The sequence below is a fragment of the Roseateles sp. GW821-FHT03B02 genome (assembly GCF_059421025.1).
In genome coordinates this window covers 536291-591001 of sequence record NZ_JBWKUV010000002.1, presented here as the reverse complement: position 1 = coordinate 591001, position 54711 = coordinate 536291, and the positions used below count along the sequence as shown (strand labels likewise).

At 70.3% G+C, this 54711-nt stretch carries 51 protein-coding genes (2 of these 51 only partly in view); 19 read left to right on the top strand and 32 right to left on the bottom strand.

Annotated features, from left to right (window positions below):
- Window positions 1–883 carry the 5' portion of a carbohydrate-binding module family 20 domain-containing protein gene (locus AC07VX_RS09115; RefSeq protein WP_493164387.1) on the bottom strand. The gene continues 980 nt to the left of window position 1, outside the view, so 883 of the gene's 1863 nt are visible here — the first part of the coding sequence; the start codon lies at window positions 881–883; the stop codon falls past the left edge of the window.
- A 350-nt stretch (window positions 884–1233) separates the two neighbouring features.
- On the opposite strand from AC07VX_RS09115, the gene AC07VX_RS09110 reads away from it, so the two are divergent.
- Window positions 1234–1926: a Crp/Fnr family transcriptional regulator gene (locus tag AC07VX_RS09110; RefSeq protein ID WP_493164386.1), complete on the top strand. Its 693-nt coding sequence runs from the start codon at window positions 1234–1236 to the stop codon at window positions 1924–1926.
- Window positions 1927–1965: 39 nt separating this feature from the next.
- On the opposite strand, the gene AC07VX_RS09105 is transcribed toward AC07VX_RS09110, so the two are convergent.
- Together AC07VX_RS09105 and AC07VX_RS09100 are read right to left on the bottom strand one after the other, a co-directional pair.
- The gene (locus AC07VX_RS09105) at window positions 1966–2283 is read right to left on the bottom strand and encodes a c-type cytochrome (RefSeq protein WP_493164385.1); all 318 of its coding nucleotides are present in this window, start codon (window positions 2281–2283) and stop codon (window positions 1966–1968) included.
- A gap of 74 nt (window positions 2284–2357) precedes the next feature.
- Complete coding sequence (locus AC07VX_RS09100) at window positions 2358–4097, bottom strand: cytochrome D1 domain-containing protein (protein ID WP_493164384.1); 1740 nt, start codon at window positions 4095–4097, stop codon at window positions 2358–2360.
- 194 nt (window positions 4098–4291) lie between these two features.
- Here AC07VX_RS09100 and AC07VX_RS09095 point away from each other — a divergent pair, with 194 nt between their 5' ends.
- Window positions 4292–6235 (top strand): TonB-dependent receptor plug domain-containing protein, encoded by a 1944-nt coding sequence (locus AC07VX_RS09095; protein ID WP_493164383.1) that lies wholly within the window; start codon window positions 4292–4294, stop codon window positions 6233–6235.
- Between the two features lies 1 nt (window position 6236).
- Here AC07VX_RS09095 and AC07VX_RS09090 read toward each other — a convergent pair whose 3' ends face one another.
- Window positions 6237–6755, bottom strand: coding sequence for a hemerythrin domain-containing protein (locus AC07VX_RS09090; RefSeq protein ID WP_493164382.1), 519 nt, complete (start codon window positions 6753–6755; stop codon window positions 6237–6239).
- A gap of 40 nt (window positions 6756–6795) precedes the next feature.
- Between AC07VX_RS09090 and ligA the strand changes: the two genes are divergently transcribed.
- Window positions 6796–8832, top strand: a complete 2037-nt coding sequence (gene ligA, locus AC07VX_RS09085) for an NAD-dependent DNA ligase LigA (protein WP_493164381.1) — start codon at window positions 6796–6798, stop codon at window positions 8830–8832.
- A 59-nt stretch (window positions 8833–8891) separates the two neighbouring features.
- On the opposite strand, the gene AC07VX_RS09080 is transcribed toward ligA, so the two are convergent.
- On the bottom strand, window positions 8892–9590 hold the full coding sequence (locus AC07VX_RS09080) for a hypothetical protein (RefSeq protein ID WP_493164380.1): 699 nt from the start codon (window positions 9588–9590) through the stop codon (window positions 8892–8894).
- Window positions 9591–9891: 301 nt separating this feature from the next.
- Window positions 9892–10809, bottom strand: a complete 918-nt coding sequence (locus AC07VX_RS09075; protein ID WP_493164379.1) for a LysR family transcriptional regulator — start codon at window positions 10807–10809, stop codon at window positions 9892–9894.
- 89 nt (window positions 10810–10898) lie between these two features.
- On the opposite strand from AC07VX_RS09075, the gene AC07VX_RS09070 reads away from it, so the two are divergent.
- The 6 genes from AC07VX_RS09070 to AC07VX_RS09045 are packed head-to-tail and all read left to right on the top strand — an operon-like array spanning window position 10899 to window position 16696.
- Window positions 10899–11753, top strand: coding sequence for a pirin family protein (locus tag AC07VX_RS09070; RefSeq protein ID WP_493164378.1), 855 nt, complete (start codon window positions 10899–10901; stop codon window positions 11751–11753).
- Window positions 11750–12841, top strand: a complete 1092-nt coding sequence (locus AC07VX_RS09065; protein WP_493164377.1) for an HlyD family secretion protein — start codon at window positions 11750–11752, stop codon at window positions 12839–12841. Before AC07VX_RS09070 ends, AC07VX_RS09065 begins: the two co-directional genes overlap by 4 nt.
- A 12-nt stretch (window positions 12842–12853) precedes the next feature.
- Window positions 12854–14437, top strand: coding sequence for a DHA2 family efflux MFS transporter permease subunit (locus AC07VX_RS09060; protein WP_493164376.1), 1584 nt, complete (start codon window positions 12854–12856; stop codon window positions 14435–14437).
- A gap of 19 nt (window positions 14438–14456) precedes the next feature.
- A complete protein-coding gene (locus AC07VX_RS09055; protein ID WP_493164375.1) occupies window positions 14457–15878 on the top strand; it encodes an efflux transporter outer membrane subunit in 1422 nt (473 codons plus the stop codon).
- A gap of 58 nt (window positions 15879–15936) precedes the next feature.
- The gene (locus AC07VX_RS09050) at window positions 15937–16332 is read left to right on the top strand and encodes an MAPEG family protein (RefSeq protein WP_493164374.1); all 396 of its coding nucleotides are present in this window, start codon (window positions 15937–15939) and stop codon (window positions 16330–16332) included.
- 34 nt (window positions 16333–16366) lie between these two features.
- Window positions 16367–16696 carry a cupin domain-containing protein gene (locus AC07VX_RS09045; RefSeq protein ID WP_493164373.1) on the top strand — a complete coding sequence of 110 codons (330 nt, stop codon included), beginning with the start codon at window positions 16367–16369 and terminating at the stop codon, window positions 16694–16696.
- On the opposite strand, the gene AC07VX_RS09040 is transcribed toward AC07VX_RS09045, so the two are convergent.
- Both AC07VX_RS09040 and AC07VX_RS09035 read right to left on the bottom strand, forming a co-directional pair.
- Window positions 16693–17961 carry a 3-deoxy-D-manno-octulosonic acid transferase gene (locus AC07VX_RS09040; RefSeq protein WP_493164372.1) on the bottom strand — a complete coding sequence of 423 codons (1269 nt, stop codon included), beginning with the start codon at window positions 17959–17961 and terminating at the stop codon, window positions 16693–16695. The two genes, AC07VX_RS09045 and AC07VX_RS09040, sit on opposite strands and share 4 nt — an antisense overlap.
- A gap of 7 nt (window positions 17962–17968) precedes the next feature.
- The gene (locus AC07VX_RS09035; protein ID WP_493164371.1) at window positions 17969–19366 is read right to left on the bottom strand and encodes a phosphomannomutase/phosphoglucomutase; all 1398 of its coding nucleotides are present in this window, start codon (window positions 19364–19366) and stop codon (window positions 17969–17971) included.
- Window positions 19367–19504: 138 nt separating this feature from the next.
- Here AC07VX_RS09035 and AC07VX_RS09030 point away from each other — a divergent pair, with 138 nt between their 5' ends.
- From AC07VX_RS09030 to AC07VX_RS09005, 6 genes are all read left to right on the top strand, one after another.
- The gene (locus tag AC07VX_RS09030; protein WP_493164370.1) at window positions 19505–20635 is read left to right on the top strand and encodes a sensor histidine kinase; all 1131 of its coding nucleotides are present in this window, start codon (window positions 19505–19507) and stop codon (window positions 20633–20635) included.
- The gene (locus AC07VX_RS09025; RefSeq protein ID WP_493164369.1) at window positions 20632–21375 is read left to right on the top strand and encodes a LytR/AlgR family response regulator transcription factor; all 744 of its coding nucleotides are present in this window, start codon (window positions 20632–20634) and stop codon (window positions 21373–21375) included. The genes AC07VX_RS09030 and AC07VX_RS09025 overlap by 4 nt, the downstream gene beginning before the upstream one ends.
- Window positions 21376–21422: 47 nt before the next feature.
- A complete protein-coding gene (locus AC07VX_RS09020; RefSeq protein ID WP_493183883.1) occupies window positions 21423–22172 on the top strand; it encodes a substrate-binding periplasmic protein in 750 nt (249 codons plus the stop codon).
- A gap of 65 nt (window positions 22173–22237) precedes the next feature.
- Window positions 22238–23680, top strand: a complete 1443-nt coding sequence (locus tag AC07VX_RS09015) for an Ada metal-binding domain-containing protein (RefSeq protein WP_493164367.1) — start codon at window positions 22238–22240, stop codon at window positions 23678–23680.
- Window positions 23677–24165: a methylated-DNA--[protein]-cysteine S-methyltransferase gene (locus AC07VX_RS09010; RefSeq protein WP_493164366.1), complete on the top strand. Its 489-nt coding sequence runs from the start codon at window positions 23677–23679 to the stop codon at window positions 24163–24165. Before AC07VX_RS09015 ends, AC07VX_RS09010 begins: the two co-directional genes overlap by 4 nt.
- Window positions 24162–25043, top strand: coding sequence for a DMT family transporter (locus AC07VX_RS09005; RefSeq protein WP_493164365.1), 882 nt, complete (start codon window positions 24162–24164; stop codon window positions 25041–25043). Before AC07VX_RS09010 ends, AC07VX_RS09005 begins: the two co-directional genes overlap by 4 nt.
- Here AC07VX_RS09005 and AC07VX_RS09000 read toward each other — a convergent pair.
- From AC07VX_RS09000 to AC07VX_RS08985, 4 genes are read right to left on the bottom strand one after another with little or no spacing between them, the layout of a single operon-like run.
- Entirely contained in the window at window positions 25040–26044 is a 1005-nt protein-coding gene (locus tag AC07VX_RS09000) for a Cj0069 family protein (protein WP_493164364.1), read from the bottom strand. The genes AC07VX_RS09005 and AC07VX_RS09000 overlap by 4 nt on opposite strands.
- A complete protein-coding gene (locus tag AC07VX_RS08995) occupies window positions 26041–26946 on the bottom strand; it encodes a Fe-Mn family superoxide dismutase (protein ID WP_493164363.1) in 906 nt (301 codons plus the stop codon). The genes AC07VX_RS09000 and AC07VX_RS08995 overlap by 4 nt, the downstream gene beginning before the upstream one ends.
- 19 nt (window positions 26947–26965) lie before the next feature.
- On the bottom strand, window positions 26966–28132 hold the full coding sequence (locus tag AC07VX_RS08990) for a chromate transporter (protein WP_493164362.1): 1167 nt from the start codon (window positions 28130–28132) through the stop codon (window positions 26966–26968).
- Window positions 28129–29109 (bottom strand): chromate resistance protein ChrB domain-containing protein, encoded by a 981-nt coding sequence (locus AC07VX_RS08985; protein ID WP_493164361.1) that lies wholly within the window; start codon window positions 29107–29109, stop codon window positions 28129–28131. The genes AC07VX_RS08990 and AC07VX_RS08985 overlap by 4 nt, the downstream gene beginning before the upstream one ends.
- 135 nt (window positions 29110–29244) lie before the next feature.
- Here AC07VX_RS08985 and AC07VX_RS08980 point away from each other — a divergent pair, with 135 nt between their 5' ends.
- A complete protein-coding gene (locus AC07VX_RS08980; RefSeq protein WP_493164360.1) occupies window positions 29245–31077 on the top strand; it encodes a right-handed parallel beta-helix repeat-containing protein in 1833 nt (610 codons plus the stop codon).
- On the opposite strand, the gene phnE is transcribed toward AC07VX_RS08980, so the two are convergent.
- The 4 genes from phnE to senA are packed head-to-tail and all read right to left on the bottom strand — an operon-like array spanning window position 31074 to window position 34706.
- Window positions 31074–31877, bottom strand: coding sequence for a phosphonate ABC transporter, permease protein PhnE (gene phnE / locus AC07VX_RS08975; protein ID WP_493164359.1), 804 nt, complete (start codon window positions 31875–31877; stop codon window positions 31074–31076). The two genes, AC07VX_RS08980 and phnE, sit on opposite strands and share 4 nt — an antisense overlap.
- A 6-nt stretch (window positions 31878–31883) precedes the next feature.
- Window positions 31884–32711 carry a PhnE/PtxC family ABC transporter permease gene (locus AC07VX_RS08970; RefSeq protein ID WP_493164358.1) on the bottom strand — a complete coding sequence of 276 codons (828 nt, stop codon included), beginning with the start codon at window positions 32709–32711 and terminating at the stop codon, window positions 31884–31886.
- Window positions 32702–33532 carry a phosphonate ABC transporter ATP-binding protein gene (locus AC07VX_RS08965; RefSeq protein ID WP_493164357.1) on the bottom strand — a complete coding sequence of 277 codons (831 nt, stop codon included), beginning with the start codon at window positions 33530–33532 and terminating at the stop codon, window positions 32702–32704. The genes AC07VX_RS08970 and AC07VX_RS08965 overlap by 10 nt, the downstream gene beginning before the upstream one ends.
- A 10-nt stretch (window positions 33533–33542) precedes the next feature.
- Window positions 33543–34706, bottom strand: coding sequence for a selenoneine synthase SenA (gene senA / locus AC07VX_RS08960; protein WP_493164356.1), 1164 nt, complete (start codon window positions 34704–34706; stop codon window positions 33543–33545).
- On the opposite strand from senA, the gene senB reads away from it, so the two are divergent.
- Both senB and selD read left to right on the top strand, forming a co-directional pair.
- Window positions 34701–35663 (top strand): selenoneine biosynthesis selenosugar synthase SenB, encoded by a 963-nt coding sequence (gene senB / locus AC07VX_RS08955; protein ID WP_493164355.1) that lies wholly within the window; start codon window positions 34701–34703, stop codon window positions 35661–35663. The genes senA and senB overlap by 6 nt on opposite strands.
- On the top strand, window positions 35660–36733 hold the full coding sequence (gene selD / locus AC07VX_RS08950) for a selenide, water dikinase SelD (RefSeq protein WP_493164354.1): 1074 nt from the start codon (window positions 35660–35662) through the stop codon (window positions 36731–36733). Before senB ends, selD begins: the two co-directional genes overlap by 4 nt.
- A gap of 6 nt (window positions 36734–36739) precedes the next feature.
- On the opposite strand, the gene AC07VX_RS08945 is transcribed toward selD, so the two are convergent.
- The 14 genes from AC07VX_RS08945 to AC07VX_RS08880 all read right to left on the bottom strand — a co-directional run bounded on the left by AC07VX_RS08945 (window position 36740) and on the right by AC07VX_RS08880 (window position 53383).
- The gene (locus AC07VX_RS08945; RefSeq protein WP_493164353.1) at window positions 36740–38521 is read right to left on the bottom strand and encodes a secretin GspD/PilQ domain-containing protein; all 1782 of its coding nucleotides are present in this window, start codon (window positions 38519–38521) and stop codon (window positions 36740–36742) included.
- Complete coding sequence (locus AC07VX_RS08940; protein ID WP_493164352.1) at window positions 38518–38922, bottom strand: hypothetical protein; 405 nt, start codon at window positions 38920–38922, stop codon at window positions 38518–38520. The genes AC07VX_RS08945 and AC07VX_RS08940 overlap by 4 nt, the downstream gene beginning before the upstream one ends.
- On the bottom strand, window positions 38919–39602 hold the full coding sequence (locus tag AC07VX_RS08935) for a hypothetical protein (RefSeq protein WP_493164351.1): 684 nt from the start codon (window positions 39600–39602) through the stop codon (window positions 38919–38921). Before AC07VX_RS08935 ends, AC07VX_RS08940 begins: the two co-directional genes overlap by 4 nt.
- On the bottom strand, window positions 39599–40351 hold the full coding sequence (locus AC07VX_RS08930) for a PilN domain-containing protein (RefSeq protein WP_493164350.1): 753 nt from the start codon (window positions 40349–40351) through the stop codon (window positions 39599–39601). Before AC07VX_RS08930 ends, AC07VX_RS08935 begins: the two co-directional genes overlap by 4 nt.
- Window positions 40352–40364: 13 nt before the next feature.
- Window positions 40365–41348, bottom strand: a complete 984-nt coding sequence (locus AC07VX_RS08925) for a hypothetical protein (RefSeq protein ID WP_493164349.1) — start codon at window positions 41346–41348, stop codon at window positions 40365–40367.
- Complete coding sequence (locus tag AC07VX_RS08920) at window positions 41348–44998, bottom strand: DUF8613 domain-containing protein (RefSeq protein ID WP_493164348.1); 3651 nt, start codon at window positions 44996–44998, stop codon at window positions 41348–41350. Before AC07VX_RS08920 ends, AC07VX_RS08925 begins: the two co-directional genes overlap by 1 nt.
- Window positions 44995–45447, bottom strand: a complete 453-nt coding sequence (locus AC07VX_RS08915; protein WP_493164347.1) for a pilus assembly FimT family protein — start codon at window positions 45445–45447, stop codon at window positions 44995–44997. The genes AC07VX_RS08920 and AC07VX_RS08915 overlap by 4 nt, the downstream gene beginning before the upstream one ends.
- Window positions 45444–46238, bottom strand: coding sequence for a prepilin-type N-terminal cleavage/methylation domain-containing protein (locus tag AC07VX_RS08910; RefSeq protein ID WP_493164346.1), 795 nt, complete (start codon window positions 46236–46238; stop codon window positions 45444–45446). The genes AC07VX_RS08915 and AC07VX_RS08910 overlap by 4 nt, the downstream gene beginning before the upstream one ends.
- The gene (locus AC07VX_RS08905; RefSeq protein ID WP_493164345.1) at window positions 46225–46809 is read right to left on the bottom strand and encodes a prepilin-type N-terminal cleavage/methylation domain-containing protein; all 585 of its coding nucleotides are present in this window, start codon (window positions 46807–46809) and stop codon (window positions 46225–46227) included. Before AC07VX_RS08905 ends, AC07VX_RS08910 begins: the two co-directional genes overlap by 14 nt.
- 10 nt (window positions 46810–46819) lie before the next feature.
- Window positions 46820–47272, bottom strand: coding sequence for a prepilin-type N-terminal cleavage/methylation domain-containing protein (locus AC07VX_RS08900; protein WP_493164344.1), 453 nt, complete (start codon window positions 47270–47272; stop codon window positions 46820–46822).
- Window positions 47272–47658, bottom strand: coding sequence for a type II secretion system protein (locus AC07VX_RS08895; RefSeq protein WP_493164343.1), 387 nt, complete (start codon window positions 47656–47658; stop codon window positions 47272–47274). Before AC07VX_RS08895 ends, AC07VX_RS08900 begins: the two co-directional genes overlap by 1 nt.
- Window positions 47659–47803: 145 nt before the next feature.
- Window positions 47804–49033, bottom strand: a complete 1230-nt coding sequence (locus tag AC07VX_RS08890; RefSeq protein WP_493164342.1) for a type II secretion system F family protein — start codon at window positions 49031–49033, stop codon at window positions 47804–47806.
- An 88-nt stretch (window positions 49034–49121) separates the two neighbouring features.
- Window positions 49122–50852: a GspE/PulE family protein gene (locus tag AC07VX_RS08885; RefSeq protein ID WP_493164341.1), complete on the bottom strand. Its 1731-nt coding sequence runs from the start codon at window positions 50850–50852 to the stop codon at window positions 49122–49124.
- On the bottom strand, window positions 50849–53383 hold the full coding sequence (locus AC07VX_RS08880) for a GspE/PulE family protein (RefSeq protein ID WP_493164340.1): 2535 nt from the start codon (window positions 53381–53383) through the stop codon (window positions 50849–50851). Before AC07VX_RS08880 ends, AC07VX_RS08885 begins: the two co-directional genes overlap by 4 nt.
- 132 nt (window positions 53384–53515) lie before the next feature.
- On the opposite strand from AC07VX_RS08880, the gene pcp reads away from it, so the two are divergent.
- Window positions 53516–54169, top strand: coding sequence for a pyroglutamyl-peptidase I (gene pcp, locus AC07VX_RS08875; RefSeq protein ID WP_493164339.1), 654 nt, complete (start codon window positions 53516–53518; stop codon window positions 54167–54169).
- On the opposite strand, the gene AC07VX_RS08870 is transcribed toward pcp, so the two are convergent.
- On the bottom strand, window positions 54170–54364 hold the full coding sequence (locus AC07VX_RS08870; protein ID WP_493164338.1) for an anti-sigma factor family protein: 195 nt from the start codon (window positions 54362–54364) through the stop codon (window positions 54170–54172).
- Window positions 54361–54711: the 3' portion of a sigma-70 family RNA polymerase sigma factor gene (locus AC07VX_RS08865; protein WP_493164337.1), read on the bottom strand. 240 nt of this gene lie beyond the right edge of the window; only the last 351 of its 591 coding nucleotides appear in the window; its start codon lies off the right edge, out of view — the gene reads right to left on this strand; its stop codon occupies window positions 54361–54363. The genes AC07VX_RS08870 and AC07VX_RS08865 overlap by 4 nt, the downstream gene beginning before the upstream one ends.

Here is a 54711-nt window from a genome sequence, read left to right as displayed (position 1 = left end):
CCATCACGCCGGGGATGCTGGCGAGGTTCAGGCCGTTGTTGTTGCGAAAGACATCGCGCATGGCCGACGTGAACTGGAACTCGTTGAGCGTGCCGACCGGGAAGTAGCTGGGCCGATCGACTTCGCCGTCGTTGATGATTTCCTGCGTCACCCAGATCGGCTCGCCCTGCAGCGTCGTGGGGTAGGCCGCCTTCACGGCGTTCATGATGGACGTCCAGCCCGCAGCCGGCATGTGCTTGGCGGCGTCGATGCGGAAGCCGTCCACGCCCATGGCCAGCAGGGCCTTCAGGTAGTTGGCGATCTGGCCCTGCACATAGCTGCTCTCGGTGGCCAGGTCGGGCAGGCCGCCCAGGCGGCAGTTCTGCACGTTGCTGCGGCCGGCCGGCGAGTTGTAGTCGGCGTCGGCGATGTTGCAGTTGGCGTGGAAGTCGTTGGCGCTGAAGTAGGGGTAGGCCAGCGTCGCGGCGTTCCAGGTCGAGCCGTCGGTGGCGGTGCCGCTGCCGTCGGCCATCTGGTTGACGACAATGTCGGCATACACGCGCACGCCGGCCGTGTGGCAGCTGTTGATCATGGCCTGCAGCTGGGCGGGTGTGCCCATGCGGCTGGTCAGGTTGACGTAGTTGACCGGTTGGTAGACACCCCACCAGCCGTTGGCGTTCTTGCTCGCCCCCGGCGGCGAGATCTGCACGCCGCCGAAGCCTTTGGGCCCCAGCCACTGTGTGCATTCGGTGGCGATGTCTGGCCAGGCCCACTCGAACATCTGGACCGAGGTCGAGTTCGGGTTCAGCGCCAGCGCGGGGGGCGCGAGGGCGGCCAGGGTGACGGCGCTGGAAGCCAGCGTCAGGGCGTAGATGAGCCGGCGGCTCGGTGGCAGCTTGTGCATGGTCTGTGTCTCCGGTGGTTGACGCCACCCTCGTCGCGGGGCGGCTGTGCCGGCCAATCGACTGCATGCCCTGGCCGCCCTTCCCGGGTTGGGAAAGTGACGTGACTCTAGACAGTTGCCAATCTGCAATCCGTAGGAAAACTACTAGTTTGCGTGAATCAACCCTGGAAAGTTGCCAGACTACCCGGGTTGACGGATTTCTCCAGGTGTTGATAGGGCTTGAATGATTTGTAGCTTTGCAACTATCTTCCGGAACTTTCATGCAGTTCGGACCGGACTCGTCCCCGCTTGATCCGTGTCAAGAGGCCTGCCGCCATCGCCCTTCAGCATGCGGATCTCGACGCACCGCCATGCTTGCCCCGTTCAACATCCCTCATTTCCTGCGCACCCAGCCGCTGTTCGCCGATGTCGACGAAGCCGCGCTGCAGCGTCTGGCCGCAGCCTGCCGCCTGATGCACGTGATGCGCGGCCAGCAGGTGCTGTGGGCGGGGCAGACGTGCGACGCCTTCTTCATCGCGGCGCGCGGCCAGGTGCGGCTCTACATGACGGCGCCCAATGGCAACGAGAAGGTCATCGAGCTCGTCGGCCCGGGTCAGAGCTTTGCCGAGGCCCTGGTCTTCCTGGAGCGGCCTTGCCCCATCAATGCCCAAGCCCTCAGCGATGCCGTGCTGCTGCAGGTGCCGCGCCAGGCCCTGCTGGCCGAACTGGAACTCGACGCCGGCTTCGCGCTGCGGATGCTGTCGGGCATGTCGCGCCGGCTGCATGGCCTGGTGCAGGACGTGCAGGCCGGCTCGCTGCAGTCGGGCCTGCAACGGGTCGTCGGCTATCTGCTGCGCGACGTGGCGCCCGACCAGCCCGGCCCGGCCATCGTCAGCCTGCCTGCGGCCAAGGCCACGGTGGCGTCGCTGCTGTCGCTGACGCCGGAGTACTTCTCGCGCGTGCTGCACGAACTGGAAGCCGCCGGCCTGGTGCAGATCGACAAGCGCGACATCCGCCTGCCCGAGCCGGCGGCCCTGGCCCGCCACGCGGCGAGCCAGCGCTGAACGCCCCACCCGGCGAGGCCGGGCGGAGCATGCCTCACCTCACTGGGTGAGCACCCAGTCCAGGGCTGTCTTCAGATCCGCATCGCTGATCTTGTCCGGCCCGCTGGGCGGCATGGGGATGGGGCCCCACACGCCTTTGCCGCCCTTGCGGACCTTGTCGGCCAACTGCACCGCCGCATCCTTCTGGCCGCGGTACTTGGCCGCGATGTCCTTGAATGCGGGGCCCACGAGCTTCTTGTCCGGCGCATGGCAGGCCACGCAGCCGGCCTTGCTCATGGCTTCGTCGGCGGGGCCGGCCAGTGCCGACCCGGCGGCTGCGGCGGCCAACAGGCCGGCGAGCAGAAATGTGATTCGCATGTTGCGTCCTCCTGGTTGTCCTGTTCGAGACCAGGCGCAGTGGGGCTCATGCCTCACCGCGCCGGTCGCCAGCATCAGTAGATGTCGTGCTGGGTGTTGTTGACGTTGAAATGACCGGTCGGCGTGATCAGGCGCGGATCCTTGATGACGGCCTTGAGCTTGAGCGTCTTGTCGTCCACCACTACGAGCGCAGACTGCTTGTCCTTGGCCGACCAGACCGAGAACCAGACCTCGTCGCCTGCCTTGTTGAACTCCGGCTGGACGACGCGCTTGGCGCCGTCGTCGGTCAAGCCGGCCCACTGCGCGATCGGCAGCACCTTGTAGCCCTTGTCCAGCGCCTTCACATCGAACACGGCCACCGATTGCGCGACGGCCGAGTCGGGGTTGAGCGGCGTGTCGACGTAGAGATGCTGGCTCTTCGGGTGGCTCTTCAGGAACAGCGCGCCGCCGCCCTGACCCTTCAGCGTGGCCACGACCTTGAAGGCCTGGGCCGGGTGCTTGACGGGGTCGGTGCCAATCAGCGAGATGGTCTCGTCACCCAGGTGGCAGGTGGCCCAGACGGGGCCGAACTGCGGGTGCACGAAGTTGGCGCCTCGGCCCGGGTGGGGGATCTTGCCCACGTCGATCAGCTTGGCCAGCTTGCCTTCCTTCAGGTCCACCGCGGCGATCTTGTTGCTCTGGTTGGCGGCCACCATGAAGTAGCGGTGGGTGGAGTCGAGTCCGCCGTCGTGGAGGAAGCGGGCCGTACCGATGGTGGTGACCTTCAGTGCGTCGACGTTGCTGTAGTCCACCAGCAGGGTCTGACCCGTTTCCTTCACATTGACGACGAACTCGGGCTTGTAGTGGCTGGACACGATGGAGGCCACGCGCGGCTCGGGGTGGTACTCCTGCTTGTCCACGGTGTTGCCGCGCGTCGAGACGATCTTCAGCGGCTCCAGCGTGTCGCCCTTCATGATGGTGTACTGCGGCGGCCAGTAGCTGCCGGCGATGGCCAGCTTGTCTTCGAAGCCCTTGAACTTGCTCGTGTCCACCGAGCGCGCTTCCAGGCCGACACGCACCTCGGCCACGTTGTCGGGCTTGGCCATCCACAGGTCGATCATGTTGATCTTGGCGTCGCGCCCGATCACATAGAGGTAGCGCCCCGAGGCCGAGGTGCGCGAGATGTGTACCGCGTATCCGGTCTTGACGATATTGATGATCTGCTTGGTATCGCCGTCGATCAGCGCCACCTCGCCGCTGTCTCGCAGCGTCGTGCTGAAGATGTTGGCGATGTTGTAGTTGTTCTCCTTCTTCTTCGGCCGCGCCTCGGGCGGCACGATGACCTTCCAGGTGGCCTTCATGTCGGCCATGGAGAACTCGGGCGGTGTCGGCGGCTCGTGCTGGATGTAGCGGGCCATGATGTCGACTTCCTGCTCGCTCATCTCGCCGCTGGTCTGCCAGTTGGGCATGCCCGCGGGGCTGCCGTAGGCGATAAACACCTTGAGGTAGTCGGTGCCCTTGCCAATCGTGATGTCGGGCGTCAGCGGCTTGCCGGTGGCGCCCTTGCGCAGCACGCCGTGGCAGCCGGCGCAGCGCTCGAAGTAGATGCGGCGGGCCACGTCAAACTCGGCCTGCGTCATGGCCGGCGCCTTGGGGTTGCGGCTCTCCACCATCGGCACGGTCGCCAGTGGCGACGGGCCCGAGTGGTACTTCACGTCGGCGGGCAGCACATCCTTCTTGGCGGCGTCGGCGGGGGCCTGGGCGAGGGCGGCGAGAGGCCAGGCGAACAGCAGGCTGGCGGCCAGCGCGGCAACGCGGGGGAGGGCGGTTCTCATCAGTGCTCCTTTCAGTGGTCGATGCCGACATGCTCGAAGCGCTGCGTGAAGCCTTCCTTGAACGGGGTCAAGTTTTGGGCCGAAATGATCGAGTCTTGATGTTGATCAATATCGATGCAGGAAGCCGGCGAGCGACGGGCCGGGCTTGAACTCGGTCAAGGCGGCTCCCGCGCGGCGTTGCGACGCTGGCGGCCATGAACACCACCCGCCTTCCTTCCCTGCCGCCCCGGCTAACTGCGCTCGCCGCCGCCGGCCTGCTGCTGAGCGGCGCGACCCATGCCGCCGATGCGACCGACACGCTGCCACGCATCGTCGTCAGCGCCACCCGCCATGCCGTGCCGCTGGCCGATGCGCCCGCAGCCATCACCGTCGTCGACGCCGAGACGGTGGCCGAGCGCGGCACCGACAACCTGCTGCAGGCCCTGCGCGTGGAGCCCGGCGTCACCGCCTTCGGCCGGCCCACCGGCGGGCGCAAATCGCTGTCGCTGCGCGGCATGGACCCTCGCCACGTGCTGGTGCTGGTGGACGGCCAGCGCATCTCGGCCAGCGACGGCCTGGTCGGTTCCTCGGACTTCCAGCTCGACTGGACCGGTGCGGTGGACATTGCCCGCATCGAGGTCGTGCGCGGGCCGATGTCGGTGCTCTACGGCGCCGAGGCGCTGGGCGGCGTCATCAACGTCATCACCGAGCCGCTGAACGGTGCGTTGCAGGCTCGTGCCTTCGTCGAGGGCCGCAGCGGGCAGGGCGGCGGCGACGGCCACCGCCTGGCCGCGGCCCTGCGTGGCGGCTTCGGGCCGGCGCTGGACTTCGGCATCGCACTGAGCGACGCCCGCCGCGAATCCACACCCACCGCGGCTGACCCGCGCATCAGCGCCGTCGAGGGCCGCCAGCCGCGCGAGGCGGCGCTCAAGCTGAACTGGCACGCTGCGCCGGGCCAGACAGTGGAGTTCGACAGCCGCCACACCGACGAGCAGCGCTGGCTGGACGCCCGCGAGCGCTCCGGCCAGAAGCGCTACCACCAGAGCCTGCACCACCTCGTGCGCGACCACCACGCCCTGCAGTGGGACGGCGACTGGGGCGAGGGCCGGCAGACGCTGCTGCGCGCCTACGAGAACCGGCTGGCCGTGAGCAATATCAAGACCAACGGCGTGGCCTCGCTGCGCCCCAACACGCTGACCGACCGCGTGCTCGAAGGCCAGGCCAGCCTGCCCGCCGGCAGCGCCCAGCTACTCACCACCGGCTTTGAGCTGCGCGACGAGCAACTGGCCAACGCTGGCCTGCCCGGTGGCCATGCCAGCGCCACGCATGCCGGCCTCTACCTGCAGGACGAGGCCCGCCTCACCCCCACGCTCAGCCTCACGGCCGGCGCCCGCGCCGATCACGCCAGCCGCTTCGGCACGGAGGTCAGCCCGCGTGTCTATGCCGTGTGGAAGCCGGCGGCCGGCTGGGTCGTCAAGGGCGGCCTGGGCCACGGCTTCAAGGCGCCGACGCTCAAGCAGATCAACCCCGACTACCGGGAAGACGAGGGGCCCAACACCTACGTCGGCCAGGCCGGCCTCAAGCCCGAGACCAACGACAACCTTGAGGCCACGCTGGCCTGGGACACCGCATCTGCCGGCGCGTCGCTGACGGCCTACCGCAACCGCATCCGCCACCTCATCGTGCCCGTGCTGCTCAGCGGCACGCCGGCCAGCGGCATCTACCAGTTCCGCAACATCGACGCTGCCGTGCTGCAAGGCCTGGAAGCCGCCGCCGGCTGCCGCTTCGGTGGCTGGACGCTGCAGGTCCAGGCCGGCTTGCTCAGCGCCCACGACGACCATGGCGTCTGGCTGGAAAAACGCGCCCGCCACAGCTGGGGCCTGCGTGCCGACTGGGCCCAGGGCCCCTGGCGCGCCGGTGGCGACGTGACCACGCAGAGCGGCCTGCGCCTGGCCTCCACGGTCGCCGGCCAGCCGCCGCAGGCAGTGCCCACGCTGACGATGGTCAACCTGCACGCCAGCCTGGCGCTGGGCCATGGTCTGACGCTGCGGGCAGGCGTGGACAACGCGACGAATCTGCGCCTGGCAGCCAAGTCCGCGCTGTTCGCTTACGAGGAGCTGCCGCGCAGCCTGCGCGTGGGGCTGGAAGGGCGGTGGTGATTCAGCCGCGGCGGCGCGCAGCCATCTCGGCGCCCATGACGGCGAGAGCGGCTGTGTCGGCAGCCTGCGCCGCCACCGGGAAGGCCTGGCCTTCCTCCGCCGCCATGTGGCTGGCGTAGAGATCGGCGTAGGCCTGGCAGGCGGCGGCCTCAAGCCCGGCGCCTTGCCCGTCGGCCAGCGCCTGCAGTGCGGTGCGCAGCGCCGCCCATTGGCAGCCCATCTCGGCATGATCGGTCGCCAGCCGGTCCGCCAGCTCGGCAAAGCCCGCGGCGCGCAGCCGGGGCAATACGTGACGCTCCTCATCCTCGTGATGCTTAGGCCCGGCCAGGTCGAAATAGCGCAGCACATCGCGCGCCGCGTCGCGCGCCTGAGCGTCGGCACCGTGCGTGGCGGCGTGGGCCTGCAGGCGCAGCAGCAGGTCCAGGCTGCGCTGCACGCGCTCGTGGCACGCGAGCAGCATCTCGAAGGGCTGGTCGAAGCCCACGGCCGGGCCGGCGTGGAGCAGGGGAGAGGTAGCCATGCTGCCGATTCTCGTCGCCGCGGCCCGCGACAATGCGGGCATGACTGCTGATCCTGCACTGCGTGCCGCCGAATTGCGCGCCCAGCTCAACCATCACGCCCATCTCTACTACGTGCTCGACGCGCCCGATCTGCCGGATGCCGAGTACGACAAGCTCTTCGCCGAGCTGCAGGCCATCGAGGCTGCCCATCCCGAGCTGTTGACGCCTGATTCACCCACCCAGCGCGTCATCGGCGCCGTGCTGGCCGGGCTGACGCCGGTGCGCCATATCGTGCCCATGCTGTCGATCACGACGGAGACCGACACCACCGAGGGCGGCGCCATCGCCTTCGATGCCCGAGTGCGCCGCGAGCTGGCGCTGACCGAGGCCGACCCGCCGGTGGAGTACGCCGCCGAGCTGAAGTTCGACGGCCTGGCGATGAACCTGCGCTACGAGAACGGCGTGCTGGTGCAGGCTGCCACGCGCGGCGACGGCGAGACGGGCGAGGACGTCACGCAGAACGTGCGCACCATCGGCCAGATCCCGTTGCGGCTCATCGGCAGCAACCCTCCCGCGGTGCTGGAGGTGCGCGGCGAGGTCTACATGCGCCGCGACGATTTCGAGAAGCTCAACGAGCGCCAGCGCGAGCGTGGCGACAAGACCTTCGTCAACCCGCGCAACACGGCGGCCGGCGCCATCCGCCAGCTCGACCCAGCGCTGGTGCGCCAGCGGCCACTGTGCTTCTACGCCTACGGGCTGGGCGAAGTGCAGGGCTGGGATCTGCCCGCGACGCATGCCGGCCTGCTGGATGCGCTCGCAGTGCTGGGCCTGCCCGTCAACGGCGACCGTGCCGTGGTGCAGGGGCCGGCCGGCCTCGTGCAGTTCCACCAGGCCATGGCCGCCAAGCGCGACGCGCTGCCCTTCGACATCGACGGTGTCGTCTACAAGGTCAACTCGCGCGAGCTGCAGGCGCGGCTGGGCTTCAAGACCCGCGAGCCGCGCTGGGCCGTGGCGCACAAATACCCGGCGCAGGAGCAGGTGACGACGCTGCTGGCCATCGACGTGCAGGTGGGGCGTACCGGCAAGCTGACGCCGGTGGCGCGGCTGGAGCCGGTATTCGTCGGCGGCACGACCGTCAGCAACGCCACGCTGCACAACCTGTTCGAGATGCGCCGCAAGGGCGTTCGCGTGGGCGACAAGGTCATCGTCCGCCGCGCGGGCGACGTGATTCCCGAGGTGGTGGGCCGCGTGCCGGGTGAGCGGCCGAGCTACGTGCCCAACTTCCGCCTGCCGCGCGAATGCCCGGTCTGCGGCACCGAGACCGCCCGCGAGCGCGGCGGCATGGACTACCGCTGCACCGGCGGCGTGTTCTGCCCGGCCCAGCGCAAGCAGGCGATGCTGCACTTCGCCGGCCGTCGCGCGATGGACATCGAGGGTCTGGGCGACAAGCTCGTCGAGCAGCTCGTCGATGCGGGCATCGTGACCAGCTTGCCCGGTCTCTACAAGCTCGGCGTGGCCAAGCTCGCGGCGCTGGATCGCATGGCGGAGAAGAGTGCGCAGAACATCGTCGACGCGCTGGAGAAGAGCAAGACGCCGACGCTGGCCCGCTTCCTGTTTTCACTGGGTATCCGCCAGGTCGGCGAGACGACGGCCAAGGACCTGGCCCGCCACTTCGGCACGCTGGACAAGCTGATGGCCGCCAGCGTGGAGCAGTTGCTGGAGGTGCCGGACGTGGGCCCCATCGTGGCGGCCAGCATCCACACCTTCTTCGCGCAGCCGCACAACGTGGAGGTCGTCGAGCAGCTGCTGGCGGCCGGCGTGCAGCCTAAGGAAAGCGCCGGCGAAGCCGACGACCGGCCGCGCCCGCTGCTGGGCAAGACGCTGGTGCTGACCGGCACGCTGCCCACGCTGTCCCGGGACGAGGCCCAGGCCTTGATCGAGGAAGCGGGCGGCAAGGTCAGCGGCTCGGTGTCCAAGAAGACCAGCTACGTGATCGCCGGCGAGGAGGCCGGCAGCAAGCTGGAGAAGGCGAGGGCGCTGGGGGTGGAGGTACGGGACGAGGAGGGCCTCAGGGCCCTGCTCGCGAGCGGCGGCTGATCGGCTCGCTGCTCAGCCCTGCTCGCACGCCCGAACAGCGCGCAACTCAACCGCTGTCTTCACGTCCGCCGCCAGGCCATGCGCCGGCCGCCGGCCGCCGCCAGCATCGCCAGCCCTGCCAAGACGAGGGTTGCCGGTTCCGGCAGAGCGTTCGAAGGCTGCTGCTGCACCCGTTCCCGCACCGTGAAACTGCTGTAGCCATGGGTGGAGCCGGTCGAGGGGCTGGGCACGCTCACCGACACCTGGTCGAAGTTATCGACCATGTTCGTGCAGGAGGTGCCCGTGAGCATCGAGCCGGGGCTGCGGCCGTTGTTGAGGACGAAAGAGCCCTGGCCTGCCAGTTGGCCGCCCGTGCAGATCGAATTCAGGCCGAGGCTGTCGAGGCTCAGGTAGATCGCGCCCAGGTTGCTGAGCATGAGGGTGGCGCCGGCATCGCCCGAGCCGAAGCTCACGCCACCGGACGTGAACTGCCAGGCCAGCGGGTCCAGGAACATGAATCCCGTGCCCAGGGCGGTCGCGGTCTCAAACTCGAAAACGACGTGGTTGCTGGTGGTGAGACCGGTGCCCGTCACAGACGTGAAGTTGTTGCCGACATAGGTGTAGACGAAGGACGCCGACGCTGCCATCGGGGCGAGCGACAGGCTCGCCGCAAGCCCAAGGGGAGCCAGCCAGCGGCAGGTGGCCCGGATCGGCTTCACGGCGCTACGCCACTGCGGCGCCGTGGAGGCGGAGGGGCTGATGGCGGCGTCTGGACGCATGGGAGTCTCCTTTGGTCGGATTGAGCCGCCTGACGACACCCGGTTGACGGCGTCTGGCACGGCCGGTCCGAAACAAGCAATTTCTGAGCCTCACATAAAGACATGCCGTGCCCGCCCATGAGGCAACGGCCCGACGCGCTGTCCGCAGATGCTCGGCTGTAAAGAAGCTCGACGTTGCAGCGAAGTTCCGCAGGCGTGGGGTTCGAAAGCCCCTCGCCCGGCACTGCAGCGCGGATATGACGCTGTTGGCGCAGCGCTGGCCGGCGCTCCGGCTGTGGTGCGACTGCGATTCGCCTCGCTTTCAATCCCTCGCCGGCGTACTCAGCAGCGCCGTTCTCGCCCACTCCGGCTTGGTCTCGAACAGGTGGTCAATGAAGGCCCGCGTCTTGGACGGCATCAGCCGCCGGCTCGCCGTCAGCAGGTGCACCGGCAGCGGCTCGTAGCGCCAGTCGGGCAGCACCGGCACCAGCGTGCCGGCCGCGACATCCGCCGCCACCATGCCGAACGGGAAGCTGCCGAGGCCGCCGCCGGCGCGGGTGAGTGACAGCACCAGGCCGATGGAGTTGGCTTCGAGCGGACCGCGCACCTCGACCGTCGCCGTCTGCCTGCCGTTCTGCAGCGTGCGGTACATGCCCTTGCCCTGGGTCAGCACCACGAAGTCATGCTCGGCCAGGTCGGCCGGTGTCTGCGGCGCGGGCCGGGCCTGCAGGTAGACGGGGCTGGCATACATGCCGCGCTCTAGCAACATGTATTGCCGAGCGATGAGGTCGGGCTCGTCCACCGTGCCCATGCGCACGGCCACGTCGTAGGGCTCGTTGAAGAGGTCGATGCGGCGGGGAGTGGTGTCCACCTCCAGCTCCACCCGAGGGTAGCGGCGCACGAAGCGGGCGAAGCTATCGGCCAGCACCAGCATGGCGAACTCGGCCGGCACCGACACCCGCAGCCGCCCGGCCGGTGTCGCGTCGCGCGAGGCCAGCCACTCGCGGGTCTCGGCAATGTCCTCGTCATGCCGCGCGGCGCGCTCGGCGAGCTGCTCGCCAAGCTCGGTCAGCGTCAGCCGGCTGGCGCCGGGGACAAAGAGGCGCGCGCCCACCGAGGTTTCCAGCGCGGTCAGCCGCCGGCTCAGCGTGGCCTTGGGCAGGTCGAGCTGGCGCGACGCCTCGGACAGCGATCCCGCCTTGTGGACCTGGGCCAGCAGCAGAAGGTCATCGACTTTCATGTCGCTTTGTCTCGTTTCGTTTCCGGAACGGTCCGTTTGGAATTTGTGGCTGTTCGCCGGAAATGGAACTCTCTACAGTCGCGGCCAGCATGTCAACCACCCGTCTTATTCAGCCCCAAAGGCACCGCATCGGCGCCGGCTTCCAGGCCGAGGGCTGGCGCGAGCCGATGGCGCTGCTGGACCCCTTCATCATGGTGGACCACTTCCGCATGAGCGAGGCGGTGTTCGCACCCCACCCGCATGCCGGCTTCTCGGCGGTGACCTATCTCTTCGACGACTCGGCCACCGGCCTGGTCAGCCGCGACTCCCTGGGCGGCGAGCACGAGATCCTGCCCGGCGGCCTGCACTGGACGCTGGCTGGCCGCGGCGTCATGCACGACGAGTTCCCCATCGAGGCCGGCCGCGAGGCCCACGGCCTGCAGATCTTCGTCAACCTGCCGGCCGAGCAGAAGCTGCGCACGCCAACCATCATGCGCCTGTCGCCCGAGCAGATGCCGCGCCGCGTGGGCGAGGGCTGGCGGGCGGTGCAGGTCTTTGGTGCCGACACGGGGCTGGACCTGCCCTGGTCGACCTCGCTGGTGCTGGTGGACATGCAGCCCGGCGCCGCCTTCGACCTCGCGCTGCCGGCGGGCGAGCAGGGCTTTGCCCTCGTCATCCAGGGCGACGGACGCGCGGGCGAGTTGCCGCTGTCCAGCGGCCGCGCCCTCAGCCTGCCCGTCGGCGGTTCGGCGCGGATCCATGCCGACGACGCCCTGCGCCTGGCCTGCTTCTGCGGCCGGCCCCTGCTCGAACCCCTGGTGCGCCACGGCCCCTTCGTCATGAGCGACGAAGGCCAGGTCGTCGCGGCCCTGCAGCGATTCCAGTCCGGCGGCATGGGCCGCCTGAGCCCGAGAACACTCCCAAGAACAACCCCAAGCACCCACAACAAGGAAACCCTGTCATGAACGCACCGCAAGACAACGCAGCTGCCGCCCCCAAGCCCGTCAAGAGCGGCCCGCCGGTGCCCCTGCTCATCGTGGGCGCGATCCTGCTGATCGGCGGCATCGGCCTGGGCGGCCGCATGTGGTGGCGCAGCCAGCACCTGGTGGAGACCGACAACGCCTTCGTCGCCGGCCGCATCCACCCGGTGGCCACGCGCGTGGCCGGCGTCGTCACCGAGATGCGCATGCAGGACAACGCGGTGGTGAAGACCGGCGACGTGCTGCTGCGCCTGGACCCGGCCGACGCGGCCGTGCAGATCGAGCGCCTGAAGGCCCAGATCGCCCAGGCCGACGCATCCATCGCGACAAGTGCCGCGCAGATCGCCCAGGCCAAGGCCCAGGCCGCGGTGACGAACTCGCAGGTGGCGCAGGCCGAAAGCGTGCTGGCCCGTACCGAGCTGGATGCCAAGCGCAGTCAGACGCTGTTCGGCGCCGAACTGCGCGCGACGAGCAAGCAGGAGCTGGACGCCGCGCTCGCCGCGCGTGACGTGGCCCGCGCCGACCTGGCCGCCCGCAAGGCCGGCGCCGCCGCCGCCAAGGAAGCCGTGGCCGCCGCCGAGAGCGCCCGACAGTCCGCCAATGCGCAGAAGAGCGCCACCCAGGCCCAGCTCAAGGACGCGCAGAACCAGCTCGGCTATGTCGAGCTGAAGGCGTCGAGCGACGGCCGCATCGGCAAGCGCACGGTGGAAGTGGGCCAGCGCGTGACGGCCGGCCAGCAGCTGGCCGCCATCGTCGAGCCCGAGACCTGGATCGTCGCCAACTTCAAGGAAACCCAGCTCGCCAAGATGAAGCCGGGCCAGAAGGTGCACGTCAAGGTCGACGCCTTCCCCGGCCAGGACCTGCTGGCCAAGGTGGACAGCTTCGCCCCGGCCTCGGGCGCCAGCTTCGCGCTGCTGCCGCCGGACAACGCCACCGGCAACTTCACCAAGATCGTGCAGCGCGTGCCGGTCAAGCTGGTGTTCGAGCCCGAGAGCCTGAAGTCCCTTGGCGAGGCGGCGAACCGCATCGTGCCGGGCCTCTCGGTGCAGGTCGAAGTGGAAATCGGCGAGTAAATCGGGGCCAGCATGGGCAACGAAAACTACCTCCCCCCACCGCCCGGCGAGAAGGTCAGCGGCCGCACCTGGCTAGCCGTGCTGGCCAGCCTGCTGGGCGCCTTCATGGCGGTGCTGGACATCGCCATCACCAACTCCTCGCTGCGCGACATCCTCGGCGCGCTGTCGGCCACGCAGGAGGAGGGCTCCTGGATCTCCAGCGCCTACCTCGTGGCCGAGATCGTCGTCATCCCGCTGGCGGGCTTCCTGTCGGTGGTGTTCTCCACGCGGCGCTACCTTGTCATCAACGTCGCGCTGTTCCTGATCTTCAGCACGCTCTGCGGCATGGCCTGGAGCCTGGAGAGCATGATCGCCTTCCGCGCGGCCCAGGGCTTCACGGGCGGCGTGATGATCCCGATGGCGATGACGCTGGTCACGCGCAAGCTGCCGCTCAAGAAGCGCCCCATTGGCCTGGCCCTGTTCGGCATGACGGCCACGCTCGCCCCCACGCTAGGCCCGACGGTCGGTGGGTATCTCACTGAGCTTTACGGCTGGCCCAGCATCTTCTACATCAACTGGGTGCCGGGCGTGCTGCTGATGCTGGGTGTCTCCATCGGCCTGGACAAGGAGCCGATGAACCTGCGGCTGCTGCGCGATGTGGACTGGTGGGGCATCGCCTTCATGGCCATCGGCCTGGGCTCGCTCACCGCCATGCTGGAAGAGGGTAATGCCAAGGACTGGTTCCAGAGCCCCTTCATCATCACGGCTGCCGTGCTCGCCATCACCGGCATCTACGGCTGGGCCTGGCGGGGCCTCACGCGCAAGAACACCTTCATCGACCTGCACATCCTCGGCCGCCCAAGCTTCCTGATCGCCGGCGTCATCGCCTTCGCGACCGGCATGGGCCTCTACGGCTCGGCCTTCATTCTGCCGCTGTACCTGGGCCAGATCGCCAACTACACACCGATGCAGATCGGCCTGGTGATCATGTGGATGGGCCTGCCGCAGCTCTTCATCATGCCGTTCGCGGCCAAGCTGTCCACCAAGCTGGACAACCGCGTGATGATGAGCGTGGGCCTGGGGCTGTTCGCCATCTCCTGCTTCATGAACACCCACATGAGCGCCGACACGGCCGGGCCCGAGCTGCTGGCCGCGCAGATCGTCCGTGCGCTTGGCCAGCCGCTGATCATGATCACGCTGACCAACTTCGCGGTGAGCGGCATCCCGCCCAACCTGCTGCCCAGCGCCTCGGGCATGTTCAACATGATGCGCAACCTCGGCGGCTCGGTCGGCATCGCCACGCTGGCCACGCTGCTGACCAACCGCGAGCACCTGCACAGCGCGCGTGTCGGCGAGGCCGTCAGCCTCTACGACCCCGCCACGCAGGCGCGGCTGGATGCGCTGACGCAGAACTTCGCGTCCAAGGGCGCCGACCTGGCCGCGGCGCAGGACATGGCTCTCAAGGCCCTGGACAACGTCGTGCGCCGCGACAGCTTCGTCATGGCCTACAACGACGCCTTCCTCATCCTCGGCATCGCGCTCGTCAGCTGCGTGGCCATCGTCTGGATGAGCAAGAAGGTGATGGGCGGCGCCGCAAGCGCAGAAGCCGCGCACTGAATCCGAAAGAGAGATCAAGATGATCCAGTTCAAGACCGTCCTCACCCTCGTCGCCACCGCGGCCCTGGCCGCCTGCACGACGCTGGGCCCCAACTACCAGGCGCCCGCCGCCAACGCGCCTGCGGCCTGGCGCGCCGCTGCCCCGGCGGCCGGCGCCGAGCTGCAGCGCGACTGGTGGCTGATCTTCGGCGATGCCCAGCTCAACGCGCTGGAAGCGCAGGCCCTGCAGGCCGCACCGACGCTGGCCGCCGCCGCCGCCCGCGTGCAGCGTGCCCGCGCCGTGTTCGGTGCCACACAGGCCGACGAACTGCCGCGCCTGGACCTCGGCGCCAATGCCGGCGGCCTGCGCACCTCCGGCAAGGCCACCACGACGCCGGTGCTCAACGGGCACGCGGTCACCTTCGAAGGCGAGACCTTCGGCCTCTCGGCCAGCATCGGTTGGGAGCTGGACCTATGGGGTCGCGTCAAGCGCCAGGCCGAGAGCGCCCAGGCCCAGCTCGACGCGTCCACGCTGGACGCCGCTGCCGCCCGCGTGGCGCTGACCACCGACGTCGCTGCCGCCTACTGGCAATGGCGTGCCCTGGCCGATGAAGCCGCCGCGCTGAACCGCCTGCGCGACAGCCGCGCCAAAGCCTTCCAGGTGGCGCAGACCCGCTTCGACGCCGGCTCATCCACCACCCAGGACCTGGAGCGCGTGCGTGCCGAGCTCGCCTCGGCCGATGCCGACGTGGCCGACCTGCCGCGCCGCCAGGCCCTGGTGTTGAATCAGATCGCCGCGCTGACTGGCCAGGCCGCCGCCGAGCTCAAGCTGCAGGCCACCACGTCCCTGCCGCTGCCGCCCGCCATCCGCGCCGGCCTGCCGTCGGAGCTGCTGCAGCGCCGCCCCGACCTGGCCCAGAGTCTGGCTCAGCTGCACGCCGCCACCGCCCAGGTCGGCATCGCGGAAGCCGCCTTCTATCCGTCGATCAAGCTCACCGGCAGCTTCGGCTACTCCAGCGAAGACCTTGGCTCACTGATCTCGGCGCCGGCCCGGCTCTACAACGTCGGCCCCAGCATCTCGCTGCCGCTGTTCGAGGGCGGCCGCAACAAGGCCAATCTGGCGGCGTCCAAGGCCTCGGTCGACGAATCCCTCGCCGCCTTCCGCGGCCGCATGCTGCAGGCCCTGCGCGAGGTGGACGACGCCCTCGCCGAACTGCAAGGCCGCGCCGCCACCATGGACGCCCAGAGCCGCACGCTGGCCTCAAGCAGCCAGGCCCTCGCCGTGGCCAGGAGCCGCTACGACAAGGGTGCGGTCAGCTACCTCGACGTGACCGAAGCCGAGCGCACGCCGCTGGCCACGGAGCGCGCCCTGGCCCAGCTGCGCGGCGCGCAATGGGCGGCGACGGCGCAACTGGTCAAGGCGCTGGGCGGTGGCTGGGGCGAGGCGGGCCGCGGCGGCTGATCGCCCCTGCGCCCACAATGCGCCAGGCGTCGTTGCGCCATCCTCGGAGGTATGCACCATGCGAGTCGTCTTCCTGTATGCGGCGCTTCTGGCCCTGCTGTTCGTCGGCCTCAGCGTGCGGACCCTGCGCCTGCGCCGCCGGCTGAGGATCGCCATCGGTGACAGCGGCAACACGGCCATGCTGCGCGCCATGCGCGTGCATTCCAACTTCGCGGAGTACGTTCCGCTGGCCCTGCTCGCGATCTACTTCGTCGAGCTCTCGGGCGCCGGCCGCGGCTTCGTGCACCTGTTGGGCCTCACACTGCTGGCGGGGCGCGTCTCGCACGCCTACGGCGTCAGCCAGCTCGACGAGAACTATCGGTTCCGCGTCTTCGGCATGGCGCTGACCTTCGCCTGCCTCGTAACAGCCAGCCTGCGCCTGCTCTACGCATACTGGGCGGGCGTCGCCGCCTGACGCATCGGCGCCTGCCGAGCGCATACTCGGCGCCATGGCCATCCCCCACGCCCAACCCGGTCAGGCCGTCGATGTGCGGCCGCTGGGCGCCGAGCTCGCCCAGGCGAAGACGACGGCCCTCTTCAAGTCGGCCGACCTCGAAGTCATACGCCTCGTACTGCCGGCGGGCCGGTCCCTGCCGCCACACAGCGTGCCCGGCGAGATCACGGTGCATTGCATCGAGGGCACGGTGGCCGTCACGTTCGAAGGCAGCTCCCATGCGCTGAACGCCGGTCAGTTGCTCTATGTCGCGGGGGGCGTGATGCATGGCGTCACGGCGCTGGAGGACGCCTCGGCCCTCGTGACCATCGCCCTGCGCCGCTAGCGGGCCAGCTGCAGCAGAGCCTGCGCCATCCGCGACGCGGCCCCGCGATGGGCCGCCGAGAAGGCGAGGGCGCGCTGGCCCATCGCGTTCAGCGCGTCGGTGTCCGTGCAGAGTTCGGTCCCGCGCGACAGCGCCTCGGCCAGAGAACCATGGCGCTCCGCCGCGCCCGCCGCCAGCGCCAGTTCGGTCGCCTCGGCGAAGTTGAAGGTATGCGGCCCTGCCAGCACTGGGCAGCCGCAGGCCGCCGCCTCGATGAGGTTCTGGCCGCCCAGCGGCTCGAAGCTCCCGCCCAGCAGCGCGACGCTGGCCAGGCCGTAGTACAGCGGCATCTCGCGCATCGAGTCGCCCAGCCAGACGTCGGCGGCCAGGGCCTCGGCCGTCGGCTCGTCGGCCCAGCTGCTGCGGCGTGCCAGCGTCAGGCCGGCGGCTTCGATCAGCCCGGCGATCTCGTCAAAGCGCTGCGGGTGGCGCGGCACGATGGCCAGCAGCGGGCGCGGCAAGGGCTGCTTGACCCACGCGTCCAGCAGCGCCTTTTCCTCGCCCTCGCGGCTGACGGCCAGCATCAGCACGGGTCGCCGCAGGTCCACCGCCCAGGCCTTGCCGCGAGCGATCAGGCCGGCGTCCACGGCGATGTCGTACTTCAAGTTGCCGGCCACCTCGACGCGTGCCGTGCCCATCAGGCGAATGCGCTCGGCGTCAGCCTCGGTCTGTGCCAGGGCCAGCGTCATGCGCTGCGCGGCCGGGCGCAGCAGAGCGGAAAACCGCCGGCCCTGGCGCAGGCTCTTCTCGGACAGGCGGGCGTTGGCCAGCACCATCTTCACGCCGGCCCGCTCAGCCTCGCGCTGAAGCGTGGGCCAGACCTCTGTCTCCATCAGCACGCCCAGCCGCGGCCGCCAGTGGCGCAGGAAGCGGCGCACTGCACCCGGCGTGTCGTAGGGCAGCCAGGCGATGGCGTCGCCGTCGCGCAACTGCGCCTGCGCCGCCTCGCGACCCGTGGCGGTGGACTGGGTCAGCAGGATGCGCAGCCCCGGTTCGCGTTCGCGCAGCACGGCGATCAGCGCACTGGCGGCCCGCGTCTCGCCCAGCGACACGGCATGAATCCACAGCCGGCCGGGTTCCGTCCGGCCCTTGAAAAAGCCGAGCCGCTCCGACAGCGCCTGCCGATAGAGCGGCTCCTGGGCGCCGCGCCGCCACAGGCGCAGCAGGTAGAAGGGCGTCAACAGTTGCAGGAGGCCCGCGTAGGCCATCCAGCACAGCCGCTGCATCGCGCGCTCAGTGGCCCGCAGCGAAGGTGGCGTCCGGCTTGACCTTTTTGAGCTGGGCCAGCACGTCGTGCTGGATGCGCTCCAGCGCCTCGGGCGTGTGGCCCTCGAAGCGCAGCACCAGCACCGGCGTGGTGTTGGACGGGCGGATCAGGCCGAAGCCGTCCGGGTACTCGATGCGCAGGCCGTCGATGGTGATCAGCTCGGCGGCACCTGGGAAGTCGGCCAGCGTCGCCTGGGCCTTCAGCGTCTTGACGACCTCATGGTGCTCGCCTTCGGCGCAGGGCACGTTGATCTCGGGCGTGTTGAAGCTGTTGGGCAGGCCCTTCAGCACGGCGCTCGGATCCTTGGCGCGGGACAGGATCTCCAGCATGCGGCCAGCCGTGTACATGGCGTCGTCGAAGCCGTACCAGCGCTCGCTGAAAAAGATGTGACCCGACAGCTCACCGGCCAGCGGGGCGCCGGTTTCCTTGAGCTTGGCCTTGGCCAGCGAATGGCCAGTCATCCACATCAGCGGCTTGCCACCGTGCTTCTTGATCCACGGTGCCAGGCGCTGGGTGCACTTGACGTCGAAGATGATCTCGGCGCCCTTGTTGCGCTTCAGGATATCGGCGGCCAGCAGCATGATCTGGCGGTCGGGCATGATCATTTCGCCGTCGGCGGTGACGATGCCGAGGCGGTCGCCGTCGCCGTCAAACGCCAGGCCCAGTTCGGCGCCGGTGGCGTGGACGATGCGCTTGAGGTCTTCCAGGTTCTCGGGGCGCGAGGGATCGGGATGGTGGTTGGGGAAGTCGCCGTCCACCTTGGAGTAGATGTCGACGACCTCGCAGCCCAGTGCGCGCAGGATGGCCGGGGCCGAGGCGCCGGGGATGCCGTTGCCGCTGTCCACCACCACCTTCATCGGCCGGGCCAGCTTGCAGTCGCCGACGATGCGGGCCGAGTATTCGGCGCCGACGTCCATCTTGGCGACGCGGCCCTTGCCCTTGGCGTAGTCCTCGGCCTCGATGCGGCGCTTCAGGCCCTGGATCTGCTCGCCGTAGACGGCGGCACCCTTCAGGACCATCTTGAAGCCGTTGTAGTCCTTGGGGTTGTGGCTGCCCGTGACCATGATGCCGGAGTTGCAGCCGTGCTGGATGCGCGTGGCGGCGACGTAATAGAGCATGGGGGTCGTCACGGCGCCGATGTCGACGACGTCGAGGCCGGTGGACTTCAGGCCGCGGATCAGCGCGGCGACCAGGCCAGGGCCGGAGAGGCGGCCGTCGCGGCCCACGGCCACGGCCTTCTCGCCCAGGGCCTTGGCCTCGGTGCCGAAGGCCCGGCCCAGGTGCTCGGCAAGTTCCTCGTTCAAGGTCTGGCCGACGACGCCGCGGATGTCGTAAGCCTTGAAGATGGATGCGTGAACCTGCATGGATGCCTCGGAAGAATCGGGTTTGAAAAGCGCGGCGGATTGTAGGCAGGCCGCGTGTCTCTCCGTTCGTCGTCGTCGCTGTCGATTCGTCGCTGTAACCGCGGAGCCGGGGCGGGGGCCTTCCTACACTCGCGCCCCATGACATTCACCGAGGAACTCGCCCAGGCCCTGCGCCACCAGCGCATGCTGATGAAGTACCGGCCCGACCGCTGGCGCTTCCGGCTGCTGATCTACGCGATGTGGACGCTGGGCTTCGGCACCTTCTTCGCCGTCATGGCAGGCCTGCAGCGCGGCAACCTGGGCGCGCCGGCCTGGTGGCGGGAGCAGGTGCCGGGCAATCTGCTCGTCAGTGTCTGCGTGATGGTGTGCTTCTTCCTGGGTTTTCGCGGCTTCGAGAAGCTGGCGCCGCAACGCTGGCTGGACACCATCACCGGCTGGCGGGACTGGCGCTCGACGCTGTTCTTCTCGGGCTCGTCCATCGTCTGCGCCCTGTGCGGCGTCGTCGTGGGCCTGTGGTTCGTCGACCGCATCTGGTCCGGCCAGAACCTGCCGCAGCTACTCGGCAACCTGGGCTTCTGGCGCCAGTTCCTGGTGATCTCGGCGGCCATCTCCCTGGTCCTGAGCTGGCGCTACCGCGCCCGCTGGAAGCAGGAGGCCCTGCAGGCCCGCGTGACCGAGGCCCAGCTCAAGCTGCTGCAGGGCCAGATCGAGCCGCATTTCCTGTTCAACACGCTGGCCAATGTGCAAAGCCTCATCGACTTCGACCCCGAGCGGGCCAAGCTGATGCTGGAGCGCTTCACCGACTATCTGCGCGCCAGCCTCGGCCAGCTGCGCGGCGACGCGACCACGCTGGCCCAGGAGTTCGCCATGCTGGATGCCTACCTCGGCCTGATGCAGCTGCGCATGGGCGAGCGGCTGAAGGTGGCGCTGTCGTTGCCGGCCGAGCTCGGCGGCATCGAGCTGCCGCCGCTGCTGGCCCAGCCGCTGGTGGAGAACGCCATCCACCACGGCCTGGAGCCGCAGATCGCCGGCGGCACGGTGGCCGTCACTGCTCGGCGCGTCGGAGACCGGCTGCACATCGAGGTGGCCGACGACGGCCAGGGGCTGGGCGGCCCGCGGCGCCGGGGTGGCAACGGCGTCGCCCTGGACAACATCCGCGCCCGCCTGAAAGCCCGCTTCGGCCCCGCGGCAAGCCTCGAACTGCTGCCCCGTGAAGGCGGCGGCACCCGCGCCCTCATCCAGATTCCCCTGACCCCGACCACGCCATGACCACTGCCCTGATCGCCGACGACGAACCCCATCTGGCCCAGTACCTCAAGGCCCAGCTCGCCCAGGCCTGGCCGGAGCTGGACATCGTCAGGACCGCCGCCAACGGCGTCGACGCCGCCGAGGCCATCGCCGCGCTGGAGCCCGACCTGGCCTTCCTGGACATCCAGATGCCGGGCCTGACCGGCCTGGAGGTGGCCCAGGGCATCGAGGGCGCGACCCGCGTCGTCTTCGTGACGGCCTATGACCAGTACGCCATCGACGCCTTCGAGGCACGGGCTGTGGACTACCTGCTCAAGCCGCTAAAGGCCGAGCGCCTGGCCGCCTGCGTGGCGCGGCTGCGCGAGGCGCCCGCAGCCACCGAGGGCAACCTGGCCGAGACGCTGAAGCGCCTGCTGCCGACGGCTACCTCGCCGGCACGGCTGCGCTTCATCCGCGCCGCCCAGGGGGAGCTGATGCACCAGATCCCGGTCGGCGACGTGCTCTTCTTCCGTGCCGACGACAAGTACACCGTCGTGCAGACGGCCACGGCCGAGCACCTGATCCGCACGCCCATCTTCGAGCTCGCCGGGCAGCTCGACTCCGAGCTGTTCTGGCAGGTGCACCGCTCCACCATCATCAACCTCGACCATCTCGCCGGCACGCGCCGCGACGAGCAGAGCCGGCTTTTCGTCCGCGTGCGCGGGCATGGCCGCGAGCTGCCCGTCAGCCGCGCCTACGTCCATCTGTTCAAGGCCATGTAGGCGACACGCGGGCCGGCTAGAGTCGGGGGCTCTTGGGCCCCTCTCCGATGCTGTCGCGCCGTGCTTTCGCTCCGACTCTGGCCAGCCTGCTGGGTGGCTTCGGCTGCCCGGCCCGGGCTGCGCCGGCCGTCTGGGTCAGCGGCGATGTGCCCCCTTACCTGTCACGCGGCGCCAACGGCCCCGAGGGCTATGCCTTCGAACTCTTCCAGCGCGTCGTCAAGCAGGCCGAGCTGAGCGCGGAGCTGCAGTTCTTCCCCTGGGCGCGGGCCATGGCCATGGTCCAGAGCGGCCAGGCCCAGGCCGCGCTCGTCATCACGCGCACGCCGGAGCGAGAGTCCCAGTTCCGCTGGCTGTTTCCGGTCGGCAGCTTCCAGTTCGCCATCCTCACGCGGTTCGAGGACGGCGCCATGCCCCGCGAGCTGGCGGCGCTGCGGGGCCGGCGCATCGGCTCGATGCGCGCATCGGCCAGTCGCGCCATGCTCTCGGCGGCCGGCTTCACGACCGTCGTCGAAGGCAAGGACTACACCGACCTGCTCAACCTGCTGCAACGCGGCATCGTCGATGTCGTCATCGGTCCCGAGGCGGTCCTGCGCGCTCTGGGCCCTCGCCAGGGCGCGGCGTCCGAGACCGTGCGCAGCGCGACGCTCGACCTCAACCGCGAGCTCTACGCCGCGGCCGGCCCCGCGATGCCGGACGCGGTCTATCAGCGCATCCTCGGCGCCTATCAGCAGCTCGTCGACAGTGGTTTCGTCGCCCAGCTCAGGAAGCACCACCCCGCGGCCTTCTTCGACGACTGAGCCGGCGAGGGCAGCATGTCCGGAAACTGCCAGGATCTGGCAGGGCCGCCCTCTAGACTGGCTGCATGTCGCCCGAGATCCTGCCCCCCGACGCCGCCTACGCCGTGCTGCAATCGCACGACGCGCGCTTCGACGGGCGGCTCTACGTGGGCGTCACGTCCACCGGCATCTACTGCCGCCCCGTCTGCCGCGTGCGCCTGCCGCGGCGAGAGAACTGCCGCTTCTTCTCGACGGCCGCCCAGGCGGAGGCTGCGGCATTCCGGCCCTGCATGAAATGCCGGCCCGAGCTGGCGCCGCGGGCCCTGCCGTGGACAACGATGGACGCCTCCCGCACGCTGGCCCAGCAGGCCGCCGCGTGGCTGGACGCCTGTGACGACGCCGAGGCCAGCGTGGAAGACCTGGCGAAACACCTCGGCATCACGAGCCGCCACCTGCGCCGCATCTTCCAGGCCGAGCATGGCGTGTCGCCGCTACAATACTTGCAGACGCGCCGCCTGTTGCTCGCCAAGGCCTTGCTGACCGACAGTGCCTTGCCCGTCCAGGACGTGGCCTACGCGGCCGGGTTTGCCAGCCTGCGGCGCTTCAACGCCGCCTTCATCGAGCATTACCGGCTGCAGCCCACGGCCTTGCGACGCGAGGGTGGCGGCACGGCGCCGGTGTCTCGCCTGCGCCTGGGCTACCGCGGGCCCTATGACGTGGCCGGGGTGCTGGCCTTCCTCGCACCGCGCGCCGTTGCCGGCGTGGAGCTGGTCGAAGGACGCGCCGTCACCCGCACGCTGGCGCTCGCGCATGCCGGCCAGCGCCATGCCGGCTGGCTGCGCGTGAGTTTCGACAAGGCGGGCGAGGTCGGTGTCGAACTGTCGCCCGCGCTTTGGCCGGCGGTCGGCTCCCTACTGCCGCTGCTGCGCCGCTGGCTGGACCTGGACGCCGACCCCGAGGCGATCGCCGCCGCGCTCGGAGAGAACGCCGTGCCGGGCCAGCGCCTGCCGGGCTGCGTGGACCGCTTCGAGCTGACGGTGCGTGCCGTGCTGGGCCAGCAAGTCACAGTGGCCGCCGCGCGCACGCTGGCGGGCCGCTTCGTCGAGCGTTTTGGCGAGCCGCTGGCCGATGCGCCCACCGGCTGCGGGCGCCTGTTCCCCACGCCCGAGCGCATTGCCGCCGCGACGCGCGACGACATTGCATCGCTGGGCATCATCGGCCGCCGTGCCGACAGCCTCATCGCGTTGGCTGCCGCCTGGCCGACGCTGGCGTTCGCCCGCCGCGAGGGCGCGCCCGAGGCCGCCGCCGAGGAGTTGACGCGGATTCCTGGCATCGGCCCCTGGACGGCCAGCTACATGCTGATGCGCGGCTGGAGCTGGCCCGACACATTCCCACCGGGCGACGTGGTGTTGCGCAAGGCGCTCAGCGGCGACGGCCCGCCTGTCTCGCCCAAGGCCTATCTCGAAGCGGCTGAGCGCTACCGCCCCTACCGCAGCTACGCCGTCCTTCATCTTTGGAGACATGCATGAGTCATCACATCCTGCAGCGCCGCATCGCGACGCCTCTTGGCCCGCTGACGGCGGCCCGCAGCGCCGCAGGCCTCTCGGGCCTATGGTTCGACGGGCAGAAGCATCACCCCGGCGTGCTTGACGTACCCGAGGATGACGGCCACGACGCCGTGCTGTCCGCCACCGCCACGGCGCTGGCGGCCTACTTCAGCGGCAAGCCCTTTGCGCTGCCGCCTCTGGACCCGGCGGGCACCGCCTTCCAGCGCGAGGTCTGGCAAGCCTTGCTGGCCATTGCGCCCGGCCAGCCGGCCACCTATGGCGCGCTGGCCGGGCGGCTGGGACGGGCCAGCGCGGCACGGGCGCTCGGGGCGGCCGTGGGGCGCAACCCGATCTCCGTGCTCGTGCCCTGTCACCGAGTTGTCGGTGCCGATGGTTCGCTGACCGGCTATGCCGGCGGGCTGGAGCGCAAGCAGGCCTTGCTGAGTCTGGAGGGCACCGCCGCATGAAGGCTTTCGACATCGGCGAGCTGGTGCTGCTCGCGGCGCTGTGGGGCGCGTCCTTCCTGTTCATGCGCCTGGGTGCCCATGAGTTCGGTCCTGTCGTGCTCGCGGCCGTGCGCGTGGGCCTGGCCAGCGCCATGCTCATCCCGCTGCTGGCCTCACGCGACCAGCTGGCCGAGCTGCGCACGCACTGGAAAGGCTTGCTGCTCGTCGGTGCGCTGAACAGCGCAATTCCGTTCGCGCTGTTTTCCTTCGCGGCCCTGTCCATCACGGCCGGGCTATCCAGCATCGTCAACGCGACGACGCCGCTGTGGACGGCCATCGTTGCCTTTGTCTGGCTGCGCCAGGGGCTCACCGGCTTGCGCGTGCTGGGCCTGGTCATCGGTTTTGCCGGCGTGGCCTTCCTTGCCTGGGACAAGGCCAGCTTCAAGCCCGGCGCCGACCACAGTGGCCTGCTGGCCGTGCTCGCCTGCGCCACGGCCACGCTCTGCTACGGCCTGGCCGCCAACGCCACCAAGCGCTACCTCACCGGCGCCTCGCCGCTGGCCGTGGCCACGGGCAGCCAGTTCTCCGCCGCGCTGCTGCTGGCGCTGCCCGCCACGTGGCTGTGGCCCGCCACCATTCCCGGGCATGTCGCCTGGGGCGCGGCCCTGGCCCTGGCCGCCCTGTGCACGGCGCTGGCCTACATCCTCTACTTCCGGCTGATGAGCCGCGTGGGGCCGACGAATGCGGTGTCCGTCACCTTCCTGATCCCGCTGTTCGCCATCCTGTGGGGGGCGCTGTTCCTGGGCGAAGCCGTCACGGCGCAGATGGTGGCGGGCGGCGCCATCGTGCTGGTGGGCATCGCGCTGGCGCTGGGGCTGGTCGGGCCTAAGCCGCGCTAAGCCGCACTGAGCCGCGCCCGCGTCGCTGCCACCAGCGGCGCGATGGCAGAGGGCGGAAAGGGAGACACGCTGCTGACGTTGATCTCGCAGAGCACGAAGCTGTCGGGCTGCTCGCCGAACATGAAATCGCAGTCCCACAGCATCGGCAACTGCTCCCGGGACAACCCGACGCGCTCGCGCAACTTTGCCACCCACTGCGTTTCCAGCAATCGCCGCAACGCCTGGAAAGCTGGCTGATCGGCCGGGTGGTACAGGCGCGGACTCGTGGTGGTTTCTCCCGGGTGCAGCGCATTGATGGCTTGGTGGCCGAAGCCCGCCACGCTGTCCTCCACGAGATAGGCCCGCACCATGCCGTCGACAATGCGCGGCTGCCAGACCTGATCGATCATGTGGCCGCCGTTGTGCGGCTCGAAATAGGGCGCCAGCCGCTGCAGCAGCGTCGGCAGGTCGATCAACTCCTCCTCGCTGCCGCGCTGCGCGTGGCGCACCTTGAGCAGCGGCGACGCGCGCAACTGCTCCACGCGCCAGACGCCGATGCCGCTGTGGCCGCGGTGTTGCTTGAGCACCCGCGCACCGTGTTGCAGGCGCGCCGGCAGGTCTGCGGCGAGCCGGGCCAGGCTGTCGACGCGCAGGGCATCGCTGCCGAAGGGCAGGTCGCGCACGTCGACGAGGACATCCTTGGTGCCGAGCCGGAGCAGCGTGTCCGGATGCGTGCTGACGAAGACGCCGGCCTGGGCGGCTTCGCGCAGCAGCGCGTCGAGCCGGTCGCGGCGGCGACCGCCCTCGACGGGATTGCTCCAGACCAGCACGCCATCGACGCGGCTCAGTTGCTCGCCCACCTCGTCCGCGAAGTCGTCGTGGTAGACGGCCGGCTCGGCCGCCACGCCGGCCGCGGCAAAGGCCTCGAACAGCGCGGCGAAGCGGCTCTCGGCCGGGTCGCTGCGCTCGCGGGCGGCGCGGTCGCCGGGGTAGAGCAGGGCCAGGCGGGGCGGGGTGCTCACGGCTTGTCCACCACTGCGCGTCCAGCCGCTGCCCAGCCGTCGATGCCGCCACTCAGGAAGCGTGCATCGCGGCCCGCGGCGCGCAGGCGCAGGGCCGTCGCGCGCCCGACCTCGTGGCCGTAGACGCAGTAAACGACCAGCGGCTCGCCGGCCGGCAGTCCGGCGGCCCATGCACCGACCGCGGCGGGGTCGCGCCAGCGGGCGCCGGGGATCATGGAGGTCGCCTGCGTGAAGACGCCGTGGCGCCGCACGTCGAGCAGCACCGCACTTTCCAGACCCTCGGCATCCGTTGCCAGCGGCTCGCTCGCGGCGTGCACGGCGGCCTGGTAGCGCTCGTAGACGCCGGCCCAGTCGATGTTGCCCATGAAGGCGTCCACATAGGCGCCCGCGGCAGCGCCGTGGTCGAGGTGGTAGGCGTGCTCGTACATGTCCAGCGCCAGCAAGGGCATGCCGCCGGCGACGGCATGCGTGTGGTCGGCGGCCCACTGGTTCACGAGCGTGCCCTCGCGGGGCTGGAACACCAGCAGCATCCAGCCCGAGCCTCCGCCCAGAGCCTTGGCGCAGGCGCTGAATTCCTCACGCCAGCGCTCGACGCTGCCGAAGTTGGCGTCCAGGGCCAGTTGCATGGCAGGCGCCATCGTGACGCCGTCGCCGCCCAGGCCGGCGAAGTAGAGCTCGTGCAGCAGCACCGAGTTGGTCGCGATCAGTTCCTCGCGCTTCAGGCCGTTGAGCTGGAAGCCGGGTGTCTGGCCGAAGGGCAGGCTCGACAGCTGCGCGCGGATTGCGTTCAGCCGCCTGGCCGCGCCGACGTAGTTGTTCTGGTGGTGGCTGACGATCAGGCGCTCGGACAGGCCGCGCAGGGCGGTGGGGTCGAAGGGCAGCGGCAGGGTCTGCAGGTCCATGGGAGCTCCGGTGTGACGGTCAGGGGTGGAATAGCGGGTGCAGCAGCAGCCCGGCGATGGCGGCCGCGATGACGACGAGCGGTTCGGGCAGCTTCTTGAAGCGCCACAGCAGGGCCACCGTGGCCAGGGCCAGCCCGGCCGTGGCGACGTCGATGATGGAGCGCTGGCCGATGACGATCACGGCGCCGGTGATGGCGCCGATGGCCGCCGCCGTCACGCCGTCCACGAAGGCCACGATGCCAGGGCGCTTGCCGTGCTTCTTGAACCAGGGCGCCGGCAGGATGGTGAAGAGGTAGCAGGGGATGAAGGTGGCAGCCGCGGCGACGACCGCGCCCCAGAAGCCCGACACCAGGAAGCCGATGAAGCCGGTCGTGATGACCACCGGCCCGGGCGTGATCATCGCAACGGCCACGGCGTCGACGAACTGGCGGTCGGTCAGCCAGCCGTACTCCTGCACGACGCCGCCGTACAGGAAGGGCACGATGGCCAGGCCGCTGCCGAAGACGAAGCTGCCCGCGTAGGCGAAATAGGCGCCGATCTGGCCGAGCTTGTGCCAGTCGAGGTGGTCCAGCGCGAAGAAAGCGGCCAGCGGCGCCGCCACGCCGTTGACGCTGCCCCCGGAGGCCCACTTCGGCGGCGCGCGCAACAGCCAGACCAGCACGCCCGAGCCGAGGAAGACCCAGATGACCTCGGACTTGGTGATGATCGTCACTGCGGCGCTCACCGCGAAGATGGCCCACAGCAGCTTGTCCCGGCCGATGTTCTTCGTCGTGAGCTTCCAGGCGCTCATCGCGATGATGCCGATGACGGCGGCGCCGACGCCGTAGAACACGGCCTGCATCCAGGCGATGCCGCCGAAGGCCGTGTAGGCCGCGCCGAGGCCGACGACCATCAGGAAGGAGGGCAGCACGAAGGCCAGGCCCGCCAGCGTCGCGCCAGGCAGGCGGTAGTGCACATAGCCCAGGTAGATGGCAAGCTGGGCCGCCAGCGGCCCCGGCATCAGCTGGGCCAGGGCCATGCCTTCCTTGTAGTCGCTCTCGGCGATCCAGCCGCGCCGCTCGACGAGGTCGCGGTACATGTAGCCCACCAGGGCCACCGGGCCGCCGAAGCCCCAGCTGCCCAGGGCCAGCATGTAGCGCACCATTTGCCAGAGGGTGTAGCGGGGCAGGGCGGCGGTATCGCTCATCGGGCAGGGGCCTTGTTGGCAGCGGCGTCGCGCTGAAAGTGGGCGTAGAGGGAGTCGAGCACGGTGCTCATCTCGGCCAGCAGCGCGTCGTCGTCGCTCAGGCGCTCGCGGGCGCCCGACATGACGGCCTCGAAGCCGCTGGCCTCGGGCACCGGGTCGCCACCCACGTCCAGCGCGTGGACGATGGCCGCCAGGCGCAGCAGCGCGGCGTCGGCGTCCAGGCCGAAGCTGGCCATCAGAGTCTCAAAGGTCACGCGGTTGCCGACGTGTGTGAAGGCGGCGCCGTCGAAGTCGAAACCCAGAGCGTCGGCGGGGCAGTCCGAGGGCTGGGGCAGCCACTGGAAGCGGGCCTGGCCGTCGATAAAGCGGCGGATCAGCCAGGCGCTGGCGACACGGTCCACCCACAGCCGGCGGCGCGTGGCCCAGGTGCGGCCCTGGTAGTCGGCGGCGTCCAGGCGCGGGATGCGGCCCGCCGTCTCCTGCGGCTCGTCGGGCGACAGCAGGCTCTCGATGCGCTTGCCGAAGTCGGTCCAGGCCGCCTCTGCCTCCACGGCGGCCTCGCCGGGGAAGAAGTCGATGGCGCGCAGCGCGTCGAACTCGCGCTGCAGCTTGCGCTGCAGGCGGATGAGTTCGGCGTGCGCCAGGTCGGCGAGGCCGGCGTTGGCGGCCTTCCAGGTCTGGCGCAGTTCGGCGTAGTCCGCGTGGCGGTCGAAGAGGTGGCGGAAGGTTGCCGCCTCATCCGCTGAGCGGGGCTGCACGGCCATCAGCCAGGCGCTGCCGCCTTCGCGCAGGCAGTCGTCGGCCAGCGTCTGCAGGGCCTGCGCGCGCTCGGGGGCACCGGGCAGCAGGTAGGCGCCGTCACGCATGGCCGCGCAGCCGAGGGCCTTCAAGCCGCGCCAGACGCGCATGCGGGCGGTGGCGCCGGAGCTGGGCAGGGAGACGACCAGCAGCAGCCAGGATTCGTCGGATGAATTCATGTATCGAAGACTACAACTATGTAGTGATAAATACAAATCATCGGATCTAATGCCCCTGTTTCGCCTTGGACCAGGTCGTGATAGCGTTCGCCCCTCAAATATTGGTAGCGCTACCTTTTCGCTTCAGGAGACTGCATGACGTCCTTGTTCCCCCTGCGCCGCTGGGTCGGCGTGATCGGCCTGCTGGTCGCGCAATGGCTCGGCGCGGCCGCCATGGCCCAGCCCTCCGGCGGCCCCTACGGCCCCGTGCCGCAGCGCTACGCGGTGCCCCAGGCAGGGCATGTCTACTTCGTGGCGCCCGACGGCAAGGCGCAGGCATCGGGCGCATCCATCGACGAGCCCACCTCCATCGAATCGGCCATCGGCCGCGTCGTCACCGGTGACGCCATCGTCATGCGCGGCGGCACCTACCGCACCGGCGGGCTGCAACTGAACCAGGGCATCACCATGCAGCCCTATCTGGACGAGGTGCCGGTGCTCAAGGGCACGCGGCTGGCGACCGAGTGGCAGAGCCTGGGCCGCAACGTCTGGCGCACGAAATGGGCGACGCTGTTCCCGGCCCAGCCGCTGGGTTGGTGGCAGCGCGACCGCGAGGGCATGCAGACGCCCCTGCACCGTTTCAACAACGACATGGTCTTCATCGACGGCGAGGCGCTGCATTCCGCCGGCTGGGAGGGCGAGTTGAGCGCCAAGGGCTTCTACATCGACTACGCCAAGGGCTTCGTCTACATCGGCAGCGACCCGACCGGCCGCACGGTCGAGATCACGGCGCACGACATCGCCTTGCACCGCCCGTCGCGCCCCGTGCACGGCAAGGCCTCGGACCGCAAGGGCCCGACGCTGCGCGGCATCACCTTCACGCACTACGCCTACCGCGCCATCGACATCGAGGGCAAGAAGCCGTCCACGCCCGTGTCCGAGGAGCCCACGGACGATCCCGTCGGCCCCTCGCCCGAAAGCGAGCATGGCAAGGAGGTGGTGGGCACTCTGCTCGAGAACGTCACCATCAGCCACTGCTCGCGCGTGGCGGGCTATTTCCGCGGCGACAAGCTCGTCATCCGCAACTCGCTGATCAGCGACACCGGTACCGAGGGCATCTACGTCATCGGCTCGGCCGACGTGCTGCTGGAGCGCAACCTGATCCGGCGCAACAACGTCCAGAAGCTGACCGGCTACTACCCGGCCGCGGTGAAGATCTTCAACCAGTCCCACCGCGTGACGGTGCGCGACAACCTCGTCATCGACCAGCCCAACTCCAACGGCGTCTGGTGGGACGTCGGCAACCGCGACGGCGTGTTCGTCAACAACCATGTCGAGGGCACGCAGGCGGGCCTGTTCTTCGAGATCTCCAAGGGCGTGACGGTGGCCGGCAACGTCTTCGTCAACAACCAGCAGGGCGTCCGCGTGCTGAACAGCGCGGGCGCCAAGGTGCTGCACAACACCTTCGTCAATTCACCGGTGCTGATCGACCGCAACGAGCGCAGTGCCCAGGGTGACCATTTCGGCTGGCACCCGCAGACAGGGCCGGACGTAAACGAGCGGGTGGGCCATGTCTTCGAGGCCAATCTGCTGGTGGGCGATGCGACGCTGAAGGGGCCGCTGCTGCGCATCGAACAGTCGCCCGTCACCTGCGGCAAGGTCACGCAGCCGATGACGGCCCGCGTCGACGGCAACGTCTACCTGCGTGCCGGCACGGGCCAGCCCCTGATCAGCTGGGCGCCGGTGGCGGCCACGCCCTGCCAGACGCAGTTCGCCAGCCTCGACGAGTTCCGCCAGGCGGTGGCGGGCGTGGAGTCCGGTGGCCGCGCATGGCTGGGCCACGAGGGCGCCGTGTTCCGCAGCCCGGAGCTGCGCCGCTTCGAGCTGGCGCGCGTGCCGGAGGGCGTGCAGCCGCTGCCGGTGGCGCCGGAGCTGCGCCGGCTGCTCGGCTGGACCGAGACCAGCCATCTGCCCGGCGCCGTGCGCTAACGCGTCAGCCAGCGGCGCAGCCCGAAGCTCGCACCGTCCACCAGCGTGACGAGGACGAGCATGGCCATCAGCACCGTGGCCGTCTTGTCCATCTGGAACAGGCCCATGTGGAACATCAGCAGCTGGCCCAGGCCTCCGGCGCCGACGACGCCCAGCACGGCCGCTGCGCGGATGTTGTTCTCCCAGCGGTACAGCGTGTAGCTCATCAGCTGCGGCAGCACCTGGGGCAGCGTGGCGTACAGGAAGACACGCACGGTGCCGGCGCCCTGGGCGCGCAGGGCGGCGCCCGGGCCGGGCGGTGCGTTCTCGATGGCCTCCGCAAACAGCCGCCCCAGAACGCCGCTGGTGTGAATGGCCAGGGCCAGCGTGCCGGCGAAGGGCCCGAGGCCGGCGCTGATGAGCAGCATGGCCGCCCACACCAGCTCGGGCACCGAGCGCAGCGCGTTCAGCAACAGGCGCACCGCGCCACGGGCCGGCCCGTGCAGGCGGCTGGCGGGCAAGGCCATCGCCGCGCCCGCCAGCGCCGCCAGCAAGGTACCCAGGGCCGACATGGCCAGCGTCTCCCAGGCACCCGCGGCGACTCTGGCCACGAAGGGCGGGCTCAGGTCCGGGGGCAGGAACTCGCCGAGGAATCGACCCATGCTGGCAAGCGAATCGGCAGACAGGAAGCTGCCCAGCTTGAGGTCCAGCGACAGGAAGCTGGCCGCCACCAGGGCCAACACGCCGGCGAACAGCCAGCAGGCCCGACAGCGCGCGCTGAACAGCGGCGGCGGCAGGCGCCGCGGACTTGGCTCAGCCATGCCTTCTCACCCCAGTGCGCGCCGCAGCGCGGCGCTCAGCTTGTCGGCCAGGGCCACCAGGGCCACAAAGACGAGCAGCATCGTCATTACCTCGCCGCCGGCGAACATCTTCATCGAGCTGTCCATTTGCTGGCCCAGGCCGCCGGCGCCGACGAAGCCCAGCACGACCGAGCTGCGGATGGCGCATTCCCAGCGGTAGACGGTGTAGCTCGTCAGCTCGGCGGCGTTCTGCGGCAGCAGGCCGTAGGCAAAGGCCTGCAGCCGCGTGGCGCCGTTGCGCAGCAGCGTCTGCGTGACCTGGGCGTCCCCGCTCTCCAGGATCTCGGCGTAGACCTTGCCCAGCATGCCTCCATAGGTCAGCGCGATGGCCAGCACGCCAGCCGCAGGCCCCAGGCCTACGACGCGGACGAAGACGAGGGCCCAGACCAGCTCGGGCATGCTGCGCAGCACGATGAGCAGCCCGCGCACGGCCTGGCGCGCGGCGAAGGGCAGGGCGGCCATGCGGCCCGTGAGGGCCGATACCGACAGCGTGCGAGTGGCCGCCAGCGTCAGCGGGACGGCGATGAGCAGCCCGAGCGTGACGCCGGCCGTCGCGATGGCCACCGTGCGCCAGGTCTCCCGCGCCAGCATCAGCAGGAAGTCGCCACCCAGGGCTGGCGGCAGGAAGCTGGCGAGGAAGCGGCCGGTCACGCGCAGCGCATCCGGTTCCAGCAGCAGCCAGGGCTTGAATTCGGCCGCCACGAGCAGCGGCCACAGCAGCACGGCCGCCGCGCTCATCAGCACGACCCGCCCCTGCCAGGCCGGGTCGCGGTGGGCGTCCCGGCTTAGCGGCATTGCATCACCACCGGTACCGAGGGCGCGGGCGGGCCGTCGCTTGCCGGCGCCGCGCCATGCAGCTCGGCCTCGTGCTGGGCATAGAGGCGGGCCAGCAGTGCGGGCGTGACCTGGGCGGCCGGCAGGTCGAACATCAGGTGGCCGTCGCGCAGGCCGAGGATGCGCGGGAAATGGGCGAGCGCCGTGTCGACCTGATGCAGCGTCGCCACCAGCGTCACGCCGCGGGCCGCTGCCTCGTTCACCAGGGCCGTGACGGCCCGCTCGGCGCGGGCCGGGTCGAGTGCGGACAGCGGCTCGTCCACCAGCCACAGCCGCGCCGGCGCCACCAGCGCCCTTGCCAGCCCGACGCGCTGGCGCTCTCCGCCGGAAAGGCGATCCACGCGTTCGAAGAGCTTGTCACTCATGTCGAAGACGGCCAGCGCCGCATCCGCCGCGGGGATGTCGACCGGATAGAACAGCGAGCGCAGCGCCGTCCACAGCCCCCAGCTCGGCAGCCGCCCGGCGAGCACGGCCGTCACGACGCGCTGGCGTGGCGGCAGCGGCGGCACCTGGGGCACGAGGATCAGCCGGCCCCGCAGGGCCTGCAGAGCACGCCGGGGCAGCGTCCAGGGCAGGACATCACCCACACTCATCCGGCCAGCGAGCGGCGGCCGGGCGCAGGCCAGCACTTCGAGCAGCGTCGTCTTGCCTGCGCCCGAGGGGCCGATGACGGCCACCTGTTCGCCGGCGGCGATGTCCAGCGTCAGTCCGGCCAGCGCATCGGCCGCTGCCGTGCGCGCCGTGGCGTGGCGCGCACGCAAGTCTTGCAGGGAGATCTTCACGGGCCGGACTCTAGCCGGCGCAACTGCGAAAGCCCGCCGGCACGTCGCTGCGCCCGGCCGGGAAGAAATTGCGGTAGCGCGGATGGCGCATGCGCGGCTGGGTGCAGTGCGAGGCGCCGCGCAGCACGGGGCGGCCGTCGAACCAGGGCGCCGAATAGTCCCGATAAGGATGAGCCTCGAATCCGGGAAAAGGGGCGAAGGGGCTGGCCGTCCATTCCCAGACGTCGCCCCAGCGGAAGGCCTCAGACCGCGTGCAGGCCGCGCGCTCCCATTCGGCCTCGGTCGGCAGACGCCGACCGGCCCAGCGGCACCAGGCCTGGGCTTCATGGAGGCTCAGGTGGCAGGCGGCGAGATCGAGGTCCAGCGCTCGCCAGGCACCGTTCCACAAGGCCTGCCATTCGCGGCCCTCGCGGCGCAGGTGGCGCGGCGTGCCGGCGCCGCCGGCCTCGACGAAGGGCAGGTACTCGGCCCAGCGCACCACCTGGGCGTCGATGCTGAAGGCCGGCAACTGCTCGTCCCGGCCAGGCAGCTCGTTGTCGAAGGCAAAGCCCGCGCCGGCGCTACTGCCAAGACGCCAGGGGCCGGCGTCGAAGTGCAGCGGCCGGCGCGGCGCCGGCAGCGGCCGCGGGTGCCAGCGCGAGTCGGTGATGGGCACGCCCAGGCCGCGGGCCATGTAGAGCGCGGCCTCGTGGTGCATGTCCTCGTGCAGCAGGGCCAGGCGGAAGAAATAGAGGGCGTCATCGGCGTCGCCAGCGGTCCCTAGCAGCGCCAGCGTCTGCGCCAGCTGGCGGTCGAGGTCGTCGCGCGTGGCTGCGGCGTCGGGCAGGGGCAGCTGCCAGCGGCTGTCGTGGGCGACTCGGCTGGAGTTGTAGAGGGCGTCGGCCCCGGCCCGCAGCGGCGCGGCGCGCGGCGCATCGGCGTCGGCCTGCGCGCCCCGGTCGCGCTGCGGGTTGCGCGCAATCCAGAACTCCTGGAACCAGCCGATGTGGCCCAGCTCCCACAGCGGCGGGTTGATCTCGGCGCGCAGCGGCACGGCCAGGCCGGGCAGGGCGCGCTCGTAGGCGGCAAAGGTGGCCAGCGTGTCGGCGCGGCTGGCGGCGAGCGCCTCGGCCAGCGCCGCGGGTCCACCCTGGCGGGCGGCGGCCGCCGCGGGCGTTAGGCTTGCATCGTGCATCGACAGTCCCTGGTCATCGTGACGCCGGCCCTGGCCCAGGCCAACAACGGCAACTGGCAGACGGCCCATCGCTGGGCACAGCTGCTGCGGCCAGCTTACCGCGTCAGGCTGGAGCAGCATTGGCAGGGTAGTGACGCCGATCTGCTGATCGCCCTGCACGCGCGCCGCTCGGCCCTGTCGGTCGACGCGTGGCGGGCCGCGCACCCTGGCCGGCCGCTGGTGCTCGTGCTGACGGGGACCGACCTCTACCGCGACATCGCGGCCGACCCCGTTGCCCAGCGCTCGCTGTCGCTGGCGGATGCCCTCGTCGTGCTGAACGAGCTTGGCGCAAGGCAGTTGCCCGAGGCCCTGCAGGCCAGGGCGCATGTCGTGCTGCAGTCCTGCCCGGCCCGCCAGGCGCTGCCGCACGCGACCCGGCACCTGCGTGCGCTGATGGTGGGCCATCTGCGGGACGAGAAGGACCCCCGCACCTACTGGCGCGCCGCGCGCCGGCTGGCCGGGCGGGCCGACATCCGGCTCGATCACATCGGCGCCGCGCTCGATCCGGCGCTGGGCGAGGAGGCTGCGGCGCTGGCCGCGGCCCAGGCAAATTTCCGCTGGCTGGGCGGCCTGCCGCATGCGCAGGCGCGGCGGCGCATCCAGGCCGCGCACGTGCTGGTGCATGCCAGCCGCATGGAAGGCGGCGCGCATGTCGTCATCGAGGCCATCCGCAGCGGCACGCCGGTGCTGGCCTCGCGCATCGACGGCAACCTCGGTCTGCTGGGCGAGGGCTACGAGGGCGTGTTCGAGCCTGGCGACGACGCCGGGCTGGCAACCCTGCTCGCGCGCGCCCGGGACGATGCCGATATGCTTGCCCGGCTGAATTCCCAGCTCGCCCCGCGCGCACGCCTGTTCGCGCCGGAGGCCGAGCGGGCCACCCTCCATCGCCTCGTCGCCGCTCTGCTCTCACCGCCATGAACGCACCCGCCTGCCCCGTCCCGTCCGCCGAGCCCCGCCTCACCTCGCTCTCCCATGGCGGCGGCTGCGGCTGCAAGATCGCGCCGGGCGTGCTGGCCGAGATCCTGAAGGGCACGACGGCGATGCCGATCCCGAAGGAACTGCTGGTCGGCATCGAGACCGCGGACGACGCGGCCGTCTACCAGCTCAACGACGAGCAGGCGCTGATCGCGACGACGGACTTCTTCATGCCCATCGTCGACGATCCCTTCGACTTCGGCCGCATCGCCGCGACGAACGCCATCAGCGACGTCTACGCGATGGGCGGACGGCCCATCCTGGCGCTGGCCCTCGTCGGCATGCCCATCAACGTGCTGTCCACGCAGACCATTGCCCGCGTGCTGGAGGGCGGCGCCTCGGTCTGCCGTGCGGCTGGCATTCCCATCGCCGGCGGCCACACCATCGACTCGGTCGAAGCCATCTACGGCCTCGTCGCGCTGGGCCTCGTCCACCCCAGGCGGGTCAAGCGCAACGCCGATGCCCGCGCGGGCGACATGCTGGTGCTCGGCAAGCCGCTGGGCGTGGGCGTCATGAGTGCGGCGCTGAAGAAGGAGCAGCTCGGCGCCGAGGGGTACGCCCGCATGATCGACACGACGACGCGGCTAAACACGCCAGGCCCCGACCTCGCCGCGCTGGACGGCGTGCATGCGCTGACCGACGTGACCGGCTTCGGCCTCGCCGGTCATGCGCTGGAGCTGGCCCGCGGCGCCGGCTGCACGGTGGCCATCGACTGGCGGGCCGTGCCGCTGCTGCCGGGTGTGCGCGAGCTGGCCCAGCGCGGTTTCGTCACCGGCGCCTCGGGCCGCAACTGGGCGGGCTATGGGCAGGATGTGCAGCTGCCGGCCGGCTTCGCCGCGGAAGACCGCGCCCTGCTAACCGATCCGCAGACCAGCGGCGGGCTGCTCGTCTCCTGCGAGCCGGGCGCCGTGGATGCCGTGCTGGCGACCTTCGCCCGCCACGGCTTTGAGGCGGCGGCCGTCGTCGGCCGGGTGTTGCCCGCGGGCGGGCCCGCCCTGCAGGTGCAGGGCTGATTCAGCTCACTTCGAGGGCGCCGCCGCCGTTCCGTCGAGCCGGATCACCCGGTGGGCGCGGCTCTCGGTGTCCTGCAGCGATTCGCTGACGAGCCGGTTGTGCTGCTCCCAGTCCTCCGCGCTGCGGATGATGCTGGGCTTGATCAGCACGACGAGCTCGCGCTTGCGGCCGCTGTTGGCGCGGTTGCCGAACAGCATGGATGTCAGCGGGTTGCTGTCGGCACCGGGCACGCCGGAGCCGCGGCGCGAGGCCTCCATCTGCATCAGGCCGCCGATGGCGACGATCTGGCCGTCGGGGATGCGCACGACGGTGTCGCTCTCGTTGACGCTGGCGCTGGCCAGCGGCAGGCGGAAATTGCCGATGGAGCCCAGGTCAACCTGCTTGACCTTCTCGGTGACGCTGGACACCGAGGGATGGATGTGCAGCGTGATCATGTCGGCCGCATCGATCTGCGGTGTCACGTCGAGCGCAACGCCGCTGAAGAAGGGCGTCAGCGTCAACGTCGGGATCTGGTTGGTCGTGCCCGTCGAGCCCGTCGTGCTGGTCGCGTTGTTGCTGTTGCTGCCGCTGATGCCGGTGATGAAGTAGTCGTCGGTGCCGACCTTGAGAACGGCCTTCTGGTTGTTCAGCGTGGCGATGCGCGGGCTGGACAGGATCTGCGTGTCTCCATGGCTCTCGATGAAGCTCAGCAGCGCCTGGAAGCCGCCGCGCGACAGCGCCAGGCCCAGCGCACCGCCGCCGGCCGAGGGCAGGGGAATGAGGTCTGACCAGGCCGGGCTCTGCGTGCCGGAGGACAGCACCGGCAGGCCGCGCGTGTTGCTGACCAGCGGGTTGATGATGGTGCTGACCCCGCTCGGGATGGACGGGTTGACGCTGGTCTGGCCGATGGCACCGCGGTCGCCGACGCGCGACCAGTCGATGCCGCTCTGGTAGCCCTCGCGCAGCTCGACCTCGACGATCTTGGCCTCCAGCATGACCTGGCGCTCGACGGCGATGCGCGTCGCCTTCAGCCAGGCCTCCACGTGGCGCAGCTCCTCGGGCATGGCGCGCACGGCCACGGTGCCGGTCTGCGGGCTGGAGATGACGGTGCGGCCTTCGCCGCTGCCGACCAGGGCCTTCAGCGCCGTGCTGGTCTCGCTCCAGAAGTCGGCCGACACCTTGGTGCTGAGCTGGCTGCTCTCCTGCTGCTGAACGGTGGTGGTGCTGCCGCCGCTGGCCGAGCCGGCCGCACCCGCGGCGCCGCCCTGGCTGCTGGCCGGCGCCGCACCTGAGCTGACACGCACCTCGCTGCGGCCGCTGCGCTGATGGGCCAGCGCGTTGATCGTGAAGACGCGGGTCTGCAGCGTCGGCGGGAAGACGGTGATGCGACGGCCTTCGATGGCGTAGTCGAAGCCGTAGACCTCACGGATGGCGTCCAGCGACTCGCGCAGCGTGACGCTCTTGAGCGTGACCGACAGCTGGCCCGCCACGGCCGGGTGCACGAGCATGCTGTAGCGCGTGTCGCTGACCAGGGACAGGAAAACGTCGCGGGCCGGTGCGCCATTGACGATGAGATCGAAGCGCGGCTCTGGCGGCAGTGCTGGCGCCAGAGCTGGCACGGGCTGCGCCTGGGCACCTGGCACCGCGGCTGCGGCCGATGCAGCCGGCGCGGGCGGCGCGGCGCGCTGGGCCTGCAGCTCCTCGCGCAGCGACTGGCTGGGCTGGGCAACGCGCAGCGGTTTGTCCGCGCAGCCCGCCAGCAGCACGGCGGCGCTCAGCAGCAACAGACGGGGGGCGGGGGCCTTCATGGCTTCTCCTTGGATTTCTTGGGGCCTGACGCCGCCTGGGCCGGTGCGGCCGCGGCAAGGGGCGGGCGCTTCTCGACGCCGCCGTACAGCGGCTCGCGGCGGACCTGGCCGGCTTCGCGCAGCCAGACAGCCTGTTCGGTGATGCGCTCGATGCGCGCGCCGTCGAGCTGCTCGCCGATGCCGTAGCGCCGGCCGCGCTGCACGACGTAGGCACGCCCGTCGGCAAAGACGACCTGGCGGATGGCGGCGTCGCCGGCGTCGGCGCCTGAGGCCGCGGAGGCGGTCGGCGCCACCGCGAGGGACGAGCGCAGGGCCGCGGGCCAGGTGGTCGGGTCACGGGCGGGTTCGTCCGCGCGAACCGGCAGCGCGGTGATCAGCAGCAGCGCCAGCAGGGCCTTCATGGTTGCACCTTCAACAGGAAGAGCTGGGCCCGCAGCCGCGGCGGCTCGCTGCCACCGCTGGCGCTCAGGCGCATCTCGCCCCAGCGCAGGCCGGGCAGTTCGCGCTCCAGGGCCTGCAGATAGCGCTGGGCGTCGGCATAGCTGCCCTGCACCTGCAGCTCCACGCCCTGCCAGCTGATGCCGGCGAGGGCAGGCAGCTGCGGGCCGGCGGCGGGGGCATCGTCCAGCAGCCGCAGCCGCTCCAGCACCAGGCCCGGCTGCTGGACCAGCAGGCGCTGCAGCACGACGGGCAGGCCCTCGCCCTCGGCGACCGAGCCGGCCTTGCGCAGCGCGTCGTCCAGCTGGGCGCGTTCGTTGCGCGCGGCGTCGAGCTGGCTGCGCAGCTGGTTGGCCGGGTCGCTGCCGTTCTGGCTGGCCGCCACGAACTGCTCCCGCAACTGGGCCAGTTCGGCGGCCTGCTGGTTGCGCTGATCGCTGCGCTGCCGGGCGCGCGCGGACAGCGGCGAGAGCACCGCGGTGTCGAACAGGGCGGCGAGCACGGCGACGATGCACAGAAAGAGGACTGCCCGCTCGCGCAGGCTGAGCGCGTCGATGCGCCGGGCCTGGCGCTCCCAGACGGCCAGCAGCGGCGCGAAGCGTCGGCGCAGCAGGGCGCGGTCGATCAAGGTCTGCGCCTTCATCGCGAGCCTCCCGAGGCGGCGCTGGCCGGCATTGCCGGTGCGCTGACGACGCGGAAGGTCCAGACCGGAAGCTGGCTTCGGGCGAGCGGGCCACTGCGCTCAGGCATCGCGCTGCTGCCGGTCTCGGCGCCGGGCGCACCCAGGCGCTCCACGCGCAGGGCCGACAGCTCCTGGCCCGCCAGCAGGGGGTGCGCTGCCAGGCGCCCCAGCCAGGGCCGCAGCACGGCCGTGTCCAGCGTGCCGCCCACCAGCTCGACGCGGCCGGGTGCGTAGCGCAGCTCGCTGAGCCAAGCGGTATCGGGCAGGCTGCGCGCGATCAGCGCGAGCAGATCGGAATGGCGCTGGCCAGCCCGGCTGCCGCCTTCCTGGCCCAGCGTGGCGAGCAGGCTGCGGCGCTCGGCGTTGCCGGCCGCCATCGGCAGCAGCTGCTGCTGCAGCGCACCGGCGTCCTGCGGTGCCGGCAGGCTGGCGCGGGCCACCATGAGCTGCTGGCGCTGCGTGGCGTATTGCGCCATCAGCGCCTGGTGGTCGAGCTCGGCCTGGCGATCGTGCTGCTGCATCCACAGCCCGACCGCGGCGCCGACGGCCACCAGCAGCCCGGTGGCCTGCAGCAGCGTCAGCGCCGAGAAGTAGCGCCTGGGAGCCAGCAGGATGGGGGTGAGGAGATTGATCTGTTGCGGCATCAGCGCCTGCCCGGCCGCCCGAAAGGCGCTGGCGCCCCCCTGGGGGGCCGTGAACGGAGTGAACATGTGGGCCGCATGGTCAGAGCTGCCTGGTCTCGGTGCGCAGGGCAGCGCCCAGCAGGGGGATGCAGGCGGCCAGCGCCGGGGCGAGGCCGCCCTCGGGCGACGGCCGTTCGGCAGCGAAGGCGGCCAGCGGGTCCAGGGCTACGGTGCGCTGGCCGAGTTCGCGCTGGATCAGCGCGGCGACCTCGGGGCCATGCTCGGCCGTGATGACGTAGAGCCGCGCCAGCGGCAGCTCGGGCCAGCTGCGCTCCCAGACGTCGATGGAGCGCTGCAGCTCCACCACCAGGGGCGACTCCTGCGTGGCCCCGGCGTCGAAGGCGCCGCCGGGCTGGTACTCGAAGCCCAGCGGCAGTTCGGCCACGCTGGCCCCGGGCTGCTCGCCGCGCGCGCGCGCCAGCAGGCCGGGGTCGGCCTCGATGCGGCGGGTGTAGAAGAGCTCGTCGCCGGCACAGACGACGAGGAGACACTGGCCCTCGTCGACGAGGACGGCCGCACAGGCGCGGGTGGCAAGGTCGTCGGCACGGGCCTGGCGGGCGAGCAGGTTGCGCAAGGCGGTTTCCCAGACGTCGACCACGCTGACCTGATCGGTGACCGCGGTGGCTGCGTCGGTCAGCGCCCGGATGGCGCTGTTGCGCGCGGCGACGACGAAGAGCTGGCGCTGCGGGCGGTCCACGTCGCCGCCGACATGCATGACGTCCAGCGTCAGCTCGTCGACGTCGCCGTCCACCATCTCCTTGATCTGCCAGCGTGCCGCCGCCTTGAGCTCCTCCTGCGGCACGTTGGGCGTGTCGACCTTGAGGATCTGGTAGTCCGCCGGGTCGAGCAGCGCGATGGCCTCGCCCGCGGGGACGGGTCTTGCCTCGGGCAGCAGACCCCAGCGCAGCAGGCGGGCGGGCGCGTCGCCCGGTGCGCCGTCGGTCAGCACGAAGGCATGGCCACCACCGGCGCGGCGCAGCAGCAGGCGGTGGCCGCTGCGGCTGGGAGTCCAGGGCCAGCGCATCAATAGTTCTCCCGCTGGTACACAACACCGTCGCTGCCCCGGTACAGGCCCCAGGTGGCGCGGGCGCTCGGGTCGCTGGTGGCGGCTGCGCCGCACCAGGCGCCGCGCAGGGAGGCCAGGTTGGCGCCCGTCGAGGCAGCCGTCGTGGCCGTCCAGGCGCTGGCCGTTTTCAGGCAGGACTGGTCGGCCGGGCTGGCGCCGGCGCCAAGGGCGATTGCGACGTCCAAGCTGCCCAGGCGGCCGCTGCCCGGCGCCGCCAGCGTGATGAAGGTGTTGCCCGCCGGATTGACGGTGACGGCATTGGGGCTCATGACCGCGTCGGCCGCGGTGAGCGTCTTGCGGAAGTTGCCGAAGCTCAGGTTGGCTGCGGTCACGCGGGTGCAGGAATCCAAGTCGTTGGTCTTGAAGGTGTTGGTGCTGGCGTCCCAATACTGGGCCGCGAGCGGCAGGGCGAGGGCGCGATTGGCTGCGCTCATGCCATTTTGGAGGCGCAGCCGACCATACCGCAGGGGGATTTGCCCCAGCCGTGCGCTGTCGGCAACGTTGGCGGGGTAGTCGGTGTCGAGATCGAGGGTGAGCATGCCCACGCCGTCGGGGTCCAGTGGCGCGATGCCGAACTGGGCCGTGTCGAAGGGGCCGTCCGCGCTTGCGCCGCGCGCGACCCTGGCGGTCAGCGTGACGGCGGCCGTGCCGCCGTTGCCGCTGGCGCCCGTGGCCCAGTTGCCGCTGCTGGCCGAGGTGATGAGCCGGCCGCCAGCCTTGAACATCGTCGGCCCGGCAATGCCCGCCAGGTTGAAGCCGCCCGGCGTGCCGAGGGCGAGCATGGCAAAGGTGTCTATGTAGTTCTTCGTCGTGGCGCCGGCCGCGTTCTGGGCGGTCAGCGTGAAGCCGAGGACGAAGTTCTCGTCTAGGTAGGTGAAGGTCGAGGCCGGCGAGCAGCTCAGGCCGCTGCGGTGGGTCGTGCCGAAGCCGCTGGCGACGAAACCGGCCGGGATGAAGCGGCCGATGCGGTTCTGCTGCAGCCCGCTGGCGTTGAAGACGGTCGCGTCGAGCGCGATGCCGCTGGACAGGAAGCTCCCCACGACGGCGCTGGTGTTGAGCTGGAAGCTGCCCACCTCGCTGTAGGCCAGATTGGCGACCGTGACGGTGCCGCCCGAAAAGCCGCTGATGACGTTGTTGCCGAGGCTGCCGAGGATGCCGCCGTTCGCGGCCGTGGGCGTCTGAGAGGCCGCCAGGGGTGTCAGGTTGACGCTGCTGTCGAAGCTCGCGGCCAGGCCGCCGGCGGTGACCTGGGCCAGCGTGGCCGAGGGGTCGGGCACGCCGTCGCCGTCAGCATCGGCGCCGCTGGCCCAGCGGTAGGCCGCGATCGTGGCCGAGAAGGGCGCGCCGGCCTTGCCGAACACGGCGTCGGTCGGCGCACTGCCACCGGGGTTGCCGGTGCCCGACAGGATCAGGCCACTGACGACGACGGTGAAGGGGCGCACGACGAGGTCGCCGATGCTGCCGCTGATCGTCGTGGTGGCATAGGAGAGGGAGTCGTCGTCGAGATTGAGGGTGTACTTGCCGATGTCGGTGGTGCCCAGGTTGAACGCGGCGACGCCGGCCGTGAAGACGAGGGCGATGTTGTTGCTGGCGGGCCGGGCGGCGGGCACGGTCAGCGCCGGGCTGACGATGCTGGGCGCGGCCCAGGAGCCGCCGCTGTCGGTGCGCCAGAGCTTGAGGTTGCGGGTGCCCGCGAAATCGGCGGCCACGCCGCAGCTGCCGGTGCTCGGGTCTTTCTTGACCAGGGACACCTGCAGGTCGTGCGCCCGCCCGGCGACGGCGACGTTGGTGCCGGCGATCTTGCCGGCGAGGTCTTCAGCCCAGACAAAGGCGTTGTTGTTGAACTGGACGCGGGTCGAGGTGGTCGAGGTCCCGGGCGCGGCGCTGTCCACCGCCGTGATGCTGACAGACTGGGCCAGGCTGTGCGAGAGCTGCAGCCTGGCGACCCCGAGGTCGGTGGCGACGAAGCGGTAGCTCGCGTTGCCGCTGCCGGCCGCTCCCGGCGTGAGGACGCCCAGCGGCGTCGGGCCCGATCCGAGCGTCCAGTCGCCGCGGCCGCTGGAGGTGCTGAGGTTGACGGTGCCGGTGTAGCCGGTCATGACGGTGTTGCAGGCCGCATCGCTGCAGGCGCGCACCGTGATGCTGACGGGGGCGCAGGTGCTGCCGGTGGCGGCGACGGGCGCGGCCTCGACGTGGTCCAGGGGCGCCGGGCAGCTGTGGGCCGGCGACATGTCGGCCGTCAGCTCGACGGCGCTGATGTCGTAGTTGTAGACCCGCAGCTCGTCGATGGTGCCATTGGCCGAGTTGAGGCTGCTGTTCGCCGGTGCGGCCGTGCCGCGGTTGTCGCCGACGAAGAGGGTGCCGATGCTGTTGTCCAGGCTGCCCGTCGTGGTGCCGCTGGTGGCGCTGGCCTGCAGGCCGTTGATGTAGATGCGCAGGCTGCTCTGGCCGGCGCCGACGGCCAGGCGCCAGCTGATGGCGACGTGCTTCCAGGCGCCGGCGGCGACGCTCTGCGCGCTGGTGACGGCGCTGAGCACCGTGCCGTTGCTGTCGGCGATGGTGGCGCGCAGCGAGCCGTCGGCCTGGCGCACCAGGAAGAAGGGCCGGCCGGTGGCGGTGGTGGCATCCAGCAACGTGGCGGCCGAGTTGTTCCAGGCCGTGTTGGCGGCATACCAGAAGGTGACGGCACCCTTGTCGCCGATGGCGGAGTTGATGTCGAGCAGGGTGTCGACGGCGACGCTGGTGCTGGTCGTGTCCGCCGTGATGCCGAGGCCGCGGCAGACATAGCCGCCGGCCACCGTCGTGGCCGTGCCGACGCGCACGCCGTTGTTGCTGTTGCCGCTGCTGTCGACGACCTCGCCGACGCGGCCGCTGTAGCTGTACTCGTCGAAGCGGTACTCGGCCTTGCGCGTCGGCGTGCCGTTGGGCACGAACCACCGGATGGCGCTGCCGTTGGCGTTGTAGCCGCTGTTGTAGGAGTACTGCGTGAAGTCGTTGCTGTCGACCTGCACGCCGATGGTGGCGTTGGAGCCGGTCGTGTTGGCGTTGGCGTACTGGAACTTGAACTCGCCGTTCTCGTACAGGATGACCTGGAAGGTGTAGGGGGTGCTGGTCCTGTACTGATAGACGCCGTTCCAGGACACGACGACGTAGCGGTTGGGCGCGGTGCCCTTCTGCTCCCAGGTGACGCCGCCGCTGCCGGCCTGGCTGGGGTTCAGGTCGGTCCAGTAGGCCAGGATGACGTTGGTCGTCGCCGCTCCCTGGCAGCCCTTGTAGGTGCCCGTGCCTGCGGCGGGCAGTGCCGTGTTGCTGAAGGCGCGGTAGAAGCCGGTGTCGGCGCCGAACTGCAGGCCGCCGTTGGTCAGCACGCGCACCGAGGTGTAGTTGGTGCCGGCAAAACTGAACCTGAAGCCGCCGGTGAAATTGATCGTCGCCCTGTCGTCGTCGCCGACGAAGCCGGTGCAGCCGCCGCCGTCCCAGCTGATGCTATTGGCTGCCGTCTCCCAGGCGTAGCTGTCGCTGCGGAAGGTGTAGCTGGACGCGGCCTGGGCGAAGCCTGCCCACAAGCCCATCAGCAGGCCGGCCAGGGCCAGGCACAGTCGCTTCATTTGACAAGGCTCCGGCTGAGCTGGCGCTCGGCGTAGGCGGGCTCGGCGGTTGCCGGATTGGGGCAGCCCCCCGCGGCCGGAATGTTGCAGGCGGTGGCAACCAGTTCATAGAAGGCCAGCGCCGTGGCACCGTCGCTGACCGTGCCGCTCGAAGGCGTACGCACGCAGCTGACAGTCACGGTGAAGTCGCCCAGCTGATCGGGCAGCTGAAAGCTTTTAGTGCCGAAGCAGGCCGGCTTGGCAGCGCCCGGCAGGACCTGATAGCTGCCCCATTCCAGCCCAGCCAGTGCGGCCTGATGGGCCTTGGCAGCGGCCAGTTCGCCGGCCGAGCCCAGCTGCTGGCGCTGGGTCAGCGAGGCCAGCGCGATGCCCATGGCCGCCAGCGCCACCAGGATGAAGAGCATGGACATCATCGTGAAGCCGCGCTGCGCGCCCGTGCTGCGGTTCATGGCAGGTTGTCCACGTGGACCGCGTGGTAGAGGTTGACCGTCTCGCCGTTGCGGCTCAGCGAGATCTGCAGCGTGACGAGAGCGTAGCGGGCTGCGACGGCGCCGGCGTTGAAGCTGAAGGCGCAGGCCGACACGTCGCGTGCCAGCACGGCGCTGTTGCCGCCGGAGGGCGGGTCGGGCTGGTTGGCGTTGAAACCGTAGCCGCTGTAGCGCGTCAGCGTCCTGGCCGTCGTGTCGCAGCGGTAGCTGACCGGGGGCTCGATGGCGTAGACGCGGTAGGGCGGGGCCTGCAGGGCGTTGGGCAGGAAGGCGCCCGTGATGCCGACGCTGCTCGCATTGCCGGCTCCGCTGCTGGCCGTGCGCACATTGCTCAGCGTGTAGGCATCGGCATCCGGGATGCCGGCGCCAAGGTTGTACCAGGCCAGCTGCTGGCCTGCATGGCTGAGCTTGAGCGGCGGCCCGACGATGTCGAAGCTCGAATCCGCGACCCCGAACTGCAGCGGGTTGCCCGACTCCGTGGCATAGCGCGCGGCACCGCTGACCGGGATGAGCTCGACGCTCTGGCTGCTGCTCGAAACGCGGACGCTGTTGGGCAGGGCCAGGCTCAGGTCGCGGGCGATGCGGCGCAACGCGGTGTCGGCCTGGTCACCGAGCTGGGCGCGGGCGCTGCTGGCGAAGTAGGCCGTCGTCGCCGGGACGATGAAGACGGACACGACCGTGATGACGACGCCCGTGATGGCGATGGCCATCACGGCTTCGATCAGCGTGAAGCCGCGCTCAGTCTGCCGCATTGGGGGCATAGCGGGTGCGCCAGCCCTGCAGGCTGACGGTGCTGTTGTCCGGTGCGGTGACCGTGACGGTGATCCTGAGCGCCTCGCCTGCGGTGACGTTGTCCAGCGCGGCGCCGGCCACGGCCACCGAGGCGCTGTAGCCGCCGAGGCCGGCGACGGCCGCGTTCGTCACGTCGCGGATGCCGGTCATCGAGAAGCCGGCGTAGTCGTTGACGTTGTTGAAGAAGCTGCCCGGCCCGTAGCGGGTCTGACCGGCCTCGGGGCCGCTGGCCTCAGCGAGGCTGCAGTCGGCCACGCTGGCGGCGGTTTCGACCTTGGCATCGGTCGGGTCGCACCAGGTGAAGGGCATCAGCTCGACCTCGCGCAACAGCGATTCGGCGATGGCGAGCTGCTGGCGGCGGATCATCGGGTCGGTGCTGGCGGTCGTCGCCGTGACGAACACTTTCAGCATCGCCGCCAGGGCGATGCCGACGACGACGACGAAGAGCAGCAGTTCGATCAGGGTCAGGCCGCGCTCGCGCCGCCCGCGGTGCAGGGCCGGCATGCGGGTGATGCTAGCCGAGCGAGGCATCGTCGAATCCTCAAGGAGTCGGGTAAATCAGCCCGGTATCCGCCTCGATGCGGTAGGCCTGGCTGTAGCTGCCATAGGCGACGGTGGCCGTGAGGGCCGCACCGGTGCCGGTGCTTGTCGCACCGCTGTTGGCACTGTTGAAGGTGACCGTGCGGCTGCCGCCCTCGGCGATGCAGGGGCTTTCGGTCGCAGGGCAGGGCAGCGTGTCGATGACGGCACCGCTGCCGTAGGCCCAGCTGACGCCGGTGCCGGTGATGGTCGCCACGATGGGCCGGCGCTGCTGCAGGGCCAGGCGCAGCATGGCTTGGTGGCGCGCCTGCAGCTCGTCGCCAAAAGTGCGCAGCCGCCACAGCGTCGTGTCCACCACCTTGGGAAGGGCGAACACCGCCAGGGCGGCTGTGATCACGATGACGAGGACCAGCTCGATCAGCGTGAAGCCACGCGCAGCGCGTGGCGCGGTCATCAGTTGATGCTGGTGGCCGTGAAGTTGGCCGTCAGGCCGTTGCCGGTGACGACGCAGTCGGTCTTGGTGGTGTCCACCGGCGTGATGGCCGCGGCCGTGATGGCATAAGCAGGCGACGCGCCGGCCGGCAGACCGCCTTGCAGCGAAGTCGCGACGTCCTGGCAGTTGGCCACGGCGTTGCCCTTGCCCGAGTTGGCCTTGCGGCTGGCGTAGTTGATGGCCGAGGCCGAGCTGAGCGCGCCGGCGATGCCGTTCAGGGCTGCCTGCTTGGCGTCGGCGTCGACGGAGACGAACTTGGGCAGGGCGACCGCGGCCAGCACGCCCAGGATGACGATGACCATCACCAGTTCGATCAGGGTGAAGCCGGCTTGCCGAGACTTGTTCATGATGCCTTCCTGCGCAGTGCGCTGTGGTCCGGGGAGTGGCGGGACTATCGAACACCGTGCCGGCAGCGGAAAGTGAAAAGCGCACGACTTTCGCGGCGCGCGGACGTCGTCCTGCAAACCGTTGCATGCGTCACACGAAAGGGCCTCAGCGGCCCATGGCGGCCTGTCCCAGATTCCACAGCGGCAGGAAGACGCCCAGGGCCAGCACCAGCACCAGCGCGCCGATGATGGCCAGCAGGATGGGCTCGATGGCCGCAGACAGGCCCTTGATGGCGTAGTCGGTCTCGCGCTCGTACATCTGCGCGATCTCGGTCATCAGGGTGTCGAGCTCGCCGGTTTCCTCGCCGACCGCAATCATTTGCAGCACGATGGGCGTGAAGACGCCGGTGGCCGTCGCGCAGCGCGAGATGCTCTCGCCGCGCTCGACGCCGTCGCGCATCTGCTCGATGCGCGCGCCGATGTAGGCGTTGTCCACGGTCTGGGCCACCACCGTCATGGCCTGGCTGATGGGCACGCCCGAGCTGCTGGCCAGGGCGAAGCTGCGCGCGAAGCGGGCCAGCGTGGCCTTCAGCACGATGTTGCCAGCGACGGGCAGCCTGAGCTTGAAGCGATCCCAGGCGTAGCGGCCGCCCGGCGTCGCGATCCAGTTGCGCCAGGCCAGCCCGATGCCGACGCCGGCTGCCAGCACCATGGGCCACCACCGCACCGTCCAGCCCGAGAAGCCCAGCAGGATGCGCGTCATCAGCGGCAGCTCGGTCTTGAAATGGGCGAAGACCTCGGCGAACTTGGGCAGCACGAAGAGGTTGATGACGACCAGCGCGACGCCCATCGCGATGATGACCATGAGGGGGTAGCGCAGCGCCTGCTTGATGCGGGCGCGGATGTCGAGTTCGAACTCCAGGTGTTGGGCCAGTCGCTGGAAGACCTCGGTCAGCTTGCCGGTCAGCTCGCCCACGCGTGTCATCGCGACATAAAAGGCGCTGAAGACACCGGGGTGGCGGGCGAAGGCCGTCGCCAGCTCGCGGCCCTGGTCGAGGCTGGCATGCACGTCCTGCAGCAGGCTGACGATGCCGGGATGGGCGGTCGAGGCCTCCAGGCCGGCCAGCGCGCGCAGGATGGGCACGCCGGCCTTCTGCAGCGTATAGAGCTGGCGCGTCAGGACGAGGGCGTCTTCCTGCGTGATCGGCTTGGCGAGCAGCGCCTCCAGCCAGTTGCCGCCACCTGCCGCGCTCGCCGCCTCCGCTGTGGCCTCGATGCTGACCGGCACGACGCCGCCGGCCATCAGCTGGGCGGCGACGGCATCGCTGCTGACGGCATCGACGATGCCCTCGACCAGCTCGCCGCGGCCGTTGCGCCCCTTGAACGCATAGTTCATGTCAGCCCCTCACCCGACAAGGACTTCACCCGATCCCCCGAAGGGACAAGGGCCGGCCTGGGGCGGGCCGGCGCCCGGCGCCGCGTGCTCATTCAGCGTCCACGCTGATGCGCACCGCCTCGGCCAGCGAGGTCTTGCCCTCGCGCACCAGGGCCAGGCTGCGGTCGGCCAGGGTCTTGCCCTTGAGCGAGCGGCGCGCCGCGGCCAGGAAGGCGCCAGCATCGCTCTTCTGGATGGCCAGGGCCATGTCGGGGTCGATCTCCAGCATCTCGTAAATGCCGCGCCGGCCCTGGGTGCCGATGCCGTTGCACTCGGCGCAGCCGCGGCCCCTGACGCTCTGCACCGGGCCGAGCGGCTCGCCGTTCAGGCTCAGCACCTCGTTGACCCAGGCCTGTTCCTGCGGCGTGGCCAGGTGAGGCTCGGCGCAGTGCTTGCAGACGCCGCGCAGCAGCCGCTGGGCCAGCACGGCCTGCAGCGAGGTGGCCACCATGAAGGGCGGGGCGCCCATGTCCAACAGGCGGAAGGGCGTGGAGACGGTGTCCTTGGTGTGCAGCGTGGAGAGCAGCAGGTGGCCGGTGATGGCGGCGCGCAGGCCGATCTCGGCGGTCTCGGCATCCCGCATTTCGCCGACGAGGATGACATCCGGGTCCTGGCGCAGCGCGGCGCGCAGCACCTTGGCGAAGCTGAGCTCGATCTTCTCGTTGACCTGCACCTGCGTCAGGCCGGGCAGGCGGTACTCGATCGGGTCCTCGGCCGTGATGACCTTGAGCTTCTCGGCGTCCAGCTCGGCCAGCGCGGCGTACAGCGTCGAGGTCTTGCCGGAGCCGGTCGGGCCGGTCACGAGGATCATGCCGGAGTCGCGCCCCAGCAGCTCGCGGAAGCGCTTGAGCATGTCCTCGGGCATGCCGATCTGGTCCAGCCGGCGCAGCGCCGAGCCCTGGCCCAGCAGACGCATCACGACCGACTCGCCGTACTGGCTGGGCATGGTGGACAGGCGCACGTCCAGCGTGCGGTCGCTCAACCGCAGCGTGAAGCGGCCGTCCTGGGGCAGGCGCTTCTCGGAGATGTCGAGGCCGGCCATCAGCTTCAGGCGCTGGGCCAGAGCCGGGGCGATGCGCTTATCGGCCTGGGTCAGCGTCTGCAGGATGCCGTCGACACGGTTGCGGATCAGCAGCTCGCCCTCCTGGGGCTCGATGTGCACGTCGGAGGCGCCGGCGCGCGTGGCGTCCTCGAACACCGACTGCAGCAGGCGCACGACGGGCGCCCCCTCCTGGCCCACGCTGGCCTGCAACGTACCGAAGTCCACCGCGTCGCCGATGTCCTTCTCCAGCGCCTTGGCCAGGCCGGAGATCTCGTCGCTGCGGCGGTAGTGCTTGTCGAAGACGGCCGGCAGCTGGCTGTCGGCGACGACGGCCATGGCCAGGCGGCGCTTGAGGATCTTGGCCAGCTCGTCGAAGCCGAACAGGTCCAGCGGGTCGGCCATGGCGACGAGCAGAGTGTCGCCGCGCTCCTCCAGCACCAGCGCGCGGAAGCGCCGCGCCGGTGTCTCGGGCAGCAAACGCACCAGCTCGGTCTTCAGCGGGAAGGTCTTGAGGTTGACGAACGGCGCTCGCAGCTGGCGCGCCAGCACATGGGCCAGCGCCTCCTCGGTGATGAGGTTGGCCTCGATGAGGATGCGGCCCAGCTTCTTGCCGGTGGCGCGCTGCAGCTCCAGCGCCTGGGTGAGCTGATCAGCCGAGATCAGCTGCTGCTCGACCAGGACGTCGCCCAGTCGGAGCTTGGGGCGGGGGGCGGCAGCGGTCTCGGAGGCGTCTGTCATGTATTGCTTGTCGCGTGGACTTCGGCGATGGTGGTCACCCCTTGCAGGACCTTCAGGATGCCGTCCTGGCGCAGCGTGCGCATGCCCTCGGCCAGCGCGGCCTGCTGAAGTTCCTCGGCACGGGCACCGGTCTGGATCATGCGGCGGATGTCCTTGGAGACGGCGAGCAGCTCATGCAGGCCGGCGCGGCCCTTGTAGCCGCTGTGGCCGCAGGCCCCGCAGCCGGGGCTGGTGAACTTCATCAGCCGGCCCTGGCGGCCGTGATTCTTGATCCAGTCCGCCATCAGAGTGAGCCTGGAGGGGCGCGCCTCGGCGGGGAAAACGTGCAGATAGTCATCCAGCAGCTCGCCCAGTTCGGCTTCGCTCAGCGGCTCGCTGGTCTGGCAGGCCGGGCAGGCGCGGCGCACCAGGCGCTGGGCCAGCACGGCCAGCAGCGAGTCGGCGAAGTTGAACGGGTCCATGCCCATGTCCAGCAGCCGCGTGATGGTCTCGGGCGCGCTGTTGGTGTGCAGCGTCGACAGCACCAGATGGCCGGTCAGCGAGGCCTCGACGGCGATCTCGGCGGTCTCCTGATCGCGGATCTCGCCCACCATGATGACGTCCGGGTCGGCGCGCAGGAAGGCGCGCAGCGCCTTGGCGAAGGTCCAGTCGATCTTCGGATTCACCTGGACCTGGCGCAGCCCGGCCTGGGTGATTTCGACCGGGTCCTCGGCAGTCCAGATCTTGCGCTCGGGCGTGTTGATGTGGCTGAGCGCGGAGTGCAGCGTCGTCGTCTTGCCCGAGCCGGTGGGGCCGACGCAGAGCACCATACCGTAGGGGCGGGCGACGGCGGCCTTCAGGGCTTCGAGGTTGGCAGGCGTCAGGCCGATGCGGTCCAGCGGCATGGGCTTGCTGCCGGCCAGCAGGCGCATGACGACGTCTTCCAGCCCGTTGTTGGTCGGGATGGTGGCGACGCGCAGCTCCAGCCTGTGCTGAGCCGAGAAGCGGGCAAAGTTGATCTTGCCGTCCTGCGGCTTGCGGCGCTCGGAGATGTCGAGGTCGCACATGATCTTGACGCGGGCGATCATGGCGTTGCGGTAGGTGTGCGGCAGCTCCAGATACGGCTGCAGCACGCCGTCGCGGCGGAAGCGGATCTTGAGCTTCTCGCGGCCGGGGTAGGTCTCGATGTGGATGTCGGACACGCCCTGGCTGTGGGCCTCGATGATCATCGTGTTGATGAGGCGAACCAGGGAGTTGTCGCTCTGCTCGATGGCAGGCTCTTCCTCCTTGGTGCTGCGTTCGCTGCTGTCGCGCTCCAGACTCTCGATGAGCTTGTTCGAGCTTTCCAGTGAGAAATCGGGCTGGAAATCGGGCAGGGGGTCGGCGTGGCCGCGCGGCAGGGCCTCGGCGCCGTAGCGGTCGAAGGCCGCGGGAATCGCGAACTGCAGCGTTCCCAGCTTGGTCAGCGTCGGCACGACCTTGAGCTGGGTGATGAACTCGACTTCGTCCAGCGCGTCGCGCCGGGTCGGGTCTTCCATCGCGACGATGAGGCGGCCATCGCGCAGCACCAGCGGCAGCACCTCCAGGCGCTTGGCCACGGCGTGGGGCAGCTTGCGCACGGCGTCGGGCTCGATGGCGAAGTTCTCGACGTCGACGACGGGATAGCCCATCTTGCGCGCCAGCGCCGACTGCAGCTGGGCCCGGCTGATAACGTTCTTGCGCACCAGCAGCTCGCCCAGCGGCACGGAGCGGTCGTCGCGCTGCTGCACGAGGGCCTGTTCCAACTGGGCGGGCGTGACGAGATCCAGGGCCAGCAGCGCCTCGCCGATGCGCACCATGGGCATCTTGGCCTGCTGCTCGATGGCCTTCAGCAGCTGTTCGGCCGTGACGATCTGCTGGTCGACGAGGATGTCGCCCACGCGGCGCTGGCGCAGGCCGGTCTGCTCGATGGCCGCGGCGTTCAGCTGCTCGGGCGTGACCAGCTCCTCCTTCAGCAACATCTCGCCGATGCGCTCGCCGATCTCGAAATGCGTCAGCACCTCGCGAGGCACGAAGACGCGGCGCACGGAGTCGTCGCTTTCGGACAGCGGCGGGAACAGGAAAAGGCCCAGGTTGTCGTGGTGGTGGCCGATGGTCACGCCCTTGAGCTCGTCGCCGCCGTTGAAGACGATGCGGAAGTCGGTACGCGGGCGCTGGTCCACGCTGAGCGGCGAGTTCAGATCGCTGGCATCACGCGCCGGCACCGACACCGGGCCCAGCAGCTTGATGGCGCGGAACTGGCTGAACTTCAGCGGCATGCTGTTGCGCGCCGGCGGTACGTTGATCTGGACGAGACGGTCGCTGGCGTCCAGCTGCAGCAGCTGCCCGGTGCTGCGGCTGTTGTTCAGGCCGAGGATTTCGCACGCCTCGGGCGCACGCTGCACCTGAGGCTGGGGGTAAGCGGCATAGGGCGGGGTGGGCCAGAGGAAGCCCGAGGCCACGACACCCGGGGCGGCGGCGGGGGAGTCGGCATCGCCGTGAGGCCAGGGGAGGGGCTGGGACGGGTCGGTCATGGGCTGGCGCTGAGGGAGTGCCGCCGATTATGGAGGGGCGCCGCGGCCCGCCTGCCCTGGAAAAACACGGTGCCGGTGGGGCAGCGCCCCACCGGCCGCGCTGCGGGCGCCGGGTTCGAGAGAATGCCGGGCATGAACATCCTGCTCACCGGTTTCGAGCCCTTCGGCGGCGACGCGATCAATCCGTCCTGGGAAGTGGCGCGTGCGCTGCAGGGGCAGGTCATCGCCGACGCGACCGTGCATGCCCGCTGCCTGCCCACCAGCTTCGGCGGCGCGCCCGCGGCACTGGCCGAGGCCCTGGCCACGCTCGCGCCCGAGCTCGTCATCAGCCTGGGCCTGGCCAGCGGCCGCAGCGAGATCTCCATCGAGCGCGTGGCCATTAACCTGATCGATGCGCGCATCCCCGACAACGCCGGCGAGCGCCCGCGGGACGTGCCGGTGCGCGCCGACGCTGCGGCGGCCTATTTCTCGACGCTGCCGGTCAAGGCCATCCGCAACGGGCTGCGTGCGGCGGGACACCCGGCGGGGCTGTCGCTGTCGGCCGGGGCCTTTGTCTGCAACCAGGTCTTCTTCGAGCTGCAGCACCGCCTCGCCGGCTGGGGGCTGCGCAGCGGCTTCATACATGTGCCGGCCCTGCCCGAGCAGGCCGCACGGGCCGGGACCGCGGTGCCGAGCATGGGGCTGGCGGCGCAGATCGATGCGATCAGGCTGGCGATCGCGATCGCACTGTCCGGTGACGAAGCCATGGCGTCGGCTGAACCCGACGAAGGCGCCCCCGTGGCCTGATCATTCCTCGGTGTAGCGGCGCCAGCGCGCGCTGGCCTGGCGCATCAGCTCCACCTGGCGGGCAAAGCGGCGGCAGTTGCCGCAGATGCGGTGGTGCAGTCGCATGGCGAGCCTCTCGGCCAGCGGCAGCGTCCGGTCCTCGGCCTGCAGCACGAGCTGCGTGGCCTCGCGGCAGGTGATCATGGGCTTGATCAAGAAGCTCCTCCAGCGGGCGCTGCGTTGAACCAGCCGGCCTGCAGGCAGTCCCTGAGCCTGAGCCGGGCCCGGTGCAGCATGACCCACAGGTTCGTCGGCGTGATGGCCAGCTCCTTACAGATCTCGTCCGACTCCAGCTCCAGCCACTCGCGCATCATGAAGAGCCGCCCCTGCTGGCCGGGCAGCTTCTCGACGCAGGCCTCCAGCACCTTCATGAAGTCCATCTGGCGCAGCGCATCCTCCGGGTTGCCCCAGTCGTGCTGGGTCTCTCGCCAGTGGCCGTCGCTGGCGAACAGCAACTCGTCCAGGTCCTCGGTGTCGTCGCTCGACGCCGTCGTCGAGAGCTC

What these genes read in the sequence shown, in the direction of transcription:
- AC07VX_RS09060 (WP_493164376.1), top strand. Translation starts at nt 12,854, where the DNA reads ATGGGCAACGAAAACTACCTCCCCCCACCGCCCGGCGAGAAGGTCAGC.
- AC07VX_RS09050 (WP_493164374.1), top strand. Translation starts at nt 15,937, where the DNA reads ATGCGAGTCGTCTTCCTGTATGCGGCGCTTCTGGCCCTGCTGTTCGTC.
- AC07VX_RS08910 (WP_493164346.1), bottom strand. Translation starts at nt 46,238, where the DNA reads ATGCGGCAGACTGAGCGCGGCTTCACGCTGATCGAAGCCGTGATGGCC.
- phnE (WP_493164359.1), bottom strand. Translation starts at nt 31,877, where the DNA reads ATGGCTGAGCCAAGTCCGCGGCGCCTGCCGCCGCCGCTGTTCAGCGCG.
- AC07VX_RS08880 (WP_493164340.1), bottom strand. Translation starts at nt 53,383, where the DNA reads ATGACCGACCCGTCCCAGCCCCTCCCCTGGCCTCACGGCGATGCCGAC.
- AC07VX_RS09025 (WP_493164369.1), top strand. Translation starts at nt 20,632, where the DNA reads ATGACCACTGCCCTGATCGCCGACGACGAACCCCATCTGGCCCAGTAC.
- ligA (WP_493164381.1), top strand. Translation starts at nt 6,796, where the DNA reads ATGACTGCTGATCCTGCACTGCGTGCCGCCGAATTGCGCGCCCAGCTC.
- AC07VX_RS08885 (WP_493164341.1), bottom strand. Translation starts at nt 50,852, where the DNA reads ATGACAGACGCCTCCGAGACCGCTGCCGCCCCCCGCCCCAAGCTCCGA.
- AC07VX_RS09015 (WP_493164367.1), top strand. Translation starts at nt 22,238, where the DNA reads ATGTCGCCCGAGATCCTGCCCCCCGACGCCGCCTACGCCGTGCTGCAA.
- selD (WP_493164354.1), top strand. Translation starts at nt 35,660, where the DNA reads ATGAACGCACCCGCCTGCCCCGTCCCGTCCGCCGAGCCCCGCCTCACC.
- AC07VX_RS09055 (WP_493164375.1), top strand. Translation starts at nt 14,457, where the DNA reads ATGATCCAGTTCAAGACCGTCCTCACCCTCGTCGCCACCGCGGCCCTG.
- pcp (WP_493164339.1), top strand. Translation starts at nt 53,516, where the DNA reads ATGAACATCCTGCTCACCGGTTTCGAGCCCTTCGGCGGCGACGCGATC.
- AC07VX_RS08995 (WP_493164363.1), bottom strand. Translation starts at nt 26,946, where the DNA reads ATGGACCTGCAGACCCTGCCGCTGCCCTTCGACCCCACCGCCCTGCGC.
- AC07VX_RS08940 (WP_493164352.1), bottom strand. Translation starts at nt 38,922, where the DNA reads ATGAAGGCCCTGCTGGCGCTGCTGCTGATCACCGCGCTGCCGGTTCGC.
- AC07VX_RS09110 (WP_493164386.1), top strand. Translation starts at nt 1,234, where the DNA reads ATGCTTGCCCCGTTCAACATCCCTCATTTCCTGCGCACCCAGCCGCTG.
- AC07VX_RS08990 (WP_493164362.1), bottom strand. Translation starts at nt 28,132, where the DNA reads ATGAGCGATACCGCCGCCCTGCCCCGCTACACCCTCTGGCAAATGGTG.
- AC07VX_RS09075 (WP_493164379.1), bottom strand. Translation starts at nt 10,809, where the DNA reads ATGAAAGTCGATGACCTTCTGCTGCTGGCCCAGGTCCACAAGGCGGGA.
- AC07VX_RS08900 (WP_493164344.1), bottom strand. Translation starts at nt 47,272, where the DNA reads ATGACCGCGCCACGCGCTGCGCGTGGCTTCACGCTGATCGAGCTGGTC.
- AC07VX_RS09045 (WP_493164373.1), top strand. Translation starts at nt 16,367, where the DNA reads ATGGCCATCCCCCACGCCCAACCCGGTCAGGCCGTCGATGTGCGGCCG.
- AC07VX_RS08945 (WP_493164353.1), bottom strand. Translation starts at nt 38,521, where the DNA reads ATGAAGGCCCCCGCCCCCCGTCTGTTGCTGCTGAGCGCCGCCGTGCTG.
- AC07VX_RS08930 (WP_493164350.1), bottom strand. Translation starts at nt 40,351, where the DNA reads ATGTTCACTCCGTTCACGGCCCCCCAGGGGGGCGCCAGCGCCTTTCGG.
- AC07VX_RS09035 (WP_493164371.1), bottom strand. Translation starts at nt 19,366, where the DNA reads ATGCAGGTTCACGCATCCATCTTCAAGGCTTACGACATCCGCGGCGTC.
- senA (WP_493164356.1), bottom strand. Translation starts at nt 34,706, where the DNA reads ATGCACGATGCAAGCCTAACGCCCGCGGCGGCCGCCGCCCGCCAGGGT.
- AC07VX_RS09100 (WP_493164384.1), bottom strand. Translation starts at nt 4,097, where the DNA reads ATGAGAACCGCCCTCCCCCGCGTTGCCGCGCTGGCCGCCAGCCTGCTG.
- AC07VX_RS08935 (WP_493164351.1), bottom strand. Translation starts at nt 39,602, where the DNA reads ATGAAGGCGCAGACCTTGATCGACCGCGCCCTGCTGCGCCGACGCTTC.
- AC07VX_RS09065 (WP_493164377.1), top strand. Translation starts at nt 11,750, where the DNA reads ATGAACGCACCGCAAGACAACGCAGCTGCCGCCCCCAAGCCCGTCAAG.
- AC07VX_RS08895 (WP_493164343.1), bottom strand. Translation starts at nt 47,658, where the DNA reads ATGAACAAGTCTCGGCAAGCCGGCTTCACCCTGATCGAACTGGTGATG.
- AC07VX_RS09105 (WP_493164385.1), bottom strand. Translation starts at nt 2,283, where the DNA reads ATGCGAATCACATTTCTGCTCGCCGGCCTGTTGGCCGCCGCAGCCGCC.
- AC07VX_RS08970 (WP_493164358.1), bottom strand. Translation starts at nt 32,711, where the DNA reads ATGCCGCTAAGCCGGGACGCCCACCGCGACCCGGCCTGGCAGGGGCGG.
- AC07VX_RS08985 (WP_493164361.1), bottom strand. Translation starts at nt 29,109, where the DNA reads ATGAATTCATCCGACGAATCCTGGCTGCTGCTGGTCGTCTCCCTGCCC.
- AC07VX_RS09040 (WP_493164372.1), bottom strand. Translation starts at nt 17,961, where the DNA reads ATGCAGCGGCTGTGCTGGATGGCCTACGCGGGCCTCCTGCAACTGTTG.
- AC07VX_RS08925 (WP_493164349.1), bottom strand. Translation starts at nt 41,348, where the DNA reads ATGCGCTGGCCCTGGACTCCCAGCCGCAGCGGCCACCGCCTGCTGCTG.
- AC07VX_RS09005 (WP_493164365.1), top strand. Translation starts at nt 24,162, where the DNA reads ATGAAGGCTTTCGACATCGGCGAGCTGGTGCTGCTCGCGGCGCTGTGG.
- AC07VX_RS09030 (WP_493164370.1), top strand. Translation starts at nt 19,505, where the DNA reads ATGACATTCACCGAGGAACTCGCCCAGGCCCTGCGCCACCAGCGCATG.
- AC07VX_RS08915 (WP_493164347.1), bottom strand. Translation starts at nt 45,447, where the DNA reads ATGAACCGCAGCACGGGCGCGCAGCGCGGCTTCACGATGATGTCCATG.
- AC07VX_RS08920 (WP_493164348.1), bottom strand. Translation starts at nt 44,998, where the DNA reads ATGAAGCGACTGTGCCTGGCCCTGGCCGGCCTGCTGATGGGCTTGTGG.
- AC07VX_RS09070 (WP_493164378.1), top strand. Translation starts at nt 10,899, where the DNA reads ATGTCAACCACCCGTCTTATTCAGCCCCAAAGGCACCGCATCGGCGCC.
- AC07VX_RS08905 (WP_493164345.1), bottom strand. Translation starts at nt 46,809, where the DNA reads ATGCCTCGCTCGGCTAGCATCACCCGCATGCCGGCCCTGCACCGCGGG.
- AC07VX_RS08890 (WP_493164342.1), bottom strand. Translation starts at nt 49,033, where the DNA reads ATGAACTATGCGTTCAAGGGGCGCAACGGCCGCGGCGAGCTGGTCGAG.
- AC07VX_RS09095 (WP_493164383.1), top strand. Translation starts at nt 4,292, where the DNA reads ATGAACACCACCCGCCTTCCTTCCCTGCCGCCCCGGCTAACTGCGCTC.
- AC07VX_RS09080 (WP_493164380.1), bottom strand. Translation starts at nt 9,590, where the DNA reads ATGCGTCCAGACGCCGCCATCAGCCCCTCCGCCTCCACGGCGCCGCAG.
- AC07VX_RS09010 (WP_493164366.1), top strand. Translation starts at nt 23,677, where the DNA reads ATGAGTCATCACATCCTGCAGCGCCGCATCGCGACGCCTCTTGGCCCG.
- AC07VX_RS08980 (WP_493164360.1), top strand. Translation starts at nt 29,245, where the DNA reads ATGACGTCCTTGTTCCCCCTGCGCCGCTGGGTCGGCGTGATCGGCCTG.
- AC07VX_RS09090 (WP_493164382.1), bottom strand. Translation starts at nt 6,755, where the DNA reads ATGGCTACCTCTCCCCTGCTCCACGCCGGCCCGGCCGTGGGCTTCGAC.
- AC07VX_RS09020 (WP_493183883.1), top strand. Translation starts at nt 21,423, where the DNA reads ATGCTGTCGCGCCGTGCTTTCGCTCCGACTCTGGCCAGCCTGCTGGGT.